39 protein-coding genes are annotated in these 47,026 nt (G+C 71.2%); 21 read left to right on the top strand and 18 right to left on the bottom strand.

The features are described from left to right. Positions 1-91: 91 nt before the first annotated feature. Complete coding sequence (locus AB0D34_RS36675) at positions 92-547, bottom strand: HD domain-containing protein (protein ID WP_362669772.1); 456 nt, start codon at positions 545-547, stop codon at positions 92-94. 83 nt (positions 548-630) lie between these two features. Further along, a complete protein-coding gene (locus tag AB0D34_RS36670) occupies positions 631-1,812 on the bottom strand; it encodes a PP2C family protein-serine/threonine phosphatase (protein WP_362669769.1) in 1,182 nt (393 codons plus the stop codon). 168 nt (positions 1,813-1,980) lie between these two features. Between AB0D34_RS36670 and AB0D34_RS36665 the strand changes: the two genes are divergently transcribed. Beyond that, the gene (locus AB0D34_RS36665) at positions 1,981-3,210 is read left to right on the top strand and encodes a GNAT family N-acetyltransferase (RefSeq protein WP_362669766.1); all 1,230 of its coding nucleotides are present in this window, start codon (positions 1,981-1,983) and stop codon (positions 3,208-3,210) included. Between the two features lie 18 nt (positions 3,211-3,228). Here AB0D34_RS36665 and AB0D34_RS36660 read toward each other — a convergent pair whose 3' ends face one another. Both AB0D34_RS36660 and AB0D34_RS36655 read right to left on the bottom strand, forming a co-directional pair. Next, entirely contained in the window at positions 3,229-4,044 is an 816-nt protein-coding gene (locus AB0D34_RS36660) for a DNA-formamidopyrimidine glycosylase family protein (RefSeq protein WP_362669763.1), read from the bottom strand. A gap of 253 nt (positions 4,045-4,297) precedes the next feature. Then, complete coding sequence (locus tag AB0D34_RS36655) at positions 4,298-4,783, bottom strand: ribose-5-phosphate isomerase (RefSeq protein WP_362669760.1); 486 nt, start codon at positions 4,781-4,783, stop codon at positions 4,298-4,300. 121 nt (positions 4,784-4,904) lie between these two features. Here AB0D34_RS36655 and AB0D34_RS36650 point away from each other — a divergent pair, with 121 nt between their 5' ends. After that, positions 4,905-6,317, top strand: coding sequence for an amino acid permease (locus AB0D34_RS36650; RefSeq protein WP_362669757.1), 1,413 nt, complete (start codon positions 4,905-4,907; stop codon positions 6,315-6,317). A 15-nt stretch (positions 6,318-6,332) separates the two neighbouring features. Here AB0D34_RS36650 and AB0D34_RS36645 read toward each other — a convergent pair whose 3' ends face one another. Continuing rightward, positions 6,333-10,280, bottom strand: coding sequence for a protein kinase (locus tag AB0D34_RS36645; protein WP_362669755.1), 3,948 nt, complete (start codon positions 10,278-10,280; stop codon positions 6,333-6,335). Between the two features lie 203 nt (positions 10,281-10,483). Between AB0D34_RS36645 and AB0D34_RS36640 the strand changes: the two genes are divergently transcribed. Then, the gene (locus AB0D34_RS36640; RefSeq protein ID WP_362669752.1) at positions 10,484-11,209 is read left to right on the top strand and encodes a hypothetical protein; all 726 of its coding nucleotides are present in this window, start codon (positions 10,484-10,486) and stop codon (positions 11,207-11,209) included. A 70-nt stretch (positions 11,210-11,279) separates the two neighbouring features. Then, the gene (locus tag AB0D34_RS36635; RefSeq protein WP_362669749.1) at positions 11,280-12,563 is read left to right on the top strand and encodes an FAD-dependent oxidoreductase; all 1,284 of its coding nucleotides are present in this window, start codon (positions 11,280-11,282) and stop codon (positions 12,561-12,563) included. A 187-nt stretch (positions 12,564-12,750) separates the two neighbouring features. Here AB0D34_RS36635 and AB0D34_RS36630 read toward each other — a convergent pair whose 3' ends face one another. Then, entirely contained in the window at positions 12,751-13,326 is a 576-nt protein-coding gene (locus AB0D34_RS36630; RefSeq protein ID WP_362669746.1) for a biotin transporter BioY, read from the bottom strand. Between the two features lie 270 nt (positions 13,327-13,596). On the opposite strand from AB0D34_RS36630, the gene AB0D34_RS36625 reads away from it, so the two are divergent. The 8 genes from AB0D34_RS36625 (at position 13,597) to AB0D34_RS36590 (ending at position 21,640) form a co-directional block, all read left to right on the top strand. Then, a complete protein-coding gene (locus AB0D34_RS36625) occupies positions 13,597-13,683 on the top strand; it encodes a putative leader peptide (RefSeq protein WP_353963568.1) in 87 nt (28 codons plus the stop codon). Between the two features lie 64 nt (positions 13,684-13,747). Then, positions 13,748-14,923 (top strand): ROK family protein, encoded by a 1,176-nt coding sequence (locus AB0D34_RS36620; RefSeq protein ID WP_362669744.1) that lies wholly within the window; start codon positions 13,748-13,750, stop codon positions 14,921-14,923. A gap of 203 nt (positions 14,924-15,126) precedes the next feature. Further along, positions 15,127-16,194 carry an ABC transporter substrate-binding protein gene (locus AB0D34_RS36615; RefSeq protein WP_362669742.1) on the top strand — a complete coding sequence of 356 codons (1,068 nt, stop codon included), beginning with the start codon at positions 15,127-15,129 and terminating at the stop codon, positions 16,192-16,194. Continuing rightward, positions 16,191-17,039 (top strand): ABC transporter permease, encoded by an 849-nt coding sequence (locus AB0D34_RS36610; protein ID WP_362669740.1) that lies wholly within the window; start codon positions 16,191-16,193, stop codon positions 17,037-17,039. The genes AB0D34_RS36615 and AB0D34_RS36610 overlap by 4 nt, the downstream gene beginning before the upstream one ends. Continuing rightward, the gene (locus AB0D34_RS36605; RefSeq protein ID WP_362669737.1) at positions 17,015-17,749 is read left to right on the top strand and encodes an ABC transporter ATP-binding protein; all 735 of its coding nucleotides are present in this window, start codon (positions 17,015-17,017) and stop codon (positions 17,747-17,749) included. Before AB0D34_RS36610 ends, AB0D34_RS36605 begins: the two co-directional genes overlap by 25 nt. Continuing rightward, a complete protein-coding gene (locus AB0D34_RS36600) occupies positions 17,746-19,083 on the top strand; it encodes an LLM class flavin-dependent oxidoreductase (protein ID WP_362669735.1) in 1,338 nt (445 codons plus the stop codon). The genes AB0D34_RS36605 and AB0D34_RS36600 overlap by 4 nt, the downstream gene beginning before the upstream one ends. Positions 19,084-19,278: 195 nt before the next feature. Then, a complete protein-coding gene (locus AB0D34_RS36595) occupies positions 19,279-20,175 on the top strand; it encodes a TauD/TfdA family dioxygenase (protein ID WP_362669733.1) in 897 nt (298 codons plus the stop codon). Positions 20,176-20,287: 112 nt separating this feature from the next. Next, positions 20,288-21,640: an amino acid permease gene (locus AB0D34_RS36590; RefSeq protein ID WP_362669731.1), complete on the top strand. Its 1,353-nt coding sequence runs from the start codon at positions 20,288-20,290 to the stop codon at positions 21,638-21,640. Positions 21,641-21,759: 119 nt separating this feature from the next. Here the strand turns inward: AB0D34_RS36590 and AB0D34_RS36585 are convergent, their stop codons facing one another. The 3 genes from AB0D34_RS36585 to AB0D34_RS36575 are packed head-to-tail and all read right to left on the bottom strand — an operon-like array spanning position 21,760 to position 24,683. Then, positions 21,760-22,536 (bottom strand): SAM-dependent methyltransferase, encoded by a 777-nt coding sequence (locus AB0D34_RS36585; protein ID WP_362669728.1) that lies wholly within the window; start codon positions 22,534-22,536, stop codon positions 21,760-21,762. A gap of 12 nt (positions 22,537-22,548) precedes the next feature. Next, a complete protein-coding gene (locus tag AB0D34_RS36580) occupies positions 22,549-23,172 on the bottom strand; it encodes a histidine phosphatase family protein (protein WP_362669726.1) in 624 nt (207 codons plus the stop codon). Then, positions 23,169-24,683: an FGGY-family carbohydrate kinase gene (locus AB0D34_RS36575; protein WP_362669792.1), complete on the bottom strand. Its 1,515-nt coding sequence runs from the start codon at positions 24,681-24,683 to the stop codon at positions 23,169-23,171. Before AB0D34_RS36575 ends, AB0D34_RS36580 begins: the two co-directional genes overlap by 4 nt. 99 nt (positions 24,684-24,782) lie before the next feature. Between AB0D34_RS36575 and AB0D34_RS36570 the strand changes: the two genes are divergently transcribed. From AB0D34_RS36570 to AB0D34_RS36560, 3 genes are all read left to right on the top strand, one after another. Further along, positions 24,783-25,826 carry a 2-hydroxyacid dehydrogenase gene (locus AB0D34_RS36570; RefSeq protein WP_362669724.1) on the top strand — a complete coding sequence of 348 codons (1,044 nt, stop codon included), beginning with the start codon at positions 24,783-24,785 and terminating at the stop codon, positions 25,824-25,826. A gap of 21 nt (positions 25,827-25,847) precedes the next feature. Beyond that, positions 25,848-27,275: an FGGY-family carbohydrate kinase gene (locus AB0D34_RS36565; RefSeq protein WP_362669722.1), complete on the top strand. Its 1,428-nt coding sequence runs from the start codon at positions 25,848-25,850 to the stop codon at positions 27,273-27,275. 94 nt (positions 27,276-27,369) lie between these two features. Beyond that, on the top strand, positions 27,370-27,579 hold the full coding sequence (locus AB0D34_RS36560) for a hypothetical protein (protein ID WP_362669720.1): 210 nt from the start codon (positions 27,370-27,372) through the stop codon (positions 27,577-27,579). Between the two features lie 7 nt (positions 27,580-27,586). Here the strand turns inward: AB0D34_RS36560 and AB0D34_RS36555 are convergent, their stop codons facing one another. Beyond that, positions 27,587-28,249 carry a DsbA family protein gene (locus tag AB0D34_RS36555; RefSeq protein ID WP_362669718.1) on the bottom strand — a complete coding sequence of 221 codons (663 nt, stop codon included), beginning with the start codon at positions 28,247-28,249 and terminating at the stop codon, positions 27,587-27,589. Between the two features lie 136 nt (positions 28,250-28,385). Here AB0D34_RS36555 and pepN point away from each other — a divergent pair, with 136 nt between their 5' ends. After that, positions 28,386-30,968 carry an aminopeptidase N gene (gene pepN / locus AB0D34_RS36550; protein WP_362669790.1) on the top strand — a complete coding sequence of 861 codons (2,583 nt, stop codon included), beginning with the start codon at positions 28,386-28,388 and terminating at the stop codon, positions 30,966-30,968. Between the two features lie 206 nt (positions 30,969-31,174). Further along, positions 31,175-32,233: a hypothetical protein gene (locus AB0D34_RS36545; protein WP_362669717.1), complete on the top strand. Its 1,059-nt coding sequence runs from the start codon at positions 31,175-31,177 to the stop codon at positions 32,231-32,233. Between the two features lie 85 nt (positions 32,234-32,318). Here the strand turns inward: AB0D34_RS36545 and AB0D34_RS36540 are convergent, their stop codons facing one another. Together AB0D34_RS36540 and AB0D34_RS36535 are read right to left on the bottom strand one after the other, a co-directional pair. Then, the gene (locus tag AB0D34_RS36540; RefSeq protein WP_362669788.1) at positions 32,319-33,503 is read right to left on the bottom strand and encodes a glycosyltransferase; all 1,185 of its coding nucleotides are present in this window, start codon (positions 33,501-33,503) and stop codon (positions 32,319-32,321) included. Positions 33,504-33,646: 143 nt separating this feature from the next. Continuing rightward, positions 33,647-34,783: a serine hydrolase domain-containing protein gene (locus AB0D34_RS36535; RefSeq protein WP_362669714.1), complete on the bottom strand. Its 1,137-nt coding sequence runs from the start codon at positions 34,781-34,783 to the stop codon at positions 33,647-33,649. A 617-nt stretch (positions 34,784-35,400) separates the two neighbouring features. On the opposite strand from AB0D34_RS36535, the gene AB0D34_RS36530 reads away from it, so the two are divergent. Then, positions 35,401-36,480 carry a transposase gene (locus AB0D34_RS36530; RefSeq protein ID WP_362669712.1) on the top strand — a complete coding sequence of 360 codons (1,080 nt, stop codon included), beginning with the start codon at positions 35,401-35,403 and terminating at the stop codon, positions 36,478-36,480. Here AB0D34_RS36530 and AB0D34_RS36525 read toward each other — a convergent pair. From AB0D34_RS36525 to AB0D34_RS36510, 4 genes are all read right to left on the bottom strand, one after another. Continuing rightward, the gene (locus AB0D34_RS36525) at positions 36,452-38,239 is read right to left on the bottom strand and encodes a TIGR03767 family metallophosphoesterase (protein ID WP_362669710.1); all 1,788 of its coding nucleotides are present in this window, start codon (positions 38,237-38,239) and stop codon (positions 36,452-36,454) included. The genes AB0D34_RS36530 and AB0D34_RS36525 overlap by 29 nt on opposite strands. 233 nt (positions 38,240-38,472) lie before the next feature. Continuing rightward, entirely contained in the window at positions 38,473-38,919 is a 447-nt protein-coding gene (locus AB0D34_RS36520) for an NUDIX hydrolase (protein WP_362669707.1), read from the bottom strand. A 9-nt stretch (positions 38,920-38,928) separates the two neighbouring features. After that, entirely contained in the window at positions 38,929-39,810 is an 882-nt protein-coding gene (locus AB0D34_RS36515; protein WP_362669705.1) for a pyridoxamine 5'-phosphate oxidase family protein, read from the bottom strand. Positions 39,811-39,821: 11 nt separating this feature from the next. Further along, positions 39,822-40,265 (bottom strand): VOC family protein, encoded by a 444-nt coding sequence (locus AB0D34_RS36510; protein WP_362669702.1) that lies wholly within the window; start codon positions 40,263-40,265, stop codon positions 39,822-39,824. A gap of 111 nt (positions 40,266-40,376) precedes the next feature. Here AB0D34_RS36510 and AB0D34_RS36505 point away from each other — a divergent pair, with 111 nt between their 5' ends. After that, positions 40,377-40,919: a CGNR zinc finger domain-containing protein gene (locus AB0D34_RS36505; protein ID WP_362669699.1), complete on the top strand. Its 543-nt coding sequence runs from the start codon at positions 40,377-40,379 to the stop codon at positions 40,917-40,919. A gap of 220 nt (positions 40,920-41,139) precedes the next feature. Beyond that, the gene (locus AB0D34_RS36500) at positions 41,140-44,448 is read left to right on the top strand and encodes a S8 family serine peptidase (RefSeq protein ID WP_362669696.1); all 3,309 of its coding nucleotides are present in this window, start codon (positions 41,140-41,142) and stop codon (positions 44,446-44,448) included. Between the two features lie 61 nt (positions 44,449-44,509). Here AB0D34_RS36500 and AB0D34_RS36495 read toward each other — a convergent pair whose 3' ends face one another. Next, complete coding sequence (locus AB0D34_RS36495) at positions 44,510-45,205, bottom strand: hypothetical protein (RefSeq protein ID WP_362669693.1); 696 nt, start codon at positions 45,203-45,205, stop codon at positions 44,510-44,512. Position 45,206: 1 nt separating this feature from the next. Then, positions 45,207-45,728, bottom strand: a complete 522-nt coding sequence (locus AB0D34_RS36490; protein ID WP_362669691.1) for a sigma-70 family RNA polymerase sigma factor — start codon at positions 45,726-45,728, stop codon at positions 45,207-45,209. A gap of 208 nt (positions 45,729-45,936) precedes the next feature. On the opposite strand from AB0D34_RS36490, the gene AB0D34_RS36485 reads away from it, so the two are divergent. Beyond that, positions 45,937-46,953, top strand: a complete 1,017-nt coding sequence (locus AB0D34_RS36485) for an aspartate-semialdehyde dehydrogenase (protein WP_362669688.1) — start codon at positions 45,937-45,939, stop codon at positions 46,951-46,953. The last annotated feature ends 73 nt before the right edge of the window (positions 46,954-47,026 follow it).

The following is a 47,026-nucleotide window of genomic DNA, read 5'->3' as shown; positions in this document are numbered from 1 at the left end:
GGGAGTCGACGCGGAGCGTCGGCGAGTGACGACAACGCGGCAGATGCGCGTGCCAGGCCCCGCGCCGCCGGCATGATCCGCCGGACAGGCCCTAGGCGTCCCCCCGAAGGCCGAGAAGCGCGCGCATCCCCGCGTACTTCTCGGTCAGTCGCTTCCGCGTCGCCTCGTCGAGGACCGCGAGACGCACCGGGTCCGCGTTGTGCGCCAGGTCGGCCTGTTTCACCAGCAGCGCCCCCGGGGTCGCCAGGATGCGTCCGGCGTACGCCTCGGGCGGCTCGCCGGCCCGCTTGGTGACGGCCAGCACGATGTCCTTCGTACGGCGGCTCAGCGCGGCCTCGTCGAGCCACTGCGCGGAGAGCGCGTCGTCCTCGACGGAGTCGTGCAGCCAGGCCGCCGCGATCTGCTCGTCGTCGCCGCCACGCGCGCGTACGCCCTCGGCGACGGCCCGCAGGTGTTCGGCGTAGGGCCGTCCGGCCTTGTCGGTCTGGCCCTCGTGCGCGGCGCGGGCGAGGGCCTCGACCTCGGCCAGGGTCAACTCAGGGGTCATTCCTCCAGTGTGTCGCGACGCGGCACAAGGCGGTGAGCTGGGCCGGGCATGGCTCCCGGGCAGCCCCCCGCCGGAACGGACGGCTAGCGCGGCATCGCCTGGGCCGTCGGACCCTCTCGGCAGATCAGCAGCAGCGCCCGGTCGTCGTTGACGTCCTTCGCCACCGCCTCGATCAGATGCCAGGCCGCCCCGTGGAAGCCCCCGGCGACATAACGGTCGGCTTCCCCCGTGAGGCGGTCGATGCCTTCCACTATGTCCCGGTCGGACGTCTCCACCAGCCCGTCGGTGAAGAGCATCAGCACGTCACCGGGGCGCAGCGAACCCTTCACGGGGTCGAACTGGGCGCCGTCGTACACCCCGAGGAGGGGGCCCTCCGCGGCCTTCTCCTCCCAGCGCCCGCTGCCCGCGCTGAGCTGGAGACCCGGCGGATGTCCGGCCGAGTAGAGCTCGTAGTCGCCGGAGTCCAGGTCCAGGACCAGGTGGATGGAGGTGGCGAAGCCCTCGTCCCAGTCCTGGCGGAGCAGATAGCCGTTCGCGGCGGGCAGGAAGGCGTGCGGGGGCAGGGAGCCCAGCAGACCGCCGAAGGCCCCGGACAGCAGCAGCGCACGCGACCCGGCGTCCATGCCCTTCCCGGACACGTCCGTGAGCACGACCTCCATCGTCCGGCCGCCGTTCGTACGGGCCGCGACCACGAAGTCGCCGGAGAAGGACTGCCCGCCCGCGGGCCGCAGCGCCATCTCCCGGTGCCAGCCCTGCGGCAGCTGCGGCAGCTTGCTCTGCACCCGGATGCGTTCGCGCAGGTCGAACAGCATGGTGCCACCGCGCCGCCAGGGCACCCCGACCCGGCTGCGGAACTGGGCGATCAGCAGACCGAAGAACCCGCAGGCGGCCACGACCAGGACCACACCCGGGGTGACCCGGGAGGGCCCCTCGGTGTACGGCCCCAGCTGCACCGACTCCACGATCAGCGCGGTCGCCGCCGCCGCGTACAGGCCGAGCAGGCTCGCCGGGCGCAGCAGCAGGCCACCGGCCACGATCGGCAGGACCAGGGCGGCCGGTGAGCACCACACGGAGTTCATCAAAGTAATGGCCGCGATCACCGGGACGGTCATGAGCAGACCGGCCAGCGCGACCCAGTCCGAGCCGTCGCCGCGGAAGTAGTCCACGGCGCTTCTGCGCAGGCCGACGCGGACCCGGTGCCACTCCATCTTCAACCGGGCCGTGAACGTCTCGGCTTCCGCGCGCCGCTCTCGTCCTGCTGCCATTAGTTCGGGACCTTATCCGTCGAACCCCCTGCTTGGCACAGGAGGTACGACTTGTCCCCCGTGCGAGGTTCAACTTCACAGTCCCGCAAGGGGCGTGAAACGTCCGGCCGACGACGGTCCGGTCGAAATTCCCTCGCTCGTCCCGCGATGCCCTGGTAGGCATGGTTCATGGGGACCGACTTGCGGGTGCTTCGGAAGGACGACTGGGACGAGTGGTACGACAACCTGATCCGCGCCTTCGGCGGGGTTCCGGAGTCGGCCGAGGAACGTGAGCTGTTTCGCGAGCTCACCGTGGAGGACCGGTCCATCGGCGTCTGGGACGGCGACCGGTGCGTGGGTACGGCGGGCGCGTTCGCCTTCCGTATGACCGTGCCGGGCGGTGCCTCCGTGCCCACCGCCGGTGTGACCATGGTCAGTGTCGCGGGCACGCACCGGCGGCGCGGGGTGCTCACCTCGATGATGCGACGCCAGCTGGACGACGTGCGCTCCTGGGGCGAGCCGCTGGCCGTCCTCACGGCCTCCGAGCCGGTGATCTACGGCCGGTTCGGGTACGGCGTCGGCACATACCATCTCAATGCGGACATCGATACGACGCGCGTACGACTGTCCCCGCCGCCCGGCACGGACGACGTACGGCTGCGGTACGCGGCGCCCGCCGACGTGCTCGACGAGTGCGAGGCGTTGTACGCCCGGCTCGTGCCGCGACGGCCCGGGATGATCGCCCGGAACCCCGGCTGGCAGCGGCTGTGGCTGCTCGACACCGAGAGCGACCGGGACGGTGCCTCACCGCTGCAGTGCGTGGTCGCGGAGCGGGACGGGGAGATCGTGGGGTACGCGCGCTACCGGGTCAAGGCGGACTGGGAGGCGGCCGGGCCCAAGGGCACGGTGGTGGTCTCCGACCTGGAGGCACTGGATCCGGCCGTGCAGGGCGCGCTCTGGCGGTTCCTGTTCGACCTCGACCTCACCTCGCTGGTCGCCGTCCGGCGACGGCCCGTGGACGAGCCCTGGCAGTACCTCGTCTCCGACGTCCGGCGCTGCTCGCTGCTGGTGCGGGATGCGCTCCATGTGCGCCTGGTGGACGTCGGGGCGGCGCTGGAGGCGCGGACGTATCAGACACCGGTGGACGTGGTGCTGGAGGTGGAGGACGCCTTCTGCCCCTGGAACACGGGGCGTTGGCGGCTCAGCGGGGACGCCAAGGGGGCGTTGTGCAGCCGTACGACGGACTCGGCCGATCTCGCCCTGTCCGTACGGGAGTTGGGCGCGGCCTATCTCGGTGGCGTGAGCCTGGTCTCACTCGCGGGGGCGGGGCTGGTGCGGGAGGTGCGGCAGGGGGCGTTGGCGGAGGCCTCGGTGGGGTTCGGGTCGACCGTGGTGCCCTGGCTGCCGCACGGATTCTAGGACCCTGTTCCCCTGTTCTCAGGGTTTCTGGCAGGTCGGGCACCAGAAGAGGTTGCGGGCGGCGAGATCGGCGGTGCGGATCTCGCCGCCACAGATGTGACAGGGCAGGTTGGCCCGGCGGTAGACGTACACCTCGCCGCCGTGGTCGTCGACGCGGGGCGGGCGGCCCATCGCCTCCGGGGTGTGTTCGGGGCGGACGGTGTCGATGCGGTTGTTCCGGACTCCCTCGCGCATCAGCTCGACGAGGTCGGTCCAGATCGCGTCCCACTCGGCGGGGGTGATGTCCCGGCCCGCGCGGTACGGGTCGATGCGGTGCCGGAAGAGGACTTCCGCCCGGTAGACGTTGCCCACGCCGGCGATGACCTTCTGGTCCATCAACAGGGCCGCGATCGTCGTACGGCTGCGGGAGATCCGTCGGTACGCGGCTCGCGGGTCGGCGTCGGTGCCGTCGCGAAGGGGGTCCGGGCCGAGGCGGTCGTGTATCGACTGCTTCTCGGCGGGGGTGATCAGGGCGCAGGTCGTGGGGCCGCGGAGGTCGACGTACGCCCTGGTGTTCGCGAGGCGGAGGCGGACGGTGTCGGTGGGTGGGGGTGCGGGGGCGGCGCCGAAGGTGACCTTGCCGAAGAGGCCCAGGTGGATGTGGATCCACTCGGTGTCGCGGAAGCCGAGGAAGAGGTGTTTGCCGTGGGCCTCGGTGTCGGTGACTTCCGATCGGTCGAGGAGGGCGGCGGCGTCGGAGAACTTGCCCTGCGGGCTGGTGACGCGGGGTTTCGTGCCGTGGAACGCGGCGCCGTAGTCCTGGGCCAGGCGGTGGATGGTGTGGCCCTCGGGCACGGTGGCTCCTTGTTCGTTCTGCGGGTGGGGGTGCGGGCGGTTCTCCTCGCCCCCGCCGCCCCTACCCGTCCCATCCTCCAGGGGCTGCCGCCCCTTCGACCCCGCCCTGGGGGCTCCGCCCCCAGACCCCAGCTCCTCAAACGCCGGAGGGGCTGAGTCACCCAGGGGCGCGGGGCCGTGACATGTGCGGCTCCGCCGCGCGGGCGCGACCAGCCCCCACGCACCCGCACCCGGCCCTCGGCCCCCTGCCGGACTACTGCTGGGGGTGGTGTGCCGGGATGTCCGGCAGGTCGCCCGTCGTCTCGTACGCCGACAGCATGTCGATCCGGCGCTGGTGGCGCTCGTCGCCGGAGAACGGGGTCGCGAGGAAGGTCTCGACGAACTTCGTCGCCTCCTCCTGCGTGTGCATGCGCGCGCCCACCGCCACCACGTTGGCGTTGTTGTGCTGGCGGCCCAGCGACGCGGTCTCCTCGCTCCAGGCGAGGGACGCCCGGACACCCTTGACCTTGTTCGCCGCGATCTGCTCGCCGTTGCCGGAGCCGCCGATCACGACGCCGAGGGAGTCGGCGTCGGCGGCGGTGCGCTCGGCGGCGCGGAGGCAGAACGGCGGGTAGTCGTCCTGGGCGTCGTAGATGTGGGGTCCGCAGTCGACCGGGTCGTGACCGGCCGCCTTGAGCCAGTCGACGAGGTGGTTCTTGAGTTCGAAGCCTGCATGGTCGGAGCCGAGATACACGCGCATGGGATGAGTGTGACACGGCTGTTTCGGGGCAGCAGCCTCGGGTGTCGGCCTCCGAATCACTGGACCGGCCTTCCCCCACGCTCCCCCGCTCCCCCACACCCGGCACGAAGGAACTCCCCGTATGACTGGTCTCCAGGCCGGACTCAAGAACCGTCACCTCTCTATGATCGCCATCGGCGGTGTCATCGGCGCGGGGCTCTTCGTGGGCTCCAGCACCGGTATCGCCACCGCCGGACCCGGCATCCTGCTGTCGTACGCCCTCGTCGGCGCGATGGTCGTCCTCGTGATGCGGATGCTGGGTGAGATGTCCGCCGCGAATCCGAGTTCGGGTTCGTTCTCCGCGCATGCCGACCGGGCACTCGGGCGCTGGGCCGGGTTCTCCATCGGCTGGCTCTACTGGTTCTTCTGGGTGGTCGTGCTCGCCGTCGAGGCGACCGCCGGTGCCAAGATCCTCGAAGGGTGGATACCCGCCGTACCGCAATGGGGGTGGGCGCTGATCGTGATGGTGGTGCTGACCGCCACCAACCTCGTCTCGGTGGGGTCCTACGGCGAGTTCGAGTTCTGGTTCGCCGGGATCAAGGTCGTGGCGATCGGTGCCTTCATCGTGATCGGCGCGCTGGCCGTCTTCGGTGTGCTGCCGGGCGTCGACTCCGACAAGGCCGGGCTCTCCAACCTCACCGACCACGGCGGCTTCCTGCCCAACGGGGCCGGGACCATCCTCACCGGCGTACTCCTCGTCGTGTTCTCCTTCATGGGCAGCGAGATCGTCACCCTCGCCGCCGGGGAGACCGCGAACCCCCGCAAGGCCGTCACCAAGGCGACCAACAGCGTCATCTGGCGGATCGCGGTGTTCTACCTCGGCTCGATCTTCGTCGTCGTGACCCTGCTGCCGTGGGACGACAAGTCCATCGCCGACAAGGGTTCCTACGTCGCCGCCCTCGACTCCCTCGGGATCGCGCACGCCGGTCAGATCATGAACTTCATCGTGCTGACCTCGGTGCTGTCCTGTCTCAACTCCGGCCTCTACACGGCCTCCCGGATGGCCTTCTCGCTCGGTGAGCGGGGAGACGCGCCGAAGTCGTTCGCGCGGGTCAACGGGCGGGGTGTGCCGATGGCGGCGATCCTCGCGTCGGTGGTGTTCGGCTTCGTCGCCGTGTTCTTCAACTACCTCTCGCCCGACAAGATCTTCCTCTTCCTCGTCAACTCCTCCGGTGCGGTGGCCCTGTTCGTGTGGCTGGTCATCTGCCTCTCGCAGCTGCGGATGCGGAAGATCATCCAGGCCGAGGCGCCGGAGAAGCTGGTCGTGAAGATGTGGCTGTACCCGTATCTGACCTGGGCGACGGCCGCGTTGATCGTGTTCGTCCTCGGGTACATGCTGACCGACACCGAGCACGACGGGCGGGAGACAGTGCTGTTGTCGCTGCTCGTCGCGGCGGTGGTGCTTGTGATCGCCGTGGTGAAGGAGAAGGTCGGGAGGGGGAGTTCGGGTGCCGACCCGGCCGGTGAGGTGACGGACAAGGTGTCCGTCGGCTGACGGGTTCAACCGCACTCACAGGACGGTGAAGCTGTCTCTCACCTTCTCGTAGGTGTCGAGGGCCCCGGTCTCGATGTCCGGCTGGTACCAGGTGTTGATCTGGTACGACTTGTCGCCGGCGTTGAAGCCGAGCAGCCGGGCGTGCCAGGGGACGCCGTCGAGGGTGAAGGTGTACTCCCAGACGACCGCGGGGTGATCGCGGAACGTCGTCTCCTCCAGGCGGATCTTGCGGTAGTCCTGGCCCTTGTGGGCGTTCTGCTCGGACGTCTCCCACGTCTCCATCAAGTCGCCCTGTGCCAGCGAGGACTTGGCCGCGAGCTCCTGCTTTCCGTCGGGTGAGGTGTAGTGGACCTCCGCGCCCGTCTTCACGTCCCGTCGCCAGCCGGTGGGGGTCGCCCACGCGAACCCACCGGCTTCCTCATGCGCGCCGGGTGGGAGGGAGCGGGGGCGGGAGGTGCCCTCGACGGTGGAGGAGGGGGTGCCGCTCGGGGTGCCGCCGGAGGAGGCGGGCGGTGAGGCGGAGACGGAGGAGGACGGGGAGCCGCCCGCCTTGTCGTCCCCGCCCGGCGAGCCGGCGGTACTCGCGAGGACGACCGCGACTGCGACTCCCGCCACGACCACGCCTGCGGCGGCGAGCAGAGCGGCCCGGCGGCGACCGCGTCGGGGGGTGGCCGGGCGGGCGGGGCCGGGGAGTTCGCCCGGGGGCATACGGAGGGGGTGGGGGCCGAGGATCAGGGCGGGGTCGGGGGCGGGGGCCGAGTCGGGGGTTGGGGCCGAGTCGGGGGTGGAAGCGGTGTCCGGGATCGGGCTGCCGGCCGGAGTTGGGCCTGAGTCGGGGGTCGGGCTGCCGGGCGGGGTGAGGTTCGGGGCGGAAGTGGGGGCGGTACGGGGGGCGGTAGTAGGGGTGAGAGAGGGGCCGTCGGAACGGGCGGCCGAGGAGGGGCGGGTGGCCGGGGCGGGGCCGGCGGTGCCGAGGGCCGGACCGCCGGGGGCAGGGGCCGGACCGCCGGTGCCGGAGGCCGCACTGCCGGGGGCAGGAGCCAGACCGCCGGTACCGGAGGCCGCACCGCCGAGGGCAGGAGCCAGACCACCGGTACCGGAGGCCGCACCGCCAGGGGCAGGAACCGGACCGCCGGCACCGGAGGCCGCACCGCCAGGGGCAGGAGCCAGACCGCCGGTACCGGAGGCCGCACCGCCAGGGGCAGGAGCCAGACCGCCGGCACCGGAGGCCGCACCGCCAGGGGCAGGAGCCAGACCACCGGTACCGGAGGCCGCACCGCCGGTGCCGGGGGCAGGGGTGCCGATACCTGGTCCGTCTGTGGCGGGTGCGGGGGTGCTGGGACCTGGTGTGTCCGTGGCCGGGGTGGGGGTGCTGACACCCGGTCCCCCGGGGCCCGACCCAGGACCACGGGGGCCCACACCCGGGCCGCCGGCGACCAGGGCAGAGCCGCTGATGCTGGCACCCGGGCCGTCGGCGGCCGGGCCGGAGCCAGGGGCGCCAACACCCTGGCCGTCGGCGGCAGGACCCGAACCAGCGGCGTCCACACCCGGGCCGTTGGCGGCCGGGCCGGAGTCGCTGTTGGTGTCTCCTGTGCCCGGTGTGTGGCCGGGCTCGGGGTCCGGGGTGGGGTGTTGGGCGGGGACGGCCTGGTTGCCGCGGATCAGGGAGACACCGGGGCGGGAACGGCGTGGGCCGACCAGTGTGGGGGCGGAGGCGGCGCGTGTGGGGGCGTCCCGCGTCGGCGCGTCCGGCATGGGGAAGTGCTCCGTGGGGGCGCCCGCCGAGAGGGAGTCCTGCGTGGGAGCGCTCGCCAGGGGCGTGCTGATCGTGGTGGCGCCGGCCCGGAGCACGGCTCCCGCCGAGTTCCCGGACGGCGTCTCCGACCGCACCTCCGAACGTTCCTCCGAGGCGGCCTCGGTGGAGGCGCTGGCGGCGGGCGGGGTCGAGGGCGTCAGGGGGTCGGGGGGTTCGGCTACGGCGTCGGCGGTCACGGCGGCCACCTCGGGCGGGGTGCCGGTGCGGGGCCTCTCCAACTGTGTGTCCGAGGCATCGACAGCGACCGGGTCCGCGGAGACGTACCCGTCCGGCACCGCGTCCGAGGGCTCCGCGCCCCCGTCGTCCTGCCCCAGGTCCGGTGCGGACTCCGGCACCCGTGGATCCCGCACCGCCCGCACGACCCGTGTCTCCAGATAGGCCGGCGTGGGCAACTCCCGCGGAGCCCACGGCGACGTTTCCTCGGCGGCCGGCCGGTCGTCCGACGAGACACCGGGCGGGCCCGACGGACGGTCCGATACGTCCCGAGCCCGCACGTCCGGTGAGGCACCCGGCCGCGCCGACGCCTGAGCACGGTCCGACGAGTCCGGTGAGACTTCCGGCCGGACCGGCCGGTCAGCGGGCGAACCCGATGAACCCGGCGAACCACCCAGCACGTCCGGCGGGGTTGTCGGCGAGCCCGGCCGGGCGTCCGACCCGTCCGGCGAACCACTGGGCAGAACCCACGGGCCACCCGACGCATCCGACGGAACGCCCGCATCCAGCGAAGCCCACCCGTCCGGCGAACCACTGGGCAGAACCCACGGGCCACCCGACGCATCCGACGGAACGCCCGCATCCAATGAAGCCCCCGCGTCCGGCGAGGCCCCCGCGTCCGGCGAGGCCCCCGCGTCCGGCGAACCGCCCTGTGGCACCGACGTGGCTGGTGTTCCTGAAGCACCCGGCGTTCCTGAAACCCCCGCAGTCCCAGGCCTCCCGGGACTCCCAGAAGCTCCCAGCCCCCGCGGATCCCTCGGCTCCGTTGCGATGCCCGGGCCTTCCGGGCCCCCCGGGCCCCCCGACGGCACCGACGTCCCAGCCGGTCCCGGCACGCCCTCCGACGCCCGCGCGCCGTCAGTCCGCCCCGGCCTCCCCTTCTCCCCCGCGCCCGATGCCCACGCACCGTCGGTCCACCCCGCCGCCGGTTCCTCAGCCGCCCCCGCACGCGCCGCACCCACCGCCCGCGCGGAAGCCCTCCCCGGCTCTCCCTCCGGAGGCACCGGCTCGGCCTCTCCCCCGGCCACCCGCTCGTCGCCGGCCTCGCCCGTCTCCTCGGCGCCGCCGCCCGGCCCCCGGCGCTCGCGCGGCGGCTCCGTCGGCCCCACCCGCAGGGTCGGCGTAGGGGCCGGGAACGCCACCGGTTGCAGGGCCGATTCCACCTCGTCCAGGCCCGGTCGTATCGACGGGTCCTTCTCCAGCAGTGCCGAGAGGATGTCGGTCAACGGGCCTGCGGCGGCAGGGAGTTCCGGCTCCTCGTAGAGGACCGCGTGGAGGGTGGCCAGGGTCGTGTCGCGGGAGAACGGGGAGCGGCCGCCCAGGGCCGCGCACAGGGTCGCGCCGAGGGACCAGACGTCCGAGGGCGGGCCCTGGGGGCGGCCCGAGACCCGCTCGGGGGCCATGTAGTCGGGGGAGCCGACGAGCATGCCGACCATGGTGAGCGCTTTGGCGTCCTGCATCGCGGCGATGCCGAAGTCCGTCAGGACGATCCGGCGGCCGGTCCGCTCGCCGGACTCCACCAGGACGTTCCCGGGTTTGATGTCCCGGTGCAGCACGCCGCGCGCGTGCACCTGGCGGAGCGCCTCCACCAGGCCGAGGCCGAGGAGTGCGGCCGCGCGCGGGCCCAGCGGGCCGTCCTCCACCATCACGCGTTCCAGGGAGCGGCCCTTGACCAACTCCATGACGATCCACAGGCGTTCACCCTCGTCCACCACGTCGTAGACCCGTACGACGTTCGGGTGGTCGATCCGGGCGGTTGCCCTGGCCTCGCGCAGGGTGCGTTCACGGCGGGTGCGGGTGTCCTCCGCGTCGAGGCCGTCGATCCGCATCTCCTTGACCGCGACCTGCCGGTCGAGTACTTCGTCGGCGGCCCGCCACACCCGCCCCATTCCCCCCTGGCCGATGCTCTCGACCAGGCGATAACGTCCCGTCACCAGGAGCCCTGGAACTCCACCACTCCTGGTGTTTCCCGCATTCCCCGTGTTCCCCACGTTCCCCGGCAATCCGCTGCACCCCCTCAACGAAGCCCCGACTGCCACACAATGGTCACACTTCGAGCCGTACCAGCATAGTGCGGAGAAATCTTGTGGTACCTCTTCAAGTACTGCGAATTCAGGCGCAGCCAAGGGGGACGAACATGAGTTCTCGTCGTATGACGACCATTGCCGGATCGCTGGTCGCGGCATCTTTCTCGACGGTGATGATCCTTCCCTTCACCGCGAGCGCGGACGAGGGGCCCGCAAGCAGCAAGGGGGGAAAGGCCGTTGACCAGGCACCGGCCGGCGTGGAGCTGACGACGACACTGCCCGAGACGATCTCCGTCGACAACAGCTCGCAGAAGACGGACCTCACGGCCACCGTGAAGAACGACGGGAGCAAGGACAGCGGAAAGATCAGGCTTTTGGTCGTCGGTTTCGACGGCATGACGGTCAAAAACGTTCAAGGCTGCTCTCCGATTGAAGAAAAGGATCTGCCGGAGGGCTCGAACAGCGGTTTTGCCTGCCCCATCGACAATCTCGCGGCCGGTAAGTCGAAGTCGTACGCGGTCGACGCCACGTTCGATCTCGGCAAGACCGGAAAGATCTGTCTGCCGGTGCAGACCAGCGACGGAAAGAAGACGTTCTGGCAGCAGGGACCGGTTCCGTTCGGTACGACGAATCCGTCGCCGAACGCCCCGGCGACCCCGCTGCTGCTCGGCACCGACAACAAGCCGGTGGCGCCCGGCGGCGACACGGCGGGCGAGCTGCCCAAGACCGGTGGCGTACGTGACCTGCTGCCGCTGGGGGCGGCGGGGGCGTCGCTGATGGCGGCGGGCGTGGCCGGGCTGTGGTGGTCGCAGCGGCGGCCGCAGCGCAGCGGCTGATCCACAGCGGGAGACCGGCGGAGGCATAACCTGACGGAAGCTGTCAGGTTATGCCTTCATCATGCCCGGCATGAACACCTCGACCGACGACGAAGTCACCAGTTTCCAGACCGGGTTCGCCCTCCGTCCCGACCTCGTGTTCCCGGTCCGCTCCCCGGACGACGTGGTCGCCGCCGTGCGCCGTGCGGCCGACGCGGGGCTGCCGGTCACCGTGCTGGCCACCGGGCACGGGCTGCCCGGCGCGGTGGAGGGCGGCGCGCTCATCAGCACCCGGCACATGGACCGGATCGGCGTCGACCCCGGGGCCCGTACGGCGCGCGTCCAGGCGGGTGTCCGCTGGGGGCAGGTGGTCGAGGCCGCCGCTCCGTACGGACTCGCGCCCCTCAACGGCTCCGCACCGGGAGTGGGTGCCGTGGCGTACACCCTCGGCGGCGGACTCGGCATCCTGGCAAGGGAGTTCGGCTACGCGGCCGACCACGTCCGCTCACTGGACGTCGTCACCGGGGACGGCCGACTGCGGCACGTCACCGAGGAGTCCGAGCTGTACTGGGGACTTCTCGGCGGCGGCCACCGTCTCGGTGTCGTCACCGAGTTGGAGATCGGACTCGTCCCCGTGCGGACGCTCTACGGCGGTTCGCTCGCCTTCGACGGCCGTGAGGTCGATCCGGCGGCCCTGCTACGGGCGTACGAGCAGTGGACCAGGACCGTGCCGTCCACCCTCACCTCGTCCTTCGCCGCCGTACCGTATCCGGACCTGCCGGCGCTGCCGCCGCAGTTGCGCGGGCGGTATGTCGTCTCGGTCCGGGTCGCGTACACCGGCGCCGACGGGGGCGAACTCGTCGCACCGTTGCGGGAGTTCGGCCCGGTGCTCGCGGACTCCCTGCGCGAGATGCCGTACGCCGAGAGCCACACCATCCACAGCGATCCGGACTTCCCGCACAGCTACCACGGGGACAGCGCGGTGCTGAGCGAGCTGGACCTGGAGCGGGCCGGTGAGCTGCTCCAACGGACCGGGCCAGGGGCGGGCGCCATGGTCGTCGTACAGATCAACCATCTGGGCGGGGCGTTGGCGCGACCGGCGCCGAACTCGGTGCCGTATCGCGAAGGGCGGTTCCTGGTAAGGCTGTTGACCATGGGAGAGCGGGAGAAGGCACGGGAGCTGCTGGACCCGGCCTTCGCACTGCTCGCGCCCGTCACCCTCGGCCGTACCGTCAACTTCGCCTTCGGGGCCGGGGACCGGGCCGAGGGCCTGTACGACGCCGAGACGCGCAAGAGGCTCGCCGGGTTGGAGTCGACGTACGACCCGGCGAGCCTCTTCCGAAGGAGCCAGGAGCTCTCCAGCCGATCGTGTTGACATCACGGCAGCCGGCACGACCGTGGAGCGGCTGGTCCGGGAGCGGGTGCCAGACCCGGTTCGCCGTACGGTCGATCGCGGGATCCGGCACGCCCGGCCCCGAGGAGCCCCATCGCGTTGCACCCCCCATCGCGACTCGGCCGGTCGACCCGGTTCCCTGAAGCCGGCCTGGTCCGCCGGACAGGCCCTAGCGCTTGACGAGCTTCCAGGCCGTCGGCAGGAGACCCATCGCCAGGGCCGCCTTGAGGGCGTCGCCGAGGAGGAACGGGGTGAGGCCGGCCGCGATCGCGGCGGACAGCGACATGTCGGCGGCGTAGGCGAGGTACGGGACGCCGATCGCGTAGATGATCGCCTCGCCGACCAGCATGGCACCGGCCGTCCGCCACACGTTGCGGTCGGCGCCGCGGCGGGCCAGGGCGCCCACGGCGGCGGAGGCCAGGATCATGCCGAGGATGTAGCCGAAGGAGACCGAGAACCCGGAGGTGCCCTGGGCGAACCACGGGAGGCCGGCGAGGCCCGCCAGCGCGTACAGGGCGAGGGAGGCGACACCGCGGCGCGCGCCGAGGGTCGTGCCGACGAGCAGCGCGGCGAAGGTCTGGCCGGTCACCGGCACCGGGGAGCCCGGCACGGGCACGGAGAGCTGCGCGGCGAGGCCGGTGAGGGCGGCGCCGCCCACCACGAGCGCGAGGTCCCGGACGCGGGAGGCGGGGATCAGGTCGGCGAGGACCTGGCCGGTGCGGACGGGGGCGACGGCGGTGGTCATGGGGACTCCGTGAAGGTGTGGACGGCGGGGGACATCGTGACGCTATCCCGGCGCGCTCCGGCCGCTCACCGTCAACGGTCGACAAAGCCTCGAACAGGGGCTTGGTGGGCTCCGGACAAAGAGTGTGGGTTACACCCGGCTCGGCGTGACCCCTGTCACTGAGGTGAGGTGGCCCGGCATACAGGGCGCCCGATGGGCCCGCTGTGGAGAATCACCAACGAACCCTAGCGGTCTGGTCGGATTCACGGTTTCTGACCTACCCTTCCAGACATGGTCGCCCAGTCCCGGTACTTCTCCTCGCGTCGCCACGTCGATCTGCGACGCGTGGGCACGGCTGTCTGTCGCCGTCCGGTGTGAGGCGGGTTCCGGCGCGCCTCATCCTCCGAGACGTGTCGGCCCCCGTACCCGAGGACGGTCCTCCATGCCCCGTACCGCGGCACCCCCTCTCACCCCCACTCCCACCTCCCGGCGCCGGACGAGCGCGAGCGTCGTCCTGCGGTCCGTGCTGGAGCACGGACCGGTGGCGCGCAGCACCATCGCCCGGCTGACCGGACTGTCCCCGGCGTCGGTGACGGACTACTGCACCCGGTTCACCGAGCTCGGCCTGATCCGTGAGTCGGCCGTGCCCCGGCGGTCGAACGGCGTCGGACGCCCGCACGTCCCCGTCGACCTGGACGACTCACGGTTCGTGGTCGGTGGCGTGCATGTGGCGGTGCCGTACACCACGGTGGCGCTGCTCGATCTGCGCGGCCGGGTGCTGGCCCGGCGCGAGCTGAAGCACCAACACACCGAGCCGGGCCCGGTGTTGGAGCGGGCCGCCGAAGGTCTGGCCGAGCTGCTCGCCGGTTCTCCCGGCTGCCGGCCGCTCGGAGTCGGCGTCGCCGTCGGCGGCTGGGTGGACCGGGATTCCGGGACCGTCGTCGAGCACCCCCTGCTGGGCTGGCGGGAGGTGCCGGTGCGGGACATGCTCGGCTCCCGCACCGGCCTGCCGGTCCATGTGGACGGGCACGCGCGGGCGTTGGTGAACGCGGAGCGGCTGTTCGGGCGGGCCCGCGGCAGCCGGAGCGTGCTGCATCTGTTCGTCGGCAACGTGGTGGACGCGGCCTTCGCCACCCACGACGAGGTGCACCACGGGCCGCGTTCCCAGGCGGGCGCGATCGCCCATCTGCCGGTGCCGGGCGGCACCGAGCCCTGCGACTGCGGCCGCACCGGCTGCCTCCAGGTCGAGTTGAGCGAGCGGACGTTGTGCCGTCGGGCCCGGCGGGCGGGGGTCGCGGAGGGCGTGAACCCGATGCACGTGGTCGCGGCGGCGGCAACGGGCGATCCGGAGGCGGTACGGCTGCTGGTGGAGCGGGCCGGTGCCGTCGGACGGGCGGCGCGGCTGCTGCTGGACGTGCTGAACCCGGAGACGGTCGTGGTGACCGAGGTCGGCGTCCTGCACCGGGAGGACTGCCTCGCCGCGTTGCGCGAGGGGGTCGGCGACGAGCGGGCGGTCTCGGTGGTGCCGACGAGTTTTCCCGACTCCGTGCTCGCCGTGGCGGGTGGTTCGGTGGCGCTCGACGTCCTCTACCGGGATCCGCTGACCCTGTCTCCCTGACCCTGTCACCTGAGCGGAATTAATTCAGAAACTCCGAATGTTGACAGGGCCTCCGCATGACCAGGAACATCTTTTCCATGAGCCCGCACCTGTACTGTCGCGCCCTTTGTTGCTGACACGTTGCCCCGCGTGACGCGCTCATTTCTCCTGCGTGAATTAATTTCCGCGTGACTTTCTCCTGCACCGATTCAGGGAGTCCTCCCATGCCTGTTTCCCGCACGTCCGGCTTCGACCGGCGGCTGTTCCTCTCCTCGGTCCTCGGTGCCGCGGCCGGTGTCGCCGGCCTCAGCGGCTGCGCCGACAGCAGCGCCGCCGCCCACACCAAGGACGCCCTGTCCGCCCCGCTCGCCGCCAAGGTCCCGGCGGGTACGAGCCTGAAGATCTCCTCGTATTCCGGCACCCAGCAACTCCAGCTGAAACTCGGCAGACTGGGCGAGTTGCCGTTCAAGGTGTCCACGTGGGCCAATATCAGCGCCGGGCCCGATGTCATCAACGCCTTCCGGTCCGGCTCCCTGGATGTCGCCAACAACGCGGGAATCCCGCCGATCCAGGCACACTTCCAGGGTTACGACGCGAAAATCGTCGCGATCAACATCACCCGCAAACCGAACTACCTCTTCGCCACCAAGCCCGGCAGCGACATCCGTTCGGTCGGGGATTTCACGGGGAAGAAGCTCGCGTTCTCACAGGGGCAGGCGCAGGGAGTCGTGCTGCTGCGGGCGCTGAAGAAGGCCGGGCTCTCCTACGACGAGGTGAAGCTCGTCCCGCTGACCAGCAACCAGTTCTTCACGGCCCTGCAGTCCGGCCAGGTGGACGTGGCGCCGCTCGCCAACAGCCAGGCGCCCGCCTACCTCCAGCAGTACGAGGCCAAGGGCGCGCACGCCATCACCACCGACGTGGTCGACCTGCTCAACCTGCTGTGGGCGCCGACCTCCGTGCTGGGCGACCCCGCGAAGGCCACCGCGGTCGCCGCGTACATCCCGTACTGGGCCAAGGGCCAGGTGTGGACGTACGAGAACCCCGACATCTGGAACGAGGAGTTCTACGTGAAGACCCAGAACCTGACCCCGGCCCAGGCGAAGTCGGTCACCGCGCTCGCCAACAAGCCCCTGTTCCCGCCGAGTTGGGACGAGGCGATCAAGTGGGAGCAGGAGACCGCGGATCTGCTGGCGGAGGGCGGCTTCCTGAAGAAGTTCGACGTGGGCGGGCTCTTCGACCACCGCTTCGAGGGCATCGCAGCGAAGTCGGTGGCCGCGGAGTACCGGAGGTGAGCGCCGTGACCACCGCCGGGACCGCCGTCGCGGTCGCCCCGGCCGAGGACACGCACCAGGTCCGCAGGCGCCGCCGGCTCTCCCCCGGCAGGCGGCTGCCCGCCGCCCGGCTCACCGGACCGGTCCTCCTCCTCGCGCTGTGGGCCGCCGCCTCCGCCGCAGGGCGGCTCGACCCGGCCGCGATCCCGCCGCCGTGGACGGTGGTGCGGACCGGCGTCCATCTGTGGACCGACGGGACCCTGCCCACCGACGTCCTGACCTCGCTCCAGCGAGCCGCCTCCGGGTTCGCGATCGGCCTGGTCGTCGGCGTCCTGCTGGCCCTGGTGTCCGGTCTCAGCCGGACCGGCGAGGCTCTCATCGACGGGACGGTCAACCTCAACCGGGCGATCCCGACCCTCGGTCTGATCCCGCTGTTCATCCTCTGGCTGGGCATCGGCGAGACCTTCAAGATCGCGATCATCGCGATCGTCGTCTACATCCCGATCTATCTGAACACCCATGCCGCGCTGTCCGGCATCGACCACCGCTTCGTCGAACTCGCCGAGGTCCAGGGGCTGTCGAGGTTCGCCTTCGTACGGCAGATCGTGATCCCCGGCGCACTGCCCGGATTCTTCGTGGGACTCCGGCTCGGCGTCACCGGCTCCTGGCTGGGCCTGGTCGTCCTGGAGCAGATCAACGCCACCAGCGGACTCGGCTACATGATGTTCCAGGCCCAGAACTACGGCCAGAGCGACGTGATCCTCGTCGGTCTCGTCGTCTACGGCGTCTTCGGCCTGGTCTCCGACAGCGCGGTCCGTCTCATCGAACGGAGGGTGCTGTCATGGCGGCGCACGCTGAGCAGCTGACCCGGCCCGCAGTACAACTCCGGGGACTCACCCGGTCGTTCGACGGGCGTAGCGTCCTCGACGACATCGACCTCGACATCCCGGCCGGACAGTTCGTCGCCCTGCTCGGGCACAGCGGCTCCGGCAAGAGCACGCTGCTGCGTGCGGTGGCGGGGCTGGACCACGAGGTGGTGGGAAGCGGGCGGCTCACCGCCCCCGAGCGGGTGTCGGTGGTCTTCCAGGACTCCCGGCTGCTGCCCTGGCGGCGGGTGCTGGACAACGTCCTGCTCGGCACGAACGGCACGGACGGCGAGGAGCGGGGCCGCGAGGCGCTCACAGAGGTGGGCCTGAAGGGCCGCGAACGGGCCTGGCCCAACGAGCTCTCCGGCGGCGAGGCCCAGCGTGCAGCCCTCGCCCGCTCCCTGGTCCGGGAGCCCGAACTCCTGCTGGCCGACGAGCCGTTCGGGGCGCTCGACGCGCTCACGCGGATCAGGATGCACGCCCTGCTGCGCGAGCTGTGGAAACGCCACCGGCCGTCCGTCCTTCTCGTCACCCACGACGTCGACGAGGCGATCGTGCTCGCCGACCGGGTGCTCGTACTCGAACAGGGCCGCATCGGCCTCGACCTGACCATCGACCGCCCGCACCCGCGCTCGTACCGGGATCCCCTGCTGGGCGAGTACCGCGAACGACTGCTGGCCGCACTCGGCGTCACGGAGGACCACGCATGACCGCAAGACAGCTCCATCTCAACGCGTTCCTGATGAACACCGGCCACCACGAGGCCTCCTGGCGGCTCCCGGAGAGCGACCCGTTCGCGCACGTCGAGCTCGACCACTTCGTGCATCTCGCCCGGATCGCCGAGCGCGGCACCTTCGACTCGCTCTTCCTGGCCGACGGACCGCAGTTGTGGAGCAACCTCGCGCAGCGGCCCGCCGGTGCCCTGGAGCCGCTCACCCTGCTGACCGCGCTGGCGACGGCCACCGAGCACATCGGGCTGATCGCGACCGCCTCCACCTCCTACAACTCCCCCTACAACCTGGCCCGCAAGTTCGCCTCGCTGGACATCATCAGCGGCGGCCGGGCGGGCTGGAACATCGTCACCACGGCGGGCAAGGAGGCGGCCCGGAACTTCGGTCTGGAGCACGAGCCCGCGCACGCGGACCGCTACGCCCGGGCCGCCGAGTTCCTGGACGTGGCCCTCAAGCTCTGGGACAGCTGGGAGGACGACGCGATCCTCGGCGACAAGGCGGCCGGCGTCTGGGGCGACGACTCGAAGATCCACCCGCCCCGGCACCAGGGGGCGTACTTCAGTGTCGAGGGCGCGCTCAACGTGCCCCGCTCACCCCAGGGTTACCCCCTGCTCGTGCAGGCGGGCTCCAGCGAGGACGGGAGGGAGTTCGCGTCCCGGTACGCGGAGGCGGTGTTCACCGCTCAGCAGACCATCGAGGACGCCCGGGCCTTCTACGCCGACCTCAAGTCCCGTACCGTCGCGGCCGGCCGGGACCCCGACCACATCAAGGTGCTTCCCGGCATCGTCCCGGTCATCGGCGCCACGGAGGCCGAGGCGCTGGCGAAGGAGCAGGAGCTGGAGGACCACATCGTGCACCGGCACGGCGTGGCCAACCTGGAACGGCTGCTGCAACTGCCTGAGGGGACCCTGGAGTTGGACCGGCAGCTCCCCTCCGACCTGCCGCCCGAGTCCGCCGTCGAGGGTGCCAAGAGCCGCTACACACTCGTCGTGGAGCTGGCCCGGCGCGACCGCCTCACCGTGCGGCAGCTGATCGGGCGGCTCGGCGGCGGGCGCGGCCACCTCACCTTCGCCGGGACCCCCGAACAGGTCGCCGACGCGATCGAGACGTGGTTCACCCAGGGTGCCGCCGACGGCTTCAACATCATGCCCGCGGTGCTCCCGTCAGGCCTGGACGCCTTCGTCGACCACGTCGTCCCGATCCTGCGCACCCGCGGCCTGCTCCGCGCGGAATACGGCCCCCGGCAGACCCTGCGGGAGCGCTACGGCCTCCCCCGCCCCGTGAACCAGTACGTCCAGCCCGTCCCCGCCTGAGCGCTCCGCTGGCTGTGTCGATATGCGGCCCCGCCGCGGGGCGGTGCTGGGTCGTCGATCGGCTGCGGCGCCGTCGTGGCTGGTCGCGCCCGCGCGGCGGAGCCGCATACATCACGGCCCCGCGCCCCTTCAGGGCGCTGCCGAAACCGTAGTGGACTTCGCCCAACCCGATGAGAGCCTGGAAAGGACCCCACCATGTCCGGTATCGAGATCCGCAAGGTCACCGCCCACATCGGCGCCCACGTGTCCGGCGTCGACATCGCGAAGCCCCTCGACGAGGAGACCGCCACCGCGCTGCGTGACGCGCTCAACGTCCACAAGGCGCTGGTCTTCAGCGACGTGAACCTCGACGACGCGGGCCAGCAGGCCTTCGCCCGGCACTTCGGCGAGCTCACCACCGCCCACCCGACCGTGCCCGCGGTCGACGGCGCCCCGAACGTCCTGCCCGTCGACAGCGAGGGCGGCCGGGCCGCCAACAACTGGCACACCGACGTCACCTTCGTCCTCAACCCGCCGCAGGCCAGCACCCTGCGCAGCCTGACGATCCCGCCGTACGGCGGCGAGACGCTGATCTCCAACTCGGCGGCCGCGTACCGCAATCTGCCCGAGCCGCTGCGCCGGCTGGCCGACGGACTGTGGGCCGAGCACACCAACGACTACGACTACGCCGTACCGGAGGAGACGCTGGACGAGGAACAGGCCGCCCGGCGCGCCCAGTTCACCTCGATCAAGTTCCGCACGGCCCATCCGGTGGTGCGGGTGCACCCGCTGACCGGTGAACGCGGGCTGTTCATCGGCGGATTCGCGCAGCGGATCGTGGGCCTGTCGGTGGGCGAGTCCCGCAAGGTGCTCGACCTGCTCCAGGCGTATGTGACCCGGCCGGAGAACCTGCTGCGGCACCGCTGGTCGGAGAACCAGCTCGTGCTCTTCGACAACCGCATCACCCAGCATTACGCCGTCGACAACTACGACGGTCTGCCGCGCCGGCTGCACCGGGTGACCGTCGCGGGTGACGTCCCGGTGGGCATCGAGGGCAAGGAGAGCTACTCGATCCAGGGCGACGCCTCGCACTACACAGCCGTAGCGGCCTAGTCACAGCGGGTTCCGCGGACGTCCGCATGCTGGGCGGCCTCCCCTCTGACCTGGGGAGACCGCCCAGACTGTGGGCGTTTTTGCCGTCTCACGCACTGGACGAACCGCGCCCATGCCCAGCACCACCGTCAAGGCTCCACAAGAGTCCGACGCCTCCCTGTCCCACGGTCTCAAGCAGCGCCATCTGTCGATGATCGCCCTCGGCGGGGTGATCGGCGCGGGACTGTTCGTCGGTTCCGGCGCGGGGATCGCCGCCGCCGGACCGTCGATCGTCCTCGCCTACACGCTCTCCGGCCTCCTCGTGATGCTGGTGATGCGGATGCTCGGCGAGATGTCGGCCGCGTACCCCTCCTCCGGCTCCTTCTCCGCGCACGCCGAACGGGCGATCGGCCCCTGGGCGGGCTTCACCGCCGGCTGGTCGTTCTGGGTCCTGCTGTGCACGGCCGTGGGCCTGGAGGGCATCGGTGCCGCGAAGATCGTGACCGGCTGGCTCCCGGGAACCCCCGAATGGGCCTGGGTGGGCCTGTTCATGCTGGTCTTCTGCGTCACCAACCTGGCCGCGGTGAAGAACTTCGGTGAGTTCGAGTTCTGGTTCGCGGCCCTGAAGGTCGCCGCGATCGGCCTGTTCCTGGTCCTCGGGGTGCTGGCGATCGCCGGGGTCCTGCCCGGCACCGGCTCCCCCGGCACCTCGAACCTCACCGGCCGCGGGGGCTTCTTCCCGGGCGGCGGCGAGGGCCTGGTCGTCGGCCTGCTCGCCTCCGTCTTCGCGTACGGCGGCCTGGAGACGGTGACCATCGCGGCCGCCGAGTCCGAGGACCCGGTGCGGGGAGTCGCGAGCGCGGTCCGTACGGCGATGTGGCGGATCGCGCTGTTCTACGTCGGCTCGATGGCGGTCATCGTCACCCTCGTCCCCTGGGACTCGAAGGCGGTCGTGGAGAAGGGCCCCTACGTCGCCGCCCTCGACGAACTCGGCATCCCCGGTGCCGGCCAACTCATGAACGCGGTCGTGCTGGTCGCCCTGCTCTCCGCGATGAACGCCAACATCTACGGCTCCTCGCGCATCGCCTACTCCCTCGTCCGGCGCGGTCTGGGTCCGAAGGGGCTCGGCCGGGTGTCCGCAGGCGTCCCGCGGATCGCCGTCCTGGTCTCCTGTGTCTTCGGTTTCGGCTGCGTGGTGCTGAGCTACTGGCGGCCCGACGACGTCTTCTCCTGGCTCCTCAACATGATCGGCGCGGTCGTCCTGGTCGTCTGGATCATCGTCGCCGTCTCCCACCTGCGTCTGCGTCGGTCCCGGACCGTGCCCTTCCTGACCTGGGTCGCCGTGGCGGGCATGGCGGCGGTCCTCGTGCTGATGGCCCGGGAACCGGGCACGCGGGTGCAGTTGTACGCGACGGGCGGGATGACGGCGGTGCTGGCGGTCGCCGGATACGCGCGACAGAAGGCTCTTCCTGTTGCTACCGTGTAGTTGCAAGCTACTTGCAATAAGATACCTCGCCTCGTGATCGTCTTCTCACCTTTCACGGGCCGGGCGGAATGCCGGAAGCCCCCGCGAGGACGTGACTCGCGGGGGCTTCCGGTGTGCGGTCAGGGCTTTCGCCCGACGCCCCCGTGCTGGCCGATCGGGGCCGGTGCCGAGTCGCCGTCCGGGCGCCACAGCGGGACCGGGACCACGCCCGGCTCCACCAGCTCCAAGCCCTCGAAGAACGCCTCGATCATGTCGACCGGACGCAGGAAGTAGGGGACCGCGCCGGTCTCGTTGTAGGCGTCCTGGGCCTGCTCGTAGTCCGGGTCGGTGCCGCGGGAGCCGTCGTTGACGCACAGGTAGCTGCCGGAGGGCAGACCGGCCATCAGACGGCGGACCAGGTCACGGGCCAGGTCGTAGTCGGTGACGTGGCCGAGGATGCCGCTGAGGATCAGGGCGGTGGGGCGGGTGAGGTCGAGGGTCCGGGAGGCCGCGTGGAGGATCTTCTCCGGCTCGTAGAGGGTCAGATCCTCGTACGCCGTCACACCCTCCGCGGTGGAGGTGAGCAGGGCGCGGGCGTGGGCGAGGACCAGCGGGTCGTTGTCGACGTAGACGATCTTCGATTCGGGGGCGCTGCGCTGGGCGACCTCGTGGGTGTTGTCGACCGTGGGCAGTCCGGTGCCGACGTCCAGGAACTGGCGGACGCCCGCCTCCTCGACCAGGTACCGGATGCTGCGGCCGAGAAAGGCTCGGCTGCTGCGGGCGATGGTGACGATGCCTGGGAAGACGGCGGTGTAGGCGTCGCCGGCCTCCTCGTCGACGGGGTAGTTGTCCTTGCCGCCGAGCCAGTAGTTCCAGATCCGGGCCGAATGCGGCACCGAGGTGTCGATCTCCGTCATGGGCCCATCGTGCTACGACCGGTCCGGCTCGCACGGCACATTGAGGGAGAGAAGTGCGGCGGATCCCTCCTTGTCGAGGCGGAGTTCGGTGATCGCCGCGTTGCGCAACCGCGGGAACACCCTGCGGTACTCCCTGGCCGGGATCTGCAGCAGCGAGCACAGGACCAGCCGCAGCAGGGTGTTGTGGGCGACGACCAGGACCCGCTCGCCGGGGTGGGCGGCGGCGATGCGGCGCAGCGCCGCCGTGCCGCGGGCGGCGGCTTCCAGGGGGTCCTCCGCGCCGGGGAAGGGATATCCCACCGGGTCCGCCCGGAACGCCTCTGCCGCGTCCGGGACTTCCGCCGCGAACTCCGCGAGGGTACGGCCCTCCACGACCCCGAAGTCGCACTCCCTGAGGCCGAGTTCGCGGTGCGGGGTGACTCCCAGGGCACGGCAGGCGGGGTCCGCGGTGGCGATCGCCCGCGACAGGGGGGACGTCCAGACCGCGTCGGGGCGGTGCACGGCGGCCCACCGCCCGAGCGCCTGTGCCTGTTCGCGGCCCTCGTCGGTGAGGCCGATGTCGCTCACGCCGGCGTAGCGGTTCTCGGCGTGCCAGATGGTTTGGCCGTGCCGGGCCAGCAGGAGGGATGTGCTCATGGTCTGGTCCCGTCGTCGAGTGCGGCTCCGTCGTGGCTGGTCGCGCAGTTCCCCGCGCCCCTGGGTAGGTCCTCGCACACGTTGGTTTCCTGGTTCAGTCGGCTGTGCGCGTGTACCGCCACCGGCGCCAGGAGCCAACCTCGCTCGGTGAGTTCGTCGACGAGGCGGGCGTACGGCTCGGCGAAGAGGGTGGTGCGCTCCAGGTTCGGATCGAGCGTCGTGCGGATGCGGACCATGCGCTCGGCGATGTCTGGCAGGGGCTCGCCGGTGACGCCGTGCGCCGCCAACGCGGCCATGCCCAGTGCCGGTTCGGTCTGTTCCGGCACACGGACCGGGCGGCCGAGGACATCGGCGCGCAGTTGGTTCCAGTACGCGCTGCGGGCGGCCCCGCCGGTGAGAGTGAGCGGGCCGTCGAGAGGGGCGCCGAGGTGGTCGAGGTAGTCAAGGCAGAGCCGCTCGGCGAGGGCGACGCCCTGGAGGATCCCGGCCCAGCGGTCGGCGTCGTCGGCGGGGGTGCCGAGCAGGAAGGCGGTGGCGTCGGGGGCGAGGAAGGGGAACCGTTCCCCCGGTGACACCAGCGGGTAGGCGATCGCGCCGGACGGCTCGAACGCGGCCGCCCGTTCGTCCATGACCCCGGGGTCCACGTCCGCCGGCAGCGCGCCCGCGCCCACGCTCGACGCCCCGCCGGGCAGCCAGGTCCCGCCCGGCGCGCGGTGGTTGTAGACCACGCCGGTGGGGTCCAGGACCGGGGCGGGGGCGGCGCCCTTGAGGACGAGGGTGGTGCCGAGCACCGAGTTCCAGGAGCCGTGCCGCAGGGCGCCCGCCGCGATCTGGGCCGCGCAGCCGTCGGTCATCCCGGCGATGACGGCGGTACCGGCGGGGATGCCGGTGGCCTCGGCGGCGGCCGGGCAGACCTCGCCGAGCCGGGTGCCGGGCAGGACCACCTCGGGGAGATCGAGGGCGAGATCCGGCCAGGCATCGCGCTGAAGGTCGTACCCCGTCTTGAGCGCGTGACTGGAGTCGGTGGGCACCGGCCCGCCGACCAGACGCGCGGTGACGACATCGGGCTGGTGGGTGACCCGGCCCTCGCCATGAACGCCGACGAGCCACAACGCCTTCGGCAGCGCCCACGTGTCCTGGACCGCGAGGCCCGCCTCCCGCAGCCGTACCGCCTCGGCCGCCGCGCGTCCGTCGTCGTACATCAGGGCGGGGCTCGCCGGGCGCCCCTCCCCGTCGGTCAGCAGGACCGTGCCGGAGGTCCCGCACACCGCGAGGCCGCCGATGCGTACACCCGTCAGAGTGGTGAGCGCGGAACGGGACGCCGTGCACACCGCCTGCCACCACTCCTCCGGATCCTGCTCGTGCCGCACGCCCTCGCGCCGGCCGCCGAGCGGGGCGGAACCCCGGCCCAGCACGGTTCCGTCGGCCGTGACCGCCAGCGCGCGCACGCTCTGCGTGCCGAGGTCGATCCCCAGCCACGCCGTCTCGTTCTCGTCCGTCATCTCTGCCATCTCCGCCATACAGCCACCTCCCACCCGCACGGGGTCTATGCGTACCCCGGACACGCGGCTCAACATCGTGTGAGTGAAGCGACGACTCGGAGGTCGACGATGACCCAGAGGACCGATCCCGTACGTGTCGTGGCGGCCGGTGACCACTTCGTGCTGCCGGGGCTGATCGCCGGGGCCGTCGAGGCCGAACTGGGCGACATCGCCGTGGAGACGCAGGAGTTGAGGCTCGGCTGGCCCCTCGAACCCTTCGGGCCCGTGGCGGAGGTGACGGAGGCGAGCGACGCCGAGGACGAGCTGATCGAGGCGCTGGCGGGCGCGGAGGTCCTCGTCACCCAGATGGGCCCCGTCACCGAGCGGGTGCTGAACGCCACCGACGACCTGCGGCTCGTGGTCGTCTGCCGGGGCGGGCCCGTCAACGTCAACCTCGACGCGGCCAAGGCACGGGACGTCCGGGTGTGCTTCGCGCCGGGACGCAACGCCGCCGCCACCGCCGAGTTCACCGTCGGCACGCTGCTGGCCGCCCTGCGCCGCATCCCACAGGCCCACGACCTCCTCGCCGCACAGGGCAGTTGGGAGGGCGGCGCCGCCTACTACACGTACGAGCACAGCGGCCTGGAGCTGGAGGACCTGCCGGTCGGGCTCGTCGGCTACGGCGCCGTCGGCAGCCGGGTCGCGCGTGTGCTGTGCGCGTTCGGGGCGCAGGTGATGGTGTACGACCCCTATGTGCGCGGCGAGATCCACGGCCTGCGCGTGTCCTCGCTCGACCAGCTCCTGACCCGCTCCCGGGTGATCACCCTGCACGCCCGTCTCACCGCCGAGACCCGTGGCCTGATCGGAGCCCGTGAGCTGGCGCTGCTGCCGGAGGGCGCCGTCGTGGTGAACGTCGCCCGGGGACCGCTGGTGGACGAGTCCGCCCTGTGCGACGCGCTGGAGAGCGGCCGGCTGTCCGCTGCCGCCCTCGACACCTACGAGCACGAACCGCTGCCCGCGGACTCCCGGCTGCACGCCCTCGCCGACCGGGTCGTCCTGACCCCGCACCTCGGCGGGGCGAGCCGCGCGGTGGCCGAGAAGGCGGCGAGGATCGCGGCGGAGGAGGTGGGCCGCTGGGTGCGGGGGGAGCGGTTGGCGCACTGCCTGACGTGACGGTCGTAGGAGGGAATCTGCATGTACGTCGGTATCGATGTGGGCACGTCCGTCGTCAAGGCCGCCGCCTTCGACGCCGAGGGCCGTCAACTGGCCGTCGAGTCACGCCCGGTGGAGCTCTCCCTGCACGGCGGGTTCGTCGAGCAGGACATGGAGGAGGTGTACGGCGCGGTCGTCGAGGTCCTCGGCAAGCTGACCGGGCGGGTGCCGGAGCCGGTGGAGCTGGCCGGGCTGACCGGGCAGGGCGACGGGGTGTGGCTGGTCGACGGGGAGGGGCGGCCGGTGCGGCCGGCGCTCTCCTGGATGGACGGGCGGGCCCACGAACTGCTCGACCAGTGGCTCGCGGACGGCACCTTCGAGACGGTGTTCCGGCGGACCGGCGGCGCGATGTTCCCCGGCTCGCCGGGGCCGTTGCTGGCCTGGCTGGACCGGTACGACCCGAAGTCCCTCGATGCCGCCGCGGCGGCCGTGTACTGCAAGGACATGGTCTTCCAGCGGCTGACGGGTGCGGGGCGGGCTTTGACGGATGTGTCGGACGCGTCCATGCCCTTTCTGGACCCCCGGACCCGGACGTACGACAACCGGGTGGTGGAGCTGCTGGGGCTCACCCGTCACCGTCGGCTGCTGCCTTCCGTCGAGGACCGGATCGCCACGGGGTCGGCTCGGGGGGAAGGGCTGCCGTCCGGGACGCGCCTGTCGAACGGGCCGTACGATCTGCCGGCCTGTGCGCTGGGGGCGGGGGTCGTCTCGCCGGGGGACGGCCTGCTGATTGTGGGGACGTGTCTCGCCGCGCTGGTCGCCACGACCGAGCTGGATCTGAGCGGTGAGCCGGCCGGGCTGTACATCTCGACCGACCGGCACGGGCATCGGCTGCGGGCGATGCCGGCGATGGTCGGTACGGCCGCGCTGGACTGGGTGCTGTCGACTACGGGGGTGACGCATGCGGAGGTGGACGACCTGCTGGCGTCGGCTCCGCCGGGGGCCCACGGGGTGCGGGTGCTGCCGTACTTCGCTCCCTCCGGGGAGCGGGCTCCCTTTGTCGAGCCTCATCTGCGGGCCGAGCTGAGCGGGGTGTCGCTGGAGACGACGCCTGCCGATCTGATCCGCGCGACCTGCGAAGGCATCGGGTACGCGGCCCGGCACTGTCTGGAGGCGGCGGGGCTGACGGGTGCGCTCGCGGTGTGCGGCGGGGGGACCCGGAGTCCGGCGTGGATGCGGCTGCTCGCCGATGTGCTCGGGCGGCCGCTCAGGGTGGTCGAGGGGGAGGTGGGGGCTCGGGGGGCCGTGTTGGCTGCGGCCGAGCGGTACGGGGTTTCGCTGGACGCGGGGGGCTGGACCGAGCCGACGGCGATCGTGGAGCCCGACGCGGGACGGGCGTCGTACTACGCGAAGGGGTACGCGGAGCACCTTGGCCGACTGGAGGAGGCTCGGGGGCGGGCCCGGCGCTGACCCGGCAGGGCCGATTCCGGGCTGACGCCCCGGCCTCGCGAGGATCTACGCTCGCGGAGCCGAGGCAGCCGGCTTCGGGCCGTCGGGGGGTCACATGCCGAAGATGCCGTGTCCGAACTGCGGGTCGTCCGAGGAGTTCGAACCGCTCAGGGACGACAGGGAGAAGGCACACGTCCGGAAGAACAAGCCGAAATGGACCAGCCTGCACGCCTACTACCGCTGCTCCCGCGACGGCTGCCGGCGATACCAGCGGCGGGGTGACGTGAACGACGGCGGCACCTTCCCCAAGCCCGACTCCAAGTGAGCGCGCCCTACAGGTTGCTGAAGTCCGGGCCCTTCGTGCGCGTGCGCTTGATCTCGTAGAAGCCCGGGACCGAGGCGACCGCGAGGGTGCCGTCCCAGAGGCGGGCGGCCTCCTCGCCCTTGGGGGCCGGGGTGACGACCGGGCCGAAGAAGGCGATCTCCTCGCCGTCCGGGCCGGGGACCGCGATGACCGGGGTGCCGACCTCCTGGCCGACCTTGTCGATGCCCTCCTTGTGGGAGGCGCGCAGCTCGGCGTCGAACTCGAAGTCCTTCTGGTCGAAGTACTCGATCAGGTCGGCGGGCAGGCCGACCTCCGCCAGGGCGTCCTCGACGGCCTCACGCGTCGGGCCCAGCTCCTGGTTGTGGATACGGGTGCCGAGCGCGGTGTACAGCGGGCCGAGGATGTCGGAGCCGTGCTTCTGCCAGGCCGCGGTGACCACCCGGATCGGCTGCCAGGCCTTGGTCTCAAGGAGCTCGCGATACTCCTCGGGCAGCTCGTCGATCTTCGGCTCGTTGAGCACCGCCAGGCTCATGACGTGCCAGCGCACCTCGATGTTCCGGACCTTCTCGACCTCCAGGACCCAGCGGGAGGTCATCCAGGCCCAGGGGCACAGCGGGTCGAACCAGAAGTCGACGGGGGTCTTGCCGGAGGCGCTCACGGTCTCGGACATGGGTCTCCTAGATAAGTGTTCGTTTCAACCAGGAACACCGGTCGTCGCCCTCCCCATTCCCGGCTGCCCGATGTCAGGAGCACATGGCAGGATCGGGCCTGTCCGCATGCTGAACACCATCCGAGGGAGCATCGCCGTGCCCGGTGAGAATCTGTCCCGTGACGAGGCCCGGGAGCGGGCCGCCCTGCTGTCCGTCGACGGGTACGACGTGTCCCTCGACCTGCGCTCGGCGGTCGGCGACCAGGCCGGGGACGGCCCGCGCACCTTCCGTTCCGTGACCACGATCCGCTTCCGGTGCAACGAGCCGGGGGCCACGAGCTTCGCGGACCTGATCGCGCCGAGCGTCACGGCGGTCTCGCTGAACGGCCGGGACCTCGACCCCGGCGAGGTCTTCGACGGCTCCCGGATCGCCCTGGACGATCTCGCCGCCGACAACGAACTGGTCGTGGACGCCCAGTGCGCCTACTCCCGCACCGGCGAGGGCCTGCACCGCTTCGTCGACCCCGAGGACGGCGAGGTCTACCTCTACACGCAGTACGAGCCGGCCGACTCCCGCCGCGTCTTCGCGAACTTCGAACAGCCGGACCTCAAGGCGCCCTTCCGTTTCGAGGTGCGGGCGCCGGAGGGCTGGACGGTGTGGAGCAACGGGGTCGGCGACCTGGCCGACGGGGTCTGGCGGTTCGCGGAGACGAAGCCGATCTCGACGTACATCACCTGTGTCGTGGCGGGCCCGTACCACTACGTGACGGACTCGTACTCCCGCACGTTCCCCGATGGCACGAAGCTCGAGATCCCGCTCGGCGCCCTGTGCCGCAAGGGTCTCGCCCCCTACTTCGACTCCGACGACGTGTTCCTCGTCACCAAGCAGGGCCTGGACTTCTTCCACGAGCACTTCGACTACCCGTACCCCTTCGGGAAGTACGACCAGGCGTTCGTGCCCGAGTACAACCTCGGCGCGATGGAGAACCCGGGGCTCGTCACCTTCCGCGAGGAGTTCATCTTCCGGGGCAAGGTCACCCGGGCGTCCTACGAGGGCCGGGCCAACGTCATCCTGCACGAGATGGCCCACATGTGGTTCGGCGACCTCGTCACCATGGTCTGGTGGGACGACCTGTGGCTGAAGGAGTCCTTCGCGGACTTCATGGGCACCTTCGCCAACGTCGGCGCGACCCGCTTCAAGGACGCCTGGATCACCTTCGCCAACCGCCGCAAGGCCTGGGCCTACCGCGCCGACCAACTGCCCTCCACGCACCCGATCACCGCCGACATCCGCGACCTCCAGGACGCCAAGCTCAACTTCGACGGCATCACATACGCCAAGGGCGCCTCCGTACTGAAGCAGCTCGTCGCGTACGTCGGCCAGGACGCGTTCCTGGAGGGCGCCCGGCGCTACTTCAAGCGGCACGCGTACGGCAACACACGCCTCGGTGATCTGCTGTCGGTGCTGGAGGAGACCAGCGGCCGGGACATGGGCGCCTGGGCGCGGTCCTGGCTCCAGACGGCCGGGGTCAACTCCCTCACCCCGCAGGTGCTGTTGGACGCCGAGGGGCGCGTCGACGAGCTGGCGGTCGTGCAGGAGGCGGCCGAGTCGCACCCGGAGCTGCGGCCGCACCGGGTCGCGATCGGCCTGTACCGCCTGGAGGACGGCGACCTGGTGCGGTACGCGCGCGCCGAGACCGACATCGACGGTCCGCGGACGGTCGTCCCGGAACTGGTGGGTGCCGAGGCTCCCGCGCTGGTCCTGGTCAACGACGACGACCTGACGTACTGCAAGACCCGCTTCGACGCGGGCTCCCTGGAGGCCCTGAAGGCGGGGCTCGGTGACCTCACCGACCCGCTCGCGCGCGCCCTGTGCTGGTCGGCGCTGTGGAACATGACCCGGGACGCGCTGCTGCCGGCCCGGGAGTTCATGGACATCGTGCTGCGCTTCGCGGGCCGCGAGTCCGACATCGGCGTGCTCCAGATGCTGCACGCCTGGGCCGAGTCGGCGCTCACGCACTACGTGGCGCCCGAGGGCCGGGAGCGGGCCGGGGCGCTGCTCGCCGAGGGGGTCGAGCGGGAGCTGCTCGCCGCCGAGCCGGGCGGTGAGCAGCAGCTGGCGTGGGCACGGTTCTTCGCGCGGACGGCCGAGGGCCAGGGCGCCTTCGACCTGTTGCAGGGGCTGCTGGACGGCACGTCGGTCATCGACGGGCTCGCGGTCGACCAGGAGCTGCGGTGGGCGTTCCTGCAGCCGCTGGCCGCGTGGGGGGTCGCCGACGAGAAGGCGCTGGCCGCCGAACTCGCCCGGGACGACACCGCGTCCGGCAAGCGTCACCAGGTCCGCTGTCTGGCCTCCCGCCCTTCCGAGGCGGTGAAGGCGCAGGCGTGGGCGCAGGTCGTGGAGTCCGACGCGCTGTCCAACGCCCTGGCCGAGGCGACGATCTCGGGGTTCGACCAGCCGTCCCAGCGCGGTCTGCTGGAGCCGTACACGGAGAAGTACTTCGCGGTGATCGAGCGGGTCTGGCAGGACCGTTCGATCCAGATCGCGATGAACATCGTCTCCGGGCTGTTCCCCTCCCTCCAGGACTCTCCGGCGACGCTGGACGCAGCCGACGCGTGGCTCGCGGCGCACGAGGACGCGGCGCCGGCGCTGCGCAGGCTGGTGCTGGAGGGGCGGGACGATCTGGCGCGGGCGCTGCGGGGACAGGCGTGTGACGCGGGGGCCGTCAACCACGGGTGACCTATGGCCTGAGCCTGGGCTCCCGGTGACCGTTACGAAATACGTTCCATAGCAGCCGTAACCCCTGGTCCACCCCGAATGGACCAGGGGTTTTCGCTCCTCACTCGGCACCCGAACACCCGTCCTTTAGTACTGCCTTGTCCGTATTTGTCGACGAGCGTGTAACAGCGGTTAGCGGGCGCACCGGGTGCGGGAATCTCCGCTGCATGAACCACAACACCCCGGTCCCCCCGCTCTCCCCCCGCCCCCTGCACCACCTCTCCGAGGTGCACCGCCGTGTCATGACGGCCGCGCAGCTCCGTACGCAGGGCGTCTCGGCCGCCGAGGCGAACGAGCAGTGCAGGGCCGGCGGCCCCTGGCAGCAGATCCTCCCGGGGGTCTTCCTGCTCCACCCGGGCCCGCCGACCAGCGAGGAGCGGCTGCACGCGGTGCTGATGTACGCGGCACGGGAGCGCGGCACCGGGGTCCCGACGCAGTTGGGCGCCGAGGAACCGCACCGCCCGGTGTACGCGGAGGCGATGATCACAGGCCTCGCGGCGCTGACCCTGCACGGCTTCAGCTCCACCCCTCCCCTGCTCTCCCTGGACCGGATCGACGTCCTGGTCCCACGGCTGCGCCGGCTGCGCTCGACGGGCACCGCCCGCGTGGTGCGCACCTCGTCGCTCCCCGCGCCCGAGCAGGTCACCGGCCTCCCGGTGGCCCCGGTCCCGCGGGCCCTCGCCGACGCGGTCACCGAACTGACGGACGCGGGCGCGGTACGCCGGCTGCTGACGGAGGCGGTACGCGGCGGGCACTGCGAACCGGCCGCGGTCGTCCGGGAGTTGAACAACGCCAAGCTGCTGAGCCGCCCGCACGTGGTGGACGCGGTGGACTCCCTGCTCGCCGAGGGCCGCGCGATCGCGGAGGACCGGCTGTACCGGATGGTCGAGGAGTACGGCCTCCCGGACCCGGTGTGGAACGTCGACCTCCGTCTCCCGGGCGGCCCGCACCTGGGCGGCCTGGACGCGTACTGGCCCGAGCAGGCGGTCGCGGTCGAGCTGGACACCCGGGCACCGCGCCAAGGCCATCGGCAGGACGACGACGCGTTGTGGTCCGAGTACGCCCGTAAGCGCGAGCACCTGGAGCGGCTCGGCATCACGGTCGTCCACATCACCCCGCGCAAGCTCCGGGACGCGATGGAACAGCAGGCGACGGTCGTCCGCACGGCCCTGATGGCCTCCGGCGACCGAGATCCCGCCGCCTATGTCGTGGTGCTGCCCCGGTAGTGACGGACCGGGGCGGGATCAGGAGGGGAGAGGAGGGGCCGTCGGCACTGGGGAGCCGGGGGCCCCTCCTCGTCGCGCGCGGGTTCTAGAACGGCTCCGGCAGCGCCGGGCTGGTGGTACTCGTGGCGGCGCGGTCCAGCAGGGCCGCGTACGACGCGATCATCCTCGTACGGCTGAAGCGTTCGCGGCTCCCCGCGAGGGCCGGGGCGAGGTCGTCGCGTGCCGCCGCCGCATCCGACCAGGCCGTGGCGATCGCCTCCGGGTCGGGGGGCGTGATCAGGCCGTGGCCCGCCACGATCGCCGCGCTGTCGCCGACGTCGGTCGCCACCGGGACCGCGCCGCACATCATGCCCTCGATCAGGCACAGCGGGGCCGCCTCGCCCCAGGCCGAGGTGAGGGCGACCACGTCGGAGGCCGCGTAGAGCATCTCCATGTCGCGGCGGACGCCGAGGAGGCGCAGCCCCCGCTCCGCCAGGGCCCCGGCCCCCTGGAACGCCGTCGCGATGTCCGCGGTGAGCCCGGGGTTCGCGGCGGTCATGCCCGCCCCGCACATCAGCACCTGCCCGTCCGGGACCCGGTCGAGCCAGGCGCGGGCGGCGGCGAGGAGCAGGGGGACGTTCTTCATGCCGTCGTAGCGGGCGGCGAAGACGACCACGGGGGCCGCGGGGTCGATGCCCAGTTCCGTGCGGACCGCGCGGCGGCGGACCGCGTCGGGGCGGAAACGGAAGAGGTCGACGCCGTTGGGGATCACGTGGAGCAGGTCGGAGGGGATCCCGGCGGCCTGGTAGGCGGCCCTCGTCGACTCGGCGCAGCAGACGCAGGCGACGACCGTGCCGTCGGCGATGGCGGCCTTCAGCTCGTCGAGGGCGGTGCCCTGGTTCTCCGGGTCGGAGCGGTGCAGACAGACCACGACCGGGCGGCGCGGCAGGCCCGCCTGGTTGAGCAGCCCCAGCGGCTGTTCCTTGAGGGAGAGGATGACGTCCGCACCTGCCGTCGCCCGCGCTGTTTCGGCCAGCTCCGGGCCGGTGAAGTCGGCCGAAACGCCGGTGCTCCGGAAGGTGCGCCCGAGGGACGTGACGCCCACGCCGGCCGCGGTGAGCGCCCGGTAGCAGGTGTCGTCCTCCATCCGCTGCCGGGTCGCCTCCCGGTGGACCTCGCCGTACAGGCTCAGCACCTGGTGGTGCTGGCCGCCCTCGGTGAGGCCCAGCACGATGTCGCTGTGCACGATCCGGGCCCCACCGGAGAAGAAACCCTCGTAGACCGACAGCACCCGCAGCTCGCGTCCCGTACGCACATGACCACCCGCCTTGCACCAAAATCGAGCCATCCCCGTGAAGTGCGGGTTAGCCGATATGAGGCGGTACGGACATTACGTCCGGATGAACTGCGCGCTTCGGATCCGAGTCGGCGCGACTACCCGCCGCAGAACTCCGCCTCGACCACCGCGTCGGTGTCCCCCGACCAGTCGCCGTTGAAGTTGAAGGCCAGGGAGTGCCTGCCGTCGGCCGTGGTCACGGCCACGGAGTTCGAGCCGTGGATGCCGCCGTCGTGGCCCCAGACGTGCACCCCGCAGCTGAGCTCGCGGTCGAGGAGACCGAGGCCGTAGCCGGCGTTCGGGATGCCCTCGACGGTCACCGTGGTCTTCATCTCCTTGAGCTGCTTCGGCGGGAGCAGCCTGCCCTTCAGCAGGGCCGTGTAGAAGCGGTTCAGGTCGGCCGAGTCGGAGATCATCTCGCCCGCGGAGGAGGCGATCGAGGGGTTCAGCTTCGTGACGTCGTACGTCGGTCCCGTCGCCGTCCGTGCGAGCTTGGAGTAGGCCCGGCTGCTGGGCTGCGGGACGGTGACACGGGTGCCCGGGACCGAGGTGCCGGTCAGGTGCAGCGGGTCGATGACGCGACGGCGGATCTCCTCGCCGTACGGCCGCCCGGTGGCCTTCTCGATCACCATGCCGGCCAGGACGTAGTTGGTGTTGGAGTAGTTCCAGGACGCGCCCGGCGCGAAGTCCGGTTTGTGGGTCATGGCGACCGCGACGAGCTGCTCGGGCGTCTTCGTGTCGTAACGGTGCCGGAGGAAGCCGTCCTTGAGGAAGTAGGTGCGGCCGAACGTCTCGTCGGCGGTGTAGTTGAAGATCCCGCTCGTGTGGTTGAGGAGCTGGCGGAGTGTGATCCGGCTGCCGTCGTGGCCGTTGCCGTGGACGACTCCGGGCAGCCACTTCTCCACCTTGTCGTCGAGCGACAGCCGTCCCTGTGCCTCCAGTTGGAGCAGCACGGTGGAGACGAAGGTCTTGGTGATGGAGCCGACGCGGTAACGGTCGTCCGCCGAACGCGGCGCGTGCGTCTTCAGGTTGCCGACCCCGGCGGTGGTGGACCAGGTGCGCCGGCCGTCCTTCGCCGTCAGCGTCACGCCCGGGACGCCGTCCTTCACCGCGGCGCGGACGGCCTGCCGGGTGCCCTCGTGGGTGTCGGTCCCGGCCGCCATCGCCGGGGCGGCGAAGCCGGCCGTGAGCGCCACGGCCGTCGTCGCCACCACCACAGTCGTACGTACGGTCATCTCTTCCCCCTGTTCCGGCACGCTCGGCGAGCGTGATCGGCGGGAGAGACCCGCGCCGGGAGGGGAAGGTTGAGGCCGGTCCGGCCGGTTGGGCCGGTTTCAGCTAATTCTTGCGAGGAGCCTCGGGCGTTCCGACGACACAGGAGTGCTCGTCGCCCGATCGGGTGATCGATCTCGAACGTGTGGTGGTGTCTCGTGCCGCTGTGTACGTTCGGCGATTGTGAAGATCGTGGTGCAGGTCAGGTTGCTTCCGACGCCCGAGCAGGCGGCGGCACTCGAAGCGACTCTGCACGCCTGCAACTCGGCTGCCACATGGGTGAGCGAGGTCGCCTTCGAGTGCGGGGAGTTCAAGAACTTCCCCCTGCGCAGGCGCACCTACGACGTCGTCAAGTCGCGCTGGATGCTGGGCGCGCAGGCTGCCCAGCATGTGATCAAGAAGACCTGTGACGCGTATGCCACGCTGCAGGCGAACCTGAAGGCCGGAAACTTAGGTAAGCCCGATTCCAAGCGTTGCCGCCGGGCCACGGAGAAGGGTGGCGTTGCCGCCAGGTGGTGTAGCGGATCAAGGCGCCGGAATCCGCAGGTCATCGCTGCATCGGTGCGGTTCGGGGCCGCGCATGGCGCTGACGGCAGGTCAGCCGCTGCGCGACCCGGGAGCCATGTCCCATGGCGTGGCCGACGCGCGGTTACCGGAACTCGTCGAGCAAGGTCGCTTACACCACGAAGAGGGACACGACCCGGAGAAGCCCATCGTCTTCCGCCCGCAGGGTGCGCAGCCCTACGACGACCGGATGCTGTCCTGGCAGATCCCGGACCGGACGGTGTCGATCTGGACCACCGGCGGGCGAGCCAAGAATGTGCCGTTCACCGCCTCTGCGGAGCAGTTGGCCACGCTGGCCCTGTTCCGCAAGGGCGAGTCCGACCTGCTGGAGCGGGACGGCATGTGGTTCCTCTACGCCACCTGCGAAGTCCCCGAAGCCGAGCCGAATGCTAATCCGGTGGACTTTCTTGGCGTCGACCTGGGCATCGTCAACATCGCCACTACCTCGGACGGCGAGATCCTGGCCAGACGCGAACTCAACCGGATCCGCACCCGCGAGCGCGGCCTGCGCGCCAAGCTGCAGAGGAAAAACACCCCGTCATCCAAGCGCCGACTGAAGAAGCGGCGGCGCAAGGAAGCGCGGCGGGCCAAGGACATCAACCACAAGATCGCGAAACATGTGGTGGCCGAGGCTGAACGCACCGGTCGTGGTATCGCCCTGGAAGACCTGACGGGCATCCGCGAGCGGGTACGGCTTCGAAAGCCCCAACGGGCCACCCACTCCAGCTGGTCCTTTGCCCAGCTGGAGCAGTTCATCGCCTACAAGGCCCGCCGGGCGGGGGTGCCGGTGGTGTACGTCGATCCGGCGTACACCTCCCGTACCTGCGCCGAGTGCGGCCACATCGACAAGGCGAACCGGGTCTCCCAGGCCTGGTTCGCGTGCCGGAGCTGCGGATTCGTTGATCACGCAGACCGCAACAGCTCCCGCAACATCCGCGCCAGAGCGTGGGAGTTGTGGCGACGCGGGCCCCATCAACGGCCTCTGCCCCACCCCGGACAACCCGGGCCAGGGCTGGACGCAAACTACGCACCACCGCCAGTGGTGCCCGTTGTGCAAGCCCGAGACCTTAGTCCCGGGCAGTTGACCCCTTCTTGAGGACCAGCTCCGTGTTCCGGTCCGCCGAGGCGCCGCCCAGTGTGGTGTTGGCACCGGGGGCGTTGTAGGCCAGTTCGCGGTAGAGGGCGGCGAGGCCGGTCTGGGAGAGGTCGGTGAAGTCGGTGCGGTGGGGGGCGGCGGACTCGACCAGGGTGGTGAAGATCGAGATCGTGCCGTCCTTGTTGTCGACCAGCTCGATGACCCGGGCGAGGTGCGGGAAGTCGATGTGGGAGGCGGTGGAGATCTCCCAGAAGGAGCGGCCGTCGGGGGCCGAGTGGGCGGTGATCACGTTGCGGTGGATGTGACCGTTGACCCAGGCGAGGACGTTGCTGTGACTGGCGAGGAGGGCGACGACCTCCTGGCCGTTGTGCCGGCGCTCGCCGGGGTGGGCCGGGTCGGGGCGGGTGTTGTCCATCGAGTCGCTGGTGTGGTGGCTGAAGACGACGACGTAGGAGTCCTTGTTCTCCCGCAGCGTCCGGTCCAGCCACCGCAGCTGCTTGGTGCCGATGGACCCCTGGTAGTGGCCGCCCGGGTCGGTGGTGTCGAGGCTGATGCCCACGACGTCGTCGGCGATGCGGAAGCTGTAGTACTGGGTGCCCGCGTCGAGGTTGGCGGTGGAGTAGCCGTGGCCGACCGGGCCGACGCCGCGGTGCGCGGGGTCGAGGTGGGCCGTGAGGTAGTCGCGGGCGGTGTAGGGGGCGCGCCGCTCGTCGGGGGTGACCGAGCGCATGCTGCGGGCGTGCGCCTTGAGGAGGTCGCGGAAGGCGTGGCCCTGGGGGTCGCCGGCCTTCCTGATCAGGTTCTGGAGCTTCTTGCCCTCGGACGCGGGCAGCGACATCAGCTTCTTGCCGCCGACGGCGTACTCGGCGAGCCAGGAGTCGCCGTGGCCGTAGCAGCCGAGTGGCAGGCTGTCGTGGTTGCCGACCGTGGAGTACCAGGGGATGTTCAGGCCGGGGCTGTTCACCTCGCGGATGGCGGCGGCCAGATAGCCCTGGAGGTGCGGGAAGCCGAGCTGCTTGTCGGTGTCGCGGGTGGTGGAGTCGGGCTGCCAGTACTGCTTGAGGCCGCTGTTCTGGACGCCCTCGTAGTGGCGCGGGTCTCCCGAGTTGGGGCTGATGCGGCCGCCGCTCATGACGGTGAGGAACCAGTCGAGCTCGGTGCGCGAGTTGTTGTCCGTGTTGTCGCCGGTGGTCATGGCGAACTGGAGCGGGGCGCCGGTGACGGGGGCGCCGCGCAGCGCGTTGATCCGCTCGACGAGGGAGATCGCGCCGGGCACGGTCAGCGCTTCCTGGGGCCGCCAGGCGTGCACGTCGATGGAGCGCAGGCACTCCAGGCGGATCGGGTGCTGGCTGTCCATCAGGTGCAGGTCGGTGAGCTGCACGAACGCGGCCAGCGCGGTCCGCCGGCCGGCCCGCCCGGACTTCGGGGCGGCGAGTTCGGAGCGCACCTTGCGGCTCCAGCCGGGGCCGTCGCCGAGGCGCCGGTAGCCGGAGCCGGTGCGCGCGCCGGCGACGGACGCGAGGGTGGTGCCGCGGGTGTACGGGGCGAGCGGGGCCGCGGCCGGGGCGGCGGCCTTGTGGACGGACTGGGCCACCGGCGCCTCGGCGGCTCCGGTGCCGGTGGTGGTCGCGGCCTGGCTGTCGGTGGGCCGCAGGGCGTAGCCGACGCCCGCGGAGACGGCGGCCGCGCCCGCGGCGGCGAGGACGGTACGGCGGTGGACCCCCAGCGTGTCGCTGGCGACAGAGCGTATGCGCGACATGGCGCGATCTCCCCGAGTGCGAACTGCGTCGGCAGTGGTCGCGGGGTGATCGCGTTCGCGAACAACCCGCTCGCTCTGGATGCTTGGCACTGGGGATGACCTGCGCGTGAACGAGACCGCAACGCGCAACGCCGATCACCGTACGTGGATCTTCGGCCACCCGGCGCGTTCGCGAGCGCTCGTCGAACGGCCGGGGGGCGGTCACTCCCTGTTCATCTTCCGGGGTACGACACCTATCCCCCGGGCTGTCCGGTCGCCGGGCGTTCCCGCCACAGTCGCAGTCCGTCGTCGACCAGGGGCACCCGGGTCAGGGCGGGTACCGCGTCCAGGTCGTGCCACTGCGCCATGTCCGTGGAGCCGCCGACCTCGAAACGCAGTTCGCCTCCGGTGACCCGGGCCTCGTACACGAGTCCCACGTGGTGCTGGTCGAGCGTGCGGCCGAAGCGGCGCCGGGACGGGAAGCGCACCGATCGCACCCCGAGCAGGCCGGTGACCTCGACGTGGTAGCCCGTCTCCTCCTCGACCTCCCGCAGCACTGTGTCGCCGGGGTCCTCCCCGTGCTCCATGCCTCCGCCGGGCAGTGTCCACTTCGGCTTCCCGTCATCGAGCCAGCGGGCGAGAAGGACCTGCCCGTCGCGGACGCATATGGCGTAGGCCGCCACCCTCAACTTCTTGCGCATACGGGCAAGTTAGTCTGCGGGGTCCGGATTGGCCGGTGAGTATTCGGGCGCGGACCAGCGCAGCGGGAGTGCCGAGGGGGTCTCCAGGGTCTCTCTCACGGTGAAGCGGACGCGGCGGTCCGGGGCGTACTCGGTGTGTGCCTCGCCGGTCAGTTGCAGTGCGGTGCCGGTCGTCCAGTCCAGGAACAGCAGACCGGCCCGGGGGTCCGTGGCGAGGTTGCCGAGGGTCAGGAACATCGAGTTGCCCGGGTAGTCGCGCCAGCTGAGCTCGCCCGGCGAGTCGATGCGCACGAAGCCGGGGTCGCCGCCCCGGTGACTGACGTCGGCACCGCCCTCGTGCCGGGTGGCCAGGAAGAAGGTGTCGGCCGCGGCGACGAACGCGGCCTGTTCGGGGGTGAGTTCGCCGCCGTGGCGCGCGAGGCCCGGTCGGCGGTCCGTCACGAGCTCGTACGACTCCCTTTTCTGCAGGTACTTGGGGCAGTTCGAGAACACCTGGTCGGCCTCCACCGCGAACCCCCGTGCCGTGGGCGCGAGTCGGCCGTTGAGGCGCATCCGGCGGCGGGTGCGGGGGTCGAGGGCGATGGTGCCGACGGGGGTACCGGGGGTGGCGAACGCCGTCGCGAGGGGGTCGGTCGGCAGCAGGCCGCCCGTGACGGAGATGCGGTGCGGGCCCGTCGCCCGGACGAAGCCCGGCGCCCCGGTGAGCGGGGAGGCCCACACCCGGCCCGTCGAGGGGTCCGCGGCACCGGCGACCAGCAGCGGCTGGAGCTCCAGGAAGGTCGCGGCGACCTCCCTGATGCCCCGGCCGACCGAGCGGCCCACGTGGTCGGCATGCTCGCGCACCCCGACCCGGTCCTGCACGGCACGTGAGCCCGCGTGATAGATCTCCACGGCTCCCATGACTAGAAGAACCCGCAGGTCGGAGCCGTACCGGAGGGTGCCGGAGCGTCCTCGGCGCCGCTCGGCACGGAGATCTCCAGGCGGGTGCCGTCGGGGTCGTGGAAGAAGATCCCGCCGGACCCCGCGCCCTCACCGTGGGCGACGACCCCTTCGTACGCGAAGTCGACCCCGTACGTCCGCAGCGCCTCCTCGTACTCCCTGACCCGCTCGACCGAGTCCGCCTCCAGGGCGAGGTGGTGCAGGCCCGCGCGGTCGGTGCCGTAGGGCTGCTCGGCCTGCTGCCAGAGGGTGAGGGCGAGGTGCTCGCCGTCGCCGAGGAAGGCGTAGCGGCGGCCCTCCTCCTTGCCCTCGGCGAGCGGCGCGAAGCCGAGGACGTCCCGGTAGAAGGCGAGCGAACGGTCGAGGTCGGTGACGTTCAGGCCGATGTGGCCGGTGCGCAAGGTCATGGCTGTCCCCTTCGGCTTACTTAACCCTTGTCAGCGACTTTAAGAGTTAGAGGCAGTGGGTGCAACCACTCACGTACGATTGAGCGGTTAGTACGGAAAGGAGCCCCCCGCATGCCCGCCACCCCCGACCCCCGCCCGCTCACCGGCGAGCCCCTCGCGCTCGACCTGCTCAACACGCGGTGGATGAGGGAGGGGAGCCTCCAGGACCTCCTCGCCGATGTCGACGGGCTCGCGGTGTGGCTCGACTCGGCCGGACTCGGCGGCGACCACGCACCCGACCGCCGGATGCTGCGCCACGTCCTCGAGGCCCGGGAGGCACTGCGCACCGCGGTGGACGGGTCACCGCAGGAGGGGGCGGCCCTCGTCGACGCCGTGCTCGGACACGGGCGCGTCCGGATCTCGCTCACTCCCCAAGGGCCCGTCGAGCTGCCCGAGTTGAGCGATCCCGTCTGGGGCCCCGCCTGGCTCGCCGCCCGCAACTACCTGGAGCTGCTCACCACCGCGCCGGACCGGATCCGGTCGTGCGCCCACGAGTCGTGTGTGCTGCACTTCTTCGACACGTCGAGGAACGGCACCCGGCGCTGGTGCTCGATGGCGACCTGCGGCAACCGCGCGAAGGCATCCCGGCATTACGCGCGCACCAAGGACATCTGAGGCGAACTGTCCGCTACCTCACGGTTCTTCGCCGATGTCCCCAAAGGGCATCGCGGGTTTTCCCCATACACCCATATCGATTCGGTCAACTCTCCCTAAACATCCTTCCCATGCGTAAAGCTGTGCGGTCATCCGGGGTCTTCTTCCGGATCACCGTGGTCAGGGCCGATCGGCCCCGGTCACACCTGCCTGCACGTTCCTTTACCTACAAGGGATGCCGATGACCCTCACCCCCCAGCGCGCTCCGATATCGGGCGCTAGACGTGTGGCGCGCATAGCCGTGGCCGCCGGTCTGGTCGCCGCACTCTCCGCGGCGGGTCCGATACCCATGGCCTTCTCCGCCGCCGCGGACGACGCGCCCGCGACCGCCGACCCGGGGCTGAAGTCCGCCGACGAGAAGCTCGGTTCGGACGACGCCGACGCGCTCGCCGAGGCCAAGGCCGACGGCGACAAGAGCATCACGCTGATGGTCGCCACCGCGCCCGGCAAGACCGAGCAGGTCGGCGACCTGCTGGACGCGGTCAAGGGCGGCTCGGTGGGCCAGACCTACGACAAGCTCGGCTACGTCCGGGCCACCGTCCCCACCGGCAAGGCGGACTCGGCCATCGCCGCCGCCGCGAAGCTCACCTCCGTGCACGGCATCGACGTCAAGCAGGACATCCCGCTGGACGACCCGACGCCGAGCGCCGACACCGCCGAGGGCGCCGCGAACAAGGCCACGACGACCTACCCGGCGCCGAACGCGAAGACCCCCGCCGAGAACCCGTACAACCCGTCCTTCGAGACCGGCGCCGTCGACTTCGTGCAGGACCACCCGAAGGCGGACGGCCGCGGGGTCACCATCGGCATCCTCGACTCCGGTGTGGACCTCGGCCACCCGGCGCTGCAGAAGACCACCACCGGTGAGCGGAAGATCGTCGACTGGGTGACGGCGACCGACCCGATCACCGACGGCGACGCCACCTGGCGCGCGATGACCACCTCGGTGTCCGGCCCGAGCTTCACCTTCGGCGGCCAGACCTGGACGGCGCCCGCCGGGTCGTACCAGGTCAACCTGTTCCGCGAGTCCGCGACCACGGGCGGCGACGCCAAGGGCGACGCGAACCGCGACGGGGACACCACCGACAGCTGGGGCGTGCTCTACGACGCCGCCGCCGGCACGGTCCGCGTCGACCTGAACAACAACCGCGACTTCGGCGACGACACCCCGATGAAGCCGTACAAGGACGGCTTCCAGATCGGGTACTTCGGCACCGACGACCCGTCCACCGATGTCGTGGAGCGCCAGCCGTTCGTCGTGGAGATCCGCAAGGACGTCCCGATGGACCCCTACGGCGGCGACTGGGTCGGCCAGAAGCGCGACTTCGTCAACATCGGCGTCATCGAGTCCGAGCACGGCACGCACGTCGCCGGCATCACCGCCGCCAACGGCCTGTTCGGCGGGAAGATGAACGGCGCGGCCCCGGGCGCGAAGCTCGTCTCCTCCCGCGCCTGCACCTGGACCGGCGGCTGCACCAACGTGGCGCTGACCGAGGGCATGATCGACCTCGTCGTCAACCGCGGCGTCGACATCGTCAACATGTCGATCGGCGGCCTGCCCACGGTCAACGACGGCAACAACGCGCGCTCCGAGCTCTACACGCGCCTCATCGACACGTACGGCGTCCAGCTGGTGATCTCCGCGGGCAACTCCGGCCCCGGCGCGAACACCATCGGCGACCCCGGTCTGGCCGACAAGGTCATCTCGGTCGGCGCGACCATCTCCAAGGCGACCTGGGCCGCCAACTACGGCTCGGCCGTGGAGAAGAAGTACGCCATGATGCCGTTCTCCTCGCGCGGTCCGCGTGAGGACGGCGGCTTCACGCCGACCCTGTCCGCCCCGGGTGCTGCCATCAACACCACGCAGACCTGGCTGCCGGGCTCCCCGGTCGCCGAGTCGGGCTACTCGCTGCCGGCCGGCTACTCGATGCTCCAGGGCACCTCGATGGCCTCCCCGCAGGCCGCGGGCGCGTCCGCGCTGCTGATCTCGGCCGCCAAGCAGAAGCACATCGCGCTGACGCCGGCCACCCTGCGCACCGCCCTGACCTCGACCGCCGACCACATCAAGGGTGTGCAGGCGTACGAGGAGGGCGCGGGCCTCATCGACATCGTGGACGCCTGGGACGCCATCAAGGACGGCGCCACCGCCCACGAGTACAGCGTGAAGGCCCCGGTCGACACCGCGATCGACCAGCTCCTGAAGACCCCGGGCTTCGGCACCGGCGTCTACGACCGTGAGGGCGGCCTGAAGGCCGGCCAGAAGAAGACGTACGACGTCACCGTGACCCGTACGTCCGGCACGGCCAAGGCGATCCGCCACGAGCTGCACTTCGAGAACAACGCCGGTGACACCTTCAGGATCATCGGCAAGGGCGAGGTCACGCTCCCGCTGAACCAGCCGGTGACCGTCAAGGTCCAGGCCCAGCCGAGGTCCGCGGGCCTCAAGAGCGCGATCCTGGAGCTCGACGACCCGAGGACCGAGGGCGTCGACAAGCAGATCATGACCACGGTCGTCGTCTCGGCGCCGGTGAAGTACACGTACACCGCGTCGAACACCGTGCAGCGCAACAGCACGCAGTCGTACTTCGTGACCGTCCCCGAGGGCGCCAAGTCCCTGGAGGTCGCGATCGGCGGGCTGAAGGACAAGAGCCAGACCCGCTTCATCGCCATCCACCCCTTCGGCGTCCCGGTCGACACCACCAGCACGCCGAACTGCTACAACAACTACCTCGACGGCAACGGCTGCAAGCCCGATGCCCGCTCCTACGTCGACCCGCAGGCCGGTGTCTGGGAGATCGAGGTCGAGTCGCGCCGCACCTCGCCGCTGCTCGACAACCCGTACAAGCTGGACGTCGCCGTCTACGGCGCGGTCTTCGACCCGGAGACCGTGACCGTCCCCGAGGCCAAGGTCGGCACCCCGGCCACCGCCTCCTGGAAGGTGACCAACACGCTCGCCGCGATCGACGGCAAGCTGGTCGGCGGCCCGCTCGGCTCGTCCAAGACGGCCCGCCCGACCATCGCCGACGGCGCCACCGAGACCACCACGGTCGAGGTGCCCGCGGGCGCCAAGTCGCTGGACGTCGCCATCGGCAACGTCTCCGACGTCTCCGCCGACCTCGACCTGACGGTCTACAACGCCGCGGGCGCCGTGGTCGGCCAGTCCGCCGACGGTGACTCGGAGGAGGCCGTCTCGGTGGCCAACCCGGCCGCCGGCACGTACACCATCGAGGTCGTGGGCTACTCCGTCCCGGCCGGCTCCACGGCGTACGACTACCAGGACGTCTTCTTCTCCAGCACCCTGGGCACCGTCACCGTCTCCGACGCGCCGGTCAAGCTCGCCACGGGCGCCTCGACGACCGTCTCCGGCAGCGTCACCGCCCTGGCGGCCGCTCCGGAGGGCCGTGAGTTCTTCGGCCAGGTCAACCTCGTCAACGCGCGCGGCACGGTCGCGGGCGTCGGCAACGTGAAGATCGAGAAGGTCACGCCGTAACACTTCTCCGTACGGCGAAAAGGGGCGGGCGTCCGTGAGGGCGCCCGCCCTTTCTCGTGCCTCAGCAGGACAGCGTGCGCGACTCGGGCAGCGAGGCGGTGACCCAGGCCCGCTCCCGGGCGACCTCCTTCTCCCCGACGGCCCAGTGGTCGGGGCTCGGGGAGCCCTCGGACACGCCGAACAGGACGTGGGTGCCCGTGGTGAGGGGTTCGGGGAGGTCGTACTCACCGATCACGTAGGTGAGGCGGCCGAGGTCCCGGGTCTGTTTGAAGTAGCGGCTCACCTGCACGGTGACCTGGAGTTCACCGGTGGCGGGGAGCTCCTTGACCACGGTGACCTCGCCCTCGGCGACCGTGGTGGCGCAGGCCAGGTAGGCCGGGCTGCCGAAGCGGACGCCTGACTCCGCCTTGGAGGCGCCCGAGTCCGCCGAAGTCAGGTTGTCCGCACCGCTGTGCCCGAGGAGCCAGCCGAGGCCCGTGACGGTACTTGCGACGGCGGCCACCGCAAGGGTGCCGAAGGCGAAGGTCCGGGCGTGGCGCCGGGTGCGGGTGGGTCGTAGGGGAACGGGTTTCGCGGCCGGTGGGACCTCCGTCAGGTTCTCGCCGATGATCCGCAGCTGCTCGCGCAGGAGGGCGACATCGGCCCGGGCCGCGCGGTGCTCGGCGCGGAAGGCCGGGTCGGCGGCGGCGCTCTTGGGCAGCGGTTCGTCGGTGATGGCGGCCATCAAGGCATCGAGACCGTCGTGCTCCGCGGTCATGTCACACCACCTCGTCCTCGTGCAGGCGGGCGCGCAGGGCCCGGACCGCCGTGTGCAGGCGGCTCTTGACCGTGCCCTCCGGGACGCCCAGCTCCTGGGCGATCGAGCGCACCGGCAGATCGGCGAAGAACCGCAGCACGAGGACCTGGCGCTGCTGGTCGGGCAACTCGTCCAGGCCCTGGGCGACGGCGAGGGAGAGCACGCTGGTGTCCTCCCCGGAGGGGTGTTCGTGCTGGCGCAGGGAGGCCAGGCGCTCCCCCAGCCGCTCCTGGCGCTTCTTGGCCCGGTGCCAGTCCATGGCGAGGTTGGAGGCGACGACGGCGGCCCACGCGGACACGTCCCGTGGTGCCTCGTACCCCTTCGCCTCCCGCTCCAGCAACCGCAGGCGGACCTGCTGCACCCCGTCCGGCAGGTCCGCCTGCGGCACCCCGCCGAGCGCGAGCACCGCTCGCACCCGGCGTTCCTGTGCCGCGTCCAGAGGATCGTCGTCCTGCTGGACCCGGCGCGCCCTTCTGCGCAGCACAAGCCACCCCCCTCACCGCGTTTCCTCTACGACGCCGCAGCGCACGGAAACGTTCGGCGGATCGCGGGGAAATTCGTTCAGAGGTGTACGTCACACCGTCCAGCAGTCCATTCCTCGGGCATGGAGCGCAAAGAATTGGACAGGCGGACCCGGGTCGGCCGCATGATGGAAACGCCGCAGACACACAGGAACACGTGAGGGAGTCACCGTGAGGGTCGGAATCGTCGGAGCCACCGGACAGGTCGGCACGGTCATGCGCGGAATCCTCAAGGAGCGGAACTTCCCGGTCACGGAGCTGCGCCTGTTCGCCTCCGCGCGCTCGGCGGGGTCGGTCCTGGACGGCGTCACGGTGGAGGACGCGGCGACCGCCGACTACTCCGGCCTGGACATCGTGCTGTTCTCCGCGGGCGGCTCGACCTCGAAGGCGCTGGCCGAGAAGGTCGCCTCGCAGGGCGCGGTCGTGATCGACAACTCCTCCGCCTGGCGCAAGGACCCCCAGGTCCCGCTGGTCGTCTCCGAGGTGAACCCGCACGCCATCGCGGACCGGCCGAAGGGGATCATCGCCAACCCGAACTGCACCACGATGGCCGCGATGCCGGTCCTGAAGGTGCTGGACGCGGAGGCGGGCCTCGAGACGCTGATCGCCACCACCTACCAGGCGGTGTCCGGGTCGGGCCTCGCGGGCGTGGCGGAGTTGCACGGCCAGGTGCAGAAGGTCGCCGCCGACGCGGACAAGCTCACCCACGACGGCAGTGCGGTCGACTTCCCCGAGCCGCAGGTCTACAAGCGGCCCATCGCCTTCAACGTCCTGCCCTTCGCCGGCAACCTCGTCGAGGACGGCCTCAACGAGACCGACGAGGAGCAGAAGCTCCGCAACGAGTCCCGCAAGATCCTGGAGCTCCCCGAGCTGAAGGTCTCCGGCACCTGCGTACGCGTCCCGGTCTTCTCCGGCCACTCCCTTCAGGTCAACGCCCGCTTCGCCCGCCCGATCTCCCCGGAGCGCGCGACGGAGCTCCTGGCGGGCGCCCCCGGCGTCACCCTCTCGGACATCCCGACCCCCCTCCAGGCCGCCGGCCAGGACGCCTCCTTCGTCGGCCGCATCCGCCGCGACGAGACGGTGGAGCACGGCCTCGCCCTGTTCATCTCCAACGACAACCTCCGCAAGGGGGCTGCGCTGAACGCGGTCCAGATCGCGGAGCTGGTGGCGGCGGAGCTCAAGGGCTAGGCCAGGGGCCTGCGCACTCGCAGAGGACACACGGCGGACCGCCGGTGGATGCCCGCGAAAAGGGCACCCGTCA

It is taken from the genome of Streptomyces sp. NPDC048420, assembly GCF_040651535.1.
Lineage (GTDB): Bacteria > Actinomycetota > Actinomycetes > Streptomycetales > Streptomycetaceae > Streptomyces.
Note: the sequence above shows the minus strand (reverse complement) of the source record. Positions and strands in the feature narration are given on the sequence as shown.

Coding starts and splice junctions, on each gene's coding strand:
- AB0D34_RS36570 (WP_362669724.1), top strand. CDS start 24,783: ATGACCCAGAGGACCGATCCCGTACGTGTCGTGGCGGCCGGTGACCAC.
- AB0D34_RS36600 (WP_362669735.1), top strand. CDS start 17,746: ATGACCGCAAGACAGCTCCATCTCAACGCGTTCCTGATGAACACCGGC.
- AB0D34_RS36530 (WP_362669712.1), top strand. CDS start 35,401: ATGGCGCTGACGGCAGGTCAGCCGCTGCGCGACCCGGGAGCCATGTCC.
- AB0D34_RS36520 (WP_362669707.1), bottom strand. CDS start 38,919: ATGCGCAAGAAGTTGAGGGTGGCGGCCTACGCCATATGCGTCCGCGAC.
- AB0D34_RS36510 (WP_362669702.1), bottom strand. CDS start 40,265: ATGACCTTGCGCACCGGCCACATCGGCCTGAACGTCACCGACCTCGAC.
- AB0D34_RS36565 (WP_362669722.1), top strand. CDS start 25,848: ATGTACGTCGGTATCGATGTGGGCACGTCCGTCGTCAAGGCCGCCGCC.
- AB0D34_RS36500 (WP_362669696.1), top strand. CDS start 41,140: ATGACCCTCACCCCCCAGCGCGCTCCGATATCGGGCGCTAGACGTGTG.
- AB0D34_RS36580 (WP_362669726.1), bottom strand. CDS start 23,172: ATGAGCACATCCCTCCTGCTGGCCCGGCACGGCCAAACCATCTGGCAC.
- AB0D34_RS36595 (WP_362669733.1), top strand. CDS start 19,279: ATGTCCGGTATCGAGATCCGCAAGGTCACCGCCCACATCGGCGCCCAC.
- AB0D34_RS36640 (WP_362669752.1), top strand. CDS start 10,484: ATGAGTTCTCGTCGTATGACGACCATTGCCGGATCGCTGGTCGCGGCA.
- AB0D34_RS36615 (WP_362669742.1), top strand. CDS start 15,127: ATGCCTGTTTCCCGCACGTCCGGCTTCGACCGGCGGCTGTTCCTCTCC.
- AB0D34_RS36655 (WP_362669760.1), bottom strand. CDS start 4,783: ATGCGCGTGTATCTCGGCTCCGACCATGCAGGCTTCGAACTCAAGAAC.
- AB0D34_RS36590 (WP_362669731.1), top strand. CDS start 20,288: ATGCCCAGCACCACCGTCAAGGCTCCACAAGAGTCCGACGCCTCCCTG.
- AB0D34_RS36560 (WP_362669720.1), top strand. CDS start 27,370: ATGCCGAAGATGCCGTGTCCGAACTGCGGGTCGTCCGAGGAGTTCGAA.
- AB0D34_RS36635 (WP_362669749.1), top strand. CDS start 11,280: ATGAACACCTCGACCGACGACGAAGTCACCAGTTTCCAGACCGGGTTC.
- AB0D34_RS36555 (WP_362669718.1), bottom strand. CDS start 28,249: ATGTCCGAGACCGTGAGCGCCTCCGGCAAGACCCCCGTCGACTTCTGG.
- AB0D34_RS36650 (WP_362669757.1), top strand. CDS start 4,905: ATGACTGGTCTCCAGGCCGGACTCAAGAACCGTCACCTCTCTATGATC.
- AB0D34_RS36670 (WP_362669769.1), bottom strand. CDS start 1,812: ATGGCAGCAGGACGAGAGCGGCGCGCGGAAGCCGAGACGTTCACGGCC.
- AB0D34_RS36525 (WP_362669710.1), bottom strand. CDS start 38,239: ATGTCGCGCATACGCTCTGTCGCCAGCGACACGCTGGGGGTCCACCGC.
- AB0D34_RS36495 (WP_362669693.1), bottom strand. CDS start 45,205: ATGACCGCGGAGCACGACGGTCTCGATGCCTTGATGGCCGCCATCACC.
- AB0D34_RS36585 (WP_362669728.1), bottom strand. CDS start 22,536: ATGACGGAGATCGACACCTCGGTGCCGCATTCGGCCCGGATCTGGAAC.
- AB0D34_RS36665 (WP_362669766.1), top strand. CDS start 1,981: ATGGGGACCGACTTGCGGGTGCTTCGGAAGGACGACTGGGACGAGTGG.
- AB0D34_RS36625 (WP_353963568.1), top strand. CDS start 13,597: ATGGTCGCCCAGTCCCGGTACTTCTCCTCGCGTCGCCACGTCGATCTG.
- AB0D34_RS36535 (WP_362669714.1), bottom strand. CDS start 34,783: ATGACCGTACGTACGACTGTGGTGGTGGCGACGACGGCCGTGGCGCTC.
- AB0D34_RS36620 (WP_362669744.1), top strand. CDS start 13,748: ATGCCCCGTACCGCGGCACCCCCTCTCACCCCCACTCCCACCTCCCGG.
- AB0D34_RS36605 (WP_362669737.1), top strand. CDS start 17,015: ATGGCGGCGCACGCTGAGCAGCTGACCCGGCCCGCAGTACAACTCCGG.
- AB0D34_RS36505 (WP_362669699.1), top strand. CDS start 40,377: ATGCCCGCCACCCCCGACCCCCGCCCGCTCACCGGCGAGCCCCTCGCG.
- AB0D34_RS36575 (WP_362669792.1), bottom strand. CDS start 24,683: ATGGCAGAGATGACGGACGAGAACGAGACGGCGTGGCTGGGGATCGAC.
- AB0D34_RS36675 (WP_362669772.1), bottom strand. CDS start 547: ATGACCCCTGAGTTGACCCTGGCCGAGGTCGAGGCCCTCGCCCGCGCC.
- AB0D34_RS36630 (WP_362669746.1), bottom strand. CDS start 13,326: ATGACCACCGCCGTCGCCCCCGTCCGCACCGGCCAGGTCCTCGCCGAC.
- AB0D34_RS36545 (WP_362669717.1), top strand. CDS start 31,175: ATGAACCACAACACCCCGGTCCCCCCGCTCTCCCCCCGCCCCCTGCAC.